Origin of the sequence: Methylobacterium adhaesivum (assembly GCF_022179065.1) — a bacterium.
Classification (GTDB): Bacteria; Pseudomonadota; Alphaproteobacteria; order Rhizobiales; family Beijerinckiaceae; genus Methylobacterium; species Methylobacterium adhaesivum.
Genome location: NZ_BPQD01000016.1, coordinates 1 through 52,590, shown reverse-complemented (window position 1 = coordinate 52,590; position 52,590 = coordinate 1). Strand labels below are relative to the sequence as shown.

The 52,590-nt window shown below is 66.2% G+C and carries 66 protein-coding genes and 2 tRNA genes (1 of these 68 only partly in view); 35 read left to right on the top strand and 33 right to left on the bottom strand.

Annotation, left to right across the window (positions count from 1 at the left end; genetic code table 11):
- The 16 genes from MFF01_RS13570 to MFF01_RS13495 form a co-directional block, all read left to right on the top strand.
- Positions 1 to 261, top strand: the final stretch of a protein-coding gene (locus MFF01_RS13570; RefSeq protein WP_238226170.1) for a hypothetical protein. It extends 384 nt beyond the left edge of the window; the window shows 261 of its 645 coding nt (coding positions 385-645); the start codon falls outside the window, past its left edge; it ends in the stop codon at positions 259 to 261.
- On the top strand, positions 258 to 563 hold the full coding sequence (locus MFF01_RS13565) for a hypothetical protein (protein WP_238226168.1): 306 nt from the start codon (positions 258 to 260) through the stop codon (positions 561 to 563). The genes MFF01_RS13570 and MFF01_RS13565 overlap by 4 nt, the downstream gene beginning before the upstream one ends.
- 144 nt (positions 564 to 707) lie before the next feature.
- Positions 708 to 1,250: a nucleoside triphosphate pyrophosphohydrolase family protein gene (locus tag MFF01_RS13560; RefSeq protein WP_238226166.1), complete on the top strand. Its 543-nt coding sequence runs from the start codon at positions 708 to 710 to the stop codon at positions 1,248 to 1,250.
- Positions 1,251 to 1,260: 10 nt separating this feature from the next.
- Positions 1,261 to 1,482 (top strand): radical SAM family protein, encoded by a 222-nt coding sequence (locus tag MFF01_RS13555; protein WP_238226164.1) that lies wholly within the window; start codon positions 1,261 to 1,263, stop codon positions 1,480 to 1,482.
- 38 nt (positions 1,483 to 1,520) lie between these two features.
- Positions 1,521 to 1,802 carry a hypothetical protein gene (locus MFF01_RS13550; RefSeq protein WP_238226162.1) on the top strand — a complete coding sequence of 94 codons (282 nt, stop codon included), beginning with the start codon at positions 1,521 to 1,523 and terminating at the stop codon, positions 1,800 to 1,802.
- Between the two features lie 31 nt (positions 1,803 to 1,833).
- A complete protein-coding gene (locus tag MFF01_RS13545) occupies positions 1,834 to 2,109 on the top strand; it encodes a DUF2312 domain-containing protein (RefSeq protein WP_238226160.1) in 276 nt (91 codons plus the stop codon).
- A gap of 37 nt (positions 2,110 to 2,146) precedes the next feature.
- Entirely contained in the window at positions 2,147 to 2,353 is a 207-nt protein-coding gene (locus tag MFF01_RS13540; protein ID WP_238226158.1) for a hypothetical protein, read from the top strand.
- Positions 2,350 to 2,715 carry an HNH endonuclease signature motif containing protein gene (locus tag MFF01_RS13535; RefSeq protein ID WP_238226156.1) on the top strand — a complete coding sequence of 122 codons (366 nt, stop codon included), beginning with the start codon at positions 2,350 to 2,352 and terminating at the stop codon, positions 2,713 to 2,715. Before MFF01_RS13540 ends, MFF01_RS13535 begins: the two co-directional genes overlap by 4 nt.
- A complete protein-coding gene (locus tag MFF01_RS13530) occupies positions 2,712 to 3,101 on the top strand; it encodes a hypothetical protein (protein ID WP_238226154.1) in 390 nt (129 codons plus the stop codon). The genes MFF01_RS13535 and MFF01_RS13530 overlap by 4 nt, the downstream gene beginning before the upstream one ends.
- A gap of 8 nt (positions 3,102 to 3,109) precedes the next feature.
- The gene (locus MFF01_RS13525; protein ID WP_238226152.1) at positions 3,110 to 3,616 is read left to right on the top strand and encodes a hypothetical protein; all 507 of its coding nucleotides are present in this window, start codon (positions 3,110 to 3,112) and stop codon (positions 3,614 to 3,616) included.
- Positions 3,617 to 3,678: 62 nt separating this feature from the next.
- Entirely contained in the window at positions 3,679 to 4,791 is a 1,113-nt protein-coding gene (locus MFF01_RS13520) for a hypothetical protein (RefSeq protein ID WP_238226151.1), read from the top strand.
- Positions 4,788 to 5,198, top strand: coding sequence for a lytic transglycosylase domain-containing protein (locus MFF01_RS13515; protein WP_238226149.1), 411 nt, complete (start codon positions 4,788 to 4,790; stop codon positions 5,196 to 5,198). Before MFF01_RS13520 ends, MFF01_RS13515 begins: the two co-directional genes overlap by 4 nt.
- Positions 5,195 to 5,743 carry a helix-turn-helix domain-containing protein gene (locus MFF01_RS13510; protein ID WP_238226147.1) on the top strand — a complete coding sequence of 183 codons (549 nt, stop codon included), beginning with the start codon at positions 5,195 to 5,197 and terminating at the stop codon, positions 5,741 to 5,743. Before MFF01_RS13515 ends, MFF01_RS13510 begins: the two co-directional genes overlap by 4 nt.
- A gap of 106 nt (positions 5,744 to 5,849) precedes the next feature.
- Entirely contained in the window at positions 5,850 to 6,137 is a 288-nt protein-coding gene (locus MFF01_RS13505) for a DUF2158 domain-containing protein (RefSeq protein WP_283207191.1), read from the top strand.
- An 81-nt stretch (positions 6,138 to 6,218) separates the two neighbouring features.
- Positions 6,219 to 7,037 (top strand): ParB/RepB/Spo0J family partition protein, encoded by an 819-nt coding sequence (locus tag MFF01_RS13500; RefSeq protein ID WP_238226144.1) that lies wholly within the window; start codon positions 6,219 to 6,221, stop codon positions 7,035 to 7,037.
- A 14-nt stretch (positions 7,038 to 7,051) separates the two neighbouring features.
- On the top strand, positions 7,052 to 7,213 hold the full coding sequence (locus tag MFF01_RS13495; protein ID WP_238226142.1) for a hypothetical protein: 162 nt from the start codon (positions 7,052 to 7,054) through the stop codon (positions 7,211 to 7,213).
- Positions 7,214 to 7,484: 271 nt separating this feature from the next.
- On the opposite strand, the gene MFF01_RS13490 is transcribed toward MFF01_RS13495, so the two are convergent.
- The 15 genes from MFF01_RS13490 to MFF01_RS13420 form a co-directional block, all read right to left on the bottom strand.
- On the bottom strand, positions 7,485 to 7,961 hold the full coding sequence (locus MFF01_RS13490; RefSeq protein WP_238226140.1) for a hypothetical protein: 477 nt from the start codon (positions 7,959 to 7,961) through the stop codon (positions 7,485 to 7,487).
- 104 nt (positions 7,962 to 8,065) lie between these two features.
- A complete protein-coding gene (locus MFF01_RS13485) occupies positions 8,066 to 8,710 on the bottom strand; it encodes a hypothetical protein (protein ID WP_238226138.1) in 645 nt (214 codons plus the stop codon).
- A complete protein-coding gene (locus tag MFF01_RS13480) occupies positions 8,710 to 9,072 on the bottom strand; it encodes a VRR-NUC domain-containing protein (protein WP_238226136.1) in 363 nt (120 codons plus the stop codon). Before MFF01_RS13480 ends, MFF01_RS13485 begins: the two co-directional genes overlap by 1 nt.
- A 75-nt stretch (positions 9,073 to 9,147) precedes the next feature.
- Positions 9,148 to 11,640: a bifunctional DNA primase/polymerase gene (locus MFF01_RS13475; protein ID WP_238226134.1), complete on the bottom strand. Its 2,493-nt coding sequence runs from the start codon at positions 11,638 to 11,640 to the stop codon at positions 9,148 to 9,150.
- Complete coding sequence (locus MFF01_RS13470) at positions 11,624 to 11,980, bottom strand: DUF6511 domain-containing protein (protein ID WP_238226133.1); 357 nt, start codon at positions 11,978 to 11,980, stop codon at positions 11,624 to 11,626. The genes MFF01_RS13475 and MFF01_RS13470 overlap by 17 nt, the downstream gene beginning before the upstream one ends.
- Positions 11,981 to 11,987: 7 nt before the next feature.
- Positions 11,988 to 12,224 (bottom strand): hypothetical protein, encoded by a 237-nt coding sequence (locus tag MFF01_RS13465; RefSeq protein WP_238226131.1) that lies wholly within the window; start codon positions 12,222 to 12,224, stop codon positions 11,988 to 11,990.
- Positions 12,221 to 13,852: a DEAD/DEAH box helicase gene (locus MFF01_RS13460; RefSeq protein ID WP_238226129.1), complete on the bottom strand. Its 1,632-nt coding sequence runs from the start codon at positions 13,850 to 13,852 to the stop codon at positions 12,221 to 12,223. Before MFF01_RS13460 ends, MFF01_RS13465 begins: the two co-directional genes overlap by 4 nt.
- The gene (locus MFF01_RS13455) at positions 13,852 to 14,175 is read right to left on the bottom strand and encodes a hypothetical protein (protein ID WP_238226127.1); all 324 of its coding nucleotides are present in this window, start codon (positions 14,173 to 14,175) and stop codon (positions 13,852 to 13,854) included. Before MFF01_RS13455 ends, MFF01_RS13460 begins: the two co-directional genes overlap by 1 nt.
- Before the next feature lies 1 nt (position 14,176).
- Positions 14,177 to 14,791 carry an MT-A70 family methyltransferase gene (locus MFF01_RS13450; RefSeq protein WP_238226126.1) on the bottom strand — a complete coding sequence of 205 codons (615 nt, stop codon included), beginning with the start codon at positions 14,789 to 14,791 and terminating at the stop codon, positions 14,177 to 14,179.
- On the bottom strand, positions 14,788 to 15,027 hold the full coding sequence (locus MFF01_RS13445; RefSeq protein WP_238226124.1) for a hypothetical protein: 240 nt from the start codon (positions 15,025 to 15,027) through the stop codon (positions 14,788 to 14,790). Before MFF01_RS13445 ends, MFF01_RS13450 begins: the two co-directional genes overlap by 4 nt.
- The gene (locus MFF01_RS13440) at positions 15,027 to 16,031 is read right to left on the bottom strand and encodes a PD-(D/E)XK nuclease family protein (RefSeq protein ID WP_238226123.1); all 1,005 of its coding nucleotides are present in this window, start codon (positions 16,029 to 16,031) and stop codon (positions 15,027 to 15,029) included. Before MFF01_RS13440 ends, MFF01_RS13445 begins: the two co-directional genes overlap by 1 nt.
- Before the next feature lie 101 nt (positions 16,032 to 16,132).
- A complete protein-coding gene (locus MFF01_RS13435) occupies positions 16,133 to 16,363 on the bottom strand; it encodes a hypothetical protein (RefSeq protein WP_238226121.1) in 231 nt (76 codons plus the stop codon).
- A gap of 69 nt (positions 16,364 to 16,432) precedes the next feature.
- Complete coding sequence (locus tag MFF01_RS13430) at positions 16,433 to 16,963, bottom strand: DUF669 domain-containing protein (protein ID WP_238226119.1); 531 nt, start codon at positions 16,961 to 16,963, stop codon at positions 16,433 to 16,435.
- Positions 16,964 to 17,015: 52 nt separating this feature from the next.
- On the bottom strand, positions 17,016 to 17,780 hold the full coding sequence (locus MFF01_RS13425; protein ID WP_238226117.1) for an ATP-binding protein: 765 nt from the start codon (positions 17,778 to 17,780) through the stop codon (positions 17,016 to 17,018).
- 11 nt (positions 17,781 to 17,791) lie between these two features.
- Positions 17,792 to 18,178, bottom strand: a complete 387-nt coding sequence (locus tag MFF01_RS13420) for a helix-turn-helix domain-containing protein (protein ID WP_238226115.1) — start codon at positions 18,176 to 18,178, stop codon at positions 17,792 to 17,794.
- Between the two features lie 266 nt (positions 18,179 to 18,444).
- On the opposite strand from MFF01_RS13420, the gene MFF01_RS13415 reads away from it, so the two are divergent.
- The 9 genes from MFF01_RS13415 to MFF01_RS13375 all read left to right on the top strand — a co-directional run bounded on the left by MFF01_RS13415 (position 18,445) and on the right by MFF01_RS13375 (position 23,754).
- Positions 18,445 to 19,140 carry a LexA family transcriptional regulator gene (locus MFF01_RS13415; protein ID WP_238226114.1) on the top strand — a complete coding sequence of 232 codons (696 nt, stop codon included), beginning with the start codon at positions 18,445 to 18,447 and terminating at the stop codon, positions 19,138 to 19,140.
- A gap of 100 nt (positions 19,141 to 19,240) precedes the next feature.
- A complete protein-coding gene (locus MFF01_RS13410; protein WP_238226112.1) occupies positions 19,241 to 19,825 on the top strand; it encodes an HD domain-containing protein in 585 nt (194 codons plus the stop codon).
- A gap of 28 nt (positions 19,826 to 19,853) precedes the next feature.
- Entirely contained in the window at positions 19,854 to 21,020 is a 1,167-nt protein-coding gene (locus MFF01_RS13405) for a DNA polymerase III subunit beta (protein ID WP_238226110.1), read from the top strand.
- On the top strand, positions 21,017 to 21,250 hold the full coding sequence (locus MFF01_RS13400; protein WP_238226108.1) for a hypothetical protein: 234 nt from the start codon (positions 21,017 to 21,019) through the stop codon (positions 21,248 to 21,250). Before MFF01_RS13405 ends, MFF01_RS13400 begins: the two co-directional genes overlap by 4 nt.
- Positions 21,247 to 21,759 carry a hypothetical protein gene (locus MFF01_RS13395; RefSeq protein WP_238226106.1) on the top strand — a complete coding sequence of 171 codons (513 nt, stop codon included), beginning with the start codon at positions 21,247 to 21,249 and terminating at the stop codon, positions 21,757 to 21,759. The genes MFF01_RS13400 and MFF01_RS13395 overlap by 4 nt, the downstream gene beginning before the upstream one ends.
- Positions 21,746 to 22,030, top strand: a complete 285-nt coding sequence (locus MFF01_RS13390; protein ID WP_238226105.1) for a hypothetical protein — start codon at positions 21,746 to 21,748, stop codon at positions 22,028 to 22,030. Before MFF01_RS13395 ends, MFF01_RS13390 begins: the two co-directional genes overlap by 14 nt.
- A complete protein-coding gene (locus MFF01_RS13385; RefSeq protein ID WP_238226104.1) occupies positions 22,017 to 23,099 on the top strand; it encodes a tyrosine-type recombinase/integrase in 1,083 nt (360 codons plus the stop codon). The genes MFF01_RS13390 and MFF01_RS13385 overlap by 14 nt, the downstream gene beginning before the upstream one ends.
- Positions 23,096 to 23,413 carry a hypothetical protein gene (locus MFF01_RS13380; RefSeq protein WP_238226102.1) on the top strand — a complete coding sequence of 106 codons (318 nt, stop codon included), beginning with the start codon at positions 23,096 to 23,098 and terminating at the stop codon, positions 23,411 to 23,413. Before MFF01_RS13385 ends, MFF01_RS13380 begins: the two co-directional genes overlap by 4 nt.
- The gene (locus MFF01_RS13375) at positions 23,410 to 23,754 is read left to right on the top strand and encodes a hypothetical protein (RefSeq protein ID WP_238226100.1); all 345 of its coding nucleotides are present in this window, start codon (positions 23,410 to 23,412) and stop codon (positions 23,752 to 23,754) included. The genes MFF01_RS13380 and MFF01_RS13375 overlap by 4 nt, the downstream gene beginning before the upstream one ends.
- A 494-nt stretch (positions 23,755 to 24,248) precedes the next feature.
- Here MFF01_RS13375 and MFF01_RS13370 read toward each other — a convergent pair.
- The 5 genes from MFF01_RS13370 to MFF01_RS13350 all read right to left on the bottom strand — a co-directional run bounded on the left by MFF01_RS13370 (position 24,249) and on the right by MFF01_RS13350 (position 30,901).
- Positions 24,249 to 24,325, bottom strand: a tRNA-Pro gene (locus tag MFF01_RS13370).
- A 192-nt stretch (positions 24,326 to 24,517) separates the two neighbouring features.
- Positions 24,518 to 27,727, bottom strand: a complete 3,210-nt coding sequence (locus MFF01_RS13365; RefSeq protein ID WP_238226098.1) for an efflux RND transporter permease subunit — start codon at positions 27,725 to 27,727, stop codon at positions 24,518 to 24,520.
- Between the two features lie 226 nt (positions 27,728 to 27,953).
- Positions 27,954 to 29,090: an efflux RND transporter periplasmic adaptor subunit gene (locus MFF01_RS13360; protein WP_238226096.1), complete on the bottom strand. Its 1,137-nt coding sequence runs from the start codon at positions 29,088 to 29,090 to the stop codon at positions 27,954 to 27,956.
- A 136-nt stretch (positions 29,091 to 29,226) separates the two neighbouring features.
- Entirely contained in the window at positions 29,227 to 29,550 is a 324-nt protein-coding gene (locus MFF01_RS13355; RefSeq protein WP_238226094.1) for a rhodanese-like domain-containing protein, read from the bottom strand.
- Positions 29,551 to 29,578: 28 nt separating this feature from the next.
- Complete coding sequence (locus tag MFF01_RS13350) at positions 29,579 to 30,901, bottom strand: glycosyltransferase family 4 protein (RefSeq protein ID WP_238226092.1); 1,323 nt, start codon at positions 30,899 to 30,901, stop codon at positions 29,579 to 29,581.
- 108 nt (positions 30,902 to 31,009) lie between these two features.
- Between MFF01_RS13350 and MFF01_RS13345 the strand changes: the two genes are divergently transcribed.
- Entirely contained in the window at positions 31,010 to 31,879 is an 870-nt protein-coding gene (locus MFF01_RS13345; RefSeq protein ID WP_238226090.1) for an MBL fold metallo-hydrolase, read from the top strand.
- 14 nt (positions 31,880 to 31,893) lie between these two features.
- Here the strand turns inward: MFF01_RS13345 and MFF01_RS13340 are convergent, their stop codons facing one another.
- Positions 31,894 to 32,598: a glutathione binding-like protein gene (locus MFF01_RS13340; protein WP_238226088.1), complete on the bottom strand. Its 705-nt coding sequence runs from the start codon at positions 32,596 to 32,598 to the stop codon at positions 31,894 to 31,896.
- 200 nt (positions 32,599 to 32,798) lie between these two features.
- On the opposite strand from MFF01_RS13340, the gene MFF01_RS13335 reads away from it, so the two are divergent.
- From MFF01_RS13335 to MFF01_RS13325, 3 genes are all read left to right on the top strand, one after another.
- Complete coding sequence (locus MFF01_RS13335) at positions 32,799 to 33,032, top strand: hypothetical protein (protein ID WP_238226086.1); 234 nt, start codon at positions 32,799 to 32,801, stop codon at positions 33,030 to 33,032.
- Between the two features lie 141 nt (positions 33,033 to 33,173).
- Positions 33,174 to 33,250: transfer RNA gene (locus tag MFF01_RS13330), tRNA-Pro, on the top strand.
- Between the two features lie 39 nt (positions 33,251 to 33,289).
- Entirely contained in the window at positions 33,290 to 33,601 is a 312-nt protein-coding gene (locus MFF01_RS13325; RefSeq protein ID WP_238226085.1) for an ETC complex I subunit, read from the top strand.
- Positions 33,602 to 33,830: 229 nt separating this feature from the next.
- On the opposite strand, the gene MFF01_RS13320 is transcribed toward MFF01_RS13325, so the two are convergent.
- From MFF01_RS13320 to MFF01_RS13310, 3 genes are all read right to left on the bottom strand, one after another.
- Positions 33,831 to 34,295, bottom strand: coding sequence for a nucleoside deaminase (locus MFF01_RS13320; RefSeq protein ID WP_238226083.1), 465 nt, complete (start codon positions 34,293 to 34,295; stop codon positions 33,831 to 33,833).
- Between the two features lie 22 nt (positions 34,296 to 34,317).
- Positions 34,318 to 35,385 (bottom strand): spore photoproduct lyase family protein, encoded by a 1,068-nt coding sequence (locus MFF01_RS13315; protein WP_238226081.1) that lies wholly within the window; start codon positions 35,383 to 35,385, stop codon positions 34,318 to 34,320.
- Between the two features lie 86 nt (positions 35,386 to 35,471).
- On the bottom strand, positions 35,472 to 36,194 hold the full coding sequence (locus MFF01_RS13310; RefSeq protein ID WP_373319757.1) for an SHOCT domain-containing protein: 723 nt from the start codon (positions 36,192 to 36,194) through the stop codon (positions 35,472 to 35,474).
- Between the two features lie 209 nt (positions 36,195 to 36,403).
- Between MFF01_RS13310 and glgX the strand changes: the two genes are divergently transcribed.
- Complete coding sequence (gene glgX / locus MFF01_RS13305) at positions 36,404 to 38,668, top strand: glycogen debranching protein GlgX (protein WP_238226079.1); 2,265 nt, start codon at positions 36,404 to 36,406, stop codon at positions 38,666 to 38,668.
- Between the two features lie 163 nt (positions 38,669 to 38,831).
- Positions 38,832 to 39,143: a plasmid stabilization protein gene (locus MFF01_RS13300; RefSeq protein ID WP_238226077.1), complete on the top strand. Its 312-nt coding sequence runs from the start codon at positions 38,832 to 38,834 to the stop codon at positions 39,141 to 39,143.
- A 33-nt stretch (positions 39,144 to 39,176) separates the two neighbouring features.
- On the opposite strand, the gene MFF01_RS13295 is transcribed toward MFF01_RS13300, so the two are convergent.
- Positions 39,177 to 40,388 carry an NADP-dependent isocitrate dehydrogenase gene (locus tag MFF01_RS13295; RefSeq protein WP_238226075.1) on the bottom strand — a complete coding sequence of 404 codons (1,212 nt, stop codon included), beginning with the start codon at positions 40,386 to 40,388 and terminating at the stop codon, positions 39,177 to 39,179.
- A 220-nt stretch (positions 40,389 to 40,608) separates the two neighbouring features.
- Here MFF01_RS13295 and MFF01_RS13290 point away from each other — a divergent pair, with 220 nt between their 5' ends.
- The 3 genes from MFF01_RS13290 (at position 40,609) to MFF01_RS13280 (ending at position 44,346) form a co-directional block, all read left to right on the top strand.
- On the top strand, positions 40,609 to 41,157 hold the full coding sequence (locus MFF01_RS13290) for a formaldehyde-activating enzyme (protein WP_238226073.1): 549 nt from the start codon (positions 40,609 to 40,611) through the stop codon (positions 41,155 to 41,157).
- 4 nt (positions 41,158 to 41,161) lie between these two features.
- Positions 41,162 to 41,911 (top strand): RNA methyltransferase, encoded by a 750-nt coding sequence (locus MFF01_RS13285; protein WP_238226071.1) that lies wholly within the window; start codon positions 41,162 to 41,164, stop codon positions 41,909 to 41,911.
- 113 nt (positions 41,912 to 42,024) lie between these two features.
- Positions 42,025 to 44,346, top strand: a complete 2,322-nt coding sequence (locus tag MFF01_RS13280) for a putative bifunctional diguanylate cyclase/phosphodiesterase (RefSeq protein ID WP_238226069.1) — start codon at positions 42,025 to 42,027, stop codon at positions 44,344 to 44,346.
- A 36-nt stretch (positions 44,347 to 44,382) separates the two neighbouring features.
- Here the strand turns inward: MFF01_RS13280 and MFF01_RS13275 are convergent, their stop codons facing one another.
- From MFF01_RS13275 to MFF01_RS13265, 3 genes are all read right to left on the bottom strand, one after another.
- A complete protein-coding gene (locus MFF01_RS13275) occupies positions 44,383 to 45,678 on the bottom strand; it encodes an O-acetylhomoserine aminocarboxypropyltransferase/cysteine synthase family protein (RefSeq protein ID WP_238226067.1) in 1,296 nt (431 codons plus the stop codon).
- Between the two features lie 20 nt (positions 45,679 to 45,698).
- A complete protein-coding gene (locus MFF01_RS13270; protein ID WP_238226065.1) occupies positions 45,699 to 46,085 on the bottom strand; it encodes a response regulator in 387 nt (128 codons plus the stop codon).
- A gap of 140 nt (positions 46,086 to 46,225) precedes the next feature.
- Positions 46,226 to 47,506: an O-acetylhomoserine aminocarboxypropyltransferase gene (locus MFF01_RS13265; protein WP_238226063.1), complete on the bottom strand. Its 1,281-nt coding sequence runs from the start codon at positions 47,504 to 47,506 to the stop codon at positions 46,226 to 46,228.
- A 211-nt stretch (positions 47,507 to 47,717) separates the two neighbouring features.
- On the opposite strand from MFF01_RS13265, the gene MFF01_RS13260 reads away from it, so the two are divergent.
- Complete coding sequence (locus tag MFF01_RS13260) at positions 47,718 to 48,065, top strand: DUF3140 domain-containing protein (RefSeq protein WP_238226061.1); 348 nt, start codon at positions 47,718 to 47,720, stop codon at positions 48,063 to 48,065.
- 82 nt (positions 48,066 to 48,147) lie between these two features.
- Here the strand turns inward: MFF01_RS13260 and MFF01_RS13255 are convergent, their stop codons facing one another.
- The 5 genes from MFF01_RS13255 to MFF01_RS13230 all read right to left on the bottom strand — a co-directional run.
- Positions 48,148 to 50,583, bottom strand: coding sequence for a PAS domain-containing protein (locus MFF01_RS13255; RefSeq protein WP_306421600.1), 2,436 nt, complete (start codon positions 50,581 to 50,583; stop codon positions 48,148 to 48,150).
- Complete coding sequence (locus MFF01_RS13245) at positions 50,580 to 51,221, bottom strand: chemotaxis protein CheX (protein WP_238226060.1); 642 nt, start codon at positions 51,219 to 51,221, stop codon at positions 50,580 to 50,582. The genes MFF01_RS13255 and MFF01_RS13245 overlap by 4 nt, the downstream gene beginning before the upstream one ends.
- Entirely contained in the window at positions 51,218 to 51,601 is a 384-nt protein-coding gene (locus tag MFF01_RS13240) for a response regulator (protein ID WP_238226058.1), read from the bottom strand. Before MFF01_RS13240 ends, MFF01_RS13245 begins: the two co-directional genes overlap by 4 nt.
- A 110-nt stretch (positions 51,602 to 51,711) precedes the next feature.
- Positions 51,712 to 51,960, bottom strand: coding sequence for a hypothetical protein (locus MFF01_RS13235; protein ID WP_238226056.1), 249 nt, complete (start codon positions 51,958 to 51,960; stop codon positions 51,712 to 51,714).
- The coding region (locus MFF01_RS13230) for a chemotaxis protein CheW (RefSeq protein ID WP_238226054.1) at positions 51,960 to 52,590 on the bottom strand (631 nt) is incomplete at its 5' end. The genes MFF01_RS13230 and MFF01_RS13235, both read right to left, overlap by 1 nt.

Sequence of the window (52,590 nt, the reverse complement as noted above, 5' to 3'; positions counted from 1 at the left end):
CTCGTCGCCGGTCGCGCCGGATGGGACTCGGCGAGCCTCCACCGCCTCGAAGAACTGAAGGTTCTCGTCGAGGACCGGAAGAAGGTGCTGACGGCCGAGCGGGCTCGCCTGATCGAGGCCGTGAACCGCGCCCTCGGGCCGATGACGAAAGACCTGAACGACGCCCTCGCCAGCGCGAAGGCCGAAGCCGAGCGCGTCGTGAATCGTCGCAACGCCCTGATGCGGGCCGCGATCGAGCCCCGCGGGAGCATGGCCGCATGACCGAGAACGACAACCTCTCGGGCGACGAGATCGCCTTGATCCGCGCGGCCCTCGGCCTCGATACGAAGACCACGGCGCACCGCAATCGCACCGCCTGGAACTCGGGACGGCCAACCTTCCCGGTCGCGATGCGCCTCGCAAGGCTCGGCCTGCTCGTCGAGGATCACGCCGCGAACTATGGCCGAATGGTCGTCTTCCGCGTGACCGAGGCCGGCATGAATGCCGTCGGTATCGTCCGCCCGAAGAAGGCCCTGCTCGCCCTCGTGCCGAGGGTGTGCGCCCCGCTCCCGCTCGCCGCCTAGTAAGGCGACAGCAACGCCCGTCTATGGGCGACTTAAATAACCTCCCCGTCTACGGCCTTTGATCTCATACCGGACAGGCCGAGGGGCGGCGCCCTTCAACAATACAGCGAAACAAAACCCGCCGTGAGCGGGATCGGGGAAGCTATGTCCGAAGTCTCGAAGCTCGAAGAGCAAAACGTCGTCCTGATCGACGCCCTTCAGGGGATCATGGAAATCTCGGCTGACGCCCTGAGCGTAGACGAGAACTCGGTTCACGCTACGGCCGCCGACGCCCTTGCCGACCTCGCTTCGGGCGACCTGAGCGCCGTGCGTGCCGCCGGCAACGTTCTGATGCGGCACGCCCACGACCGGAGTTCCGAGGCCGGATGGTGGATCGACCCCGAGACGGGGACCGACCTGAGCGAGTCTAGCGCCTTCCCGTACATCGTCGCCTCGAAGCTCATGCTGATCGTGAGCGAGATCGCCGAAGGCATGGAAGGCCACCGCAAGGGACTGATGGACGACAAGCTGCCCCATCGCCCGATGCTCGAAGTCGAACTCGCCGACGCCGTGCTTCGGATCGGTGATCTCGCCGGCAAGCTGAAGCTCGATCTCGGCGGCGCCATTGCCGAGAAGAGCGCCTTCAACGTGACCCTGGCGGATCATCAGCCCGGCGCCCGTCAGGCGCACGGCGGCAAGAAGTATTGAGGGCCGGGCCGTGAAGCTCTCGGACCTCCCCCGCGTCGGTGAACTGAAGAAGTCGCGAGACTATCTTCGCGACCTTCACATGAACGCCAGGGCAAAGCCGATCCTCGTCTTGAACGGCTTCGATCTTCGTCCCGATCTCGTCGCCGCCCTGAAGCCCGCCCTGATCGACGTGATCGGCGTGGCGATTGAGGCGATCGACCGCGACCTCGCCGGCCTCGGCGTCGAGGTCTGACCCCTTCCCCCCTCCACCACACGAAGAAAGCCCGCCCCATGTCGAAGAAGAACGCCGCCGCCATGAACGACGGCCTCTATTACATCAGCCGCCGCAATATCAGCCCGTCCCACGGGTCGAGCCTGAAGAAGCTGATGCGCGGCGCCCGCATCGCCGCCGGTCTGCGCCCGCTGAAGATGCCGCGCCGTCAGTTCCTCCCGGCCGCCTTCTACATCGACGCCAACCTCGGCCGCGTCCTCGTGCTGAAGGCGTTCGACCTCCACCCGACCAAGGGCTTCCGCTCGGTCCCCGACGCTCCGCTTCAGTTCCGCGCCGCCTGATCCGCCCTCGCACGAGCAGGAACCCGCACCCATGAGCGCCACGGACACCGCCCCGGCCCCCGTCGTCGATGCGAGCAGCGTCGCCGCCGATCAGTTGAAGGCTTTCATTGAACGGATCGAACGCCTTCACGAAGAGATCGCCGGGCTGAAGGCCGACATGAAAGACGTTTACGCCGAGGCCAAAGGCACCGGCTTCGACGTGAAGGCTCTTCGCAAGATCATCGCCCTGCGCCTGAAGGATCACGCCGAGCGCCAGGAAGAGGAAGCGATCCTTGAACTCTACATGCAAGCCCTCGGGATGGTCTGAGAGCACGAAAGCAACTTCGAACCGGGCCGACCCTCCAATGATCCTCGTCGTTCTATTCTGTTCCGCCCTGACCGGCGAGTGCCAGGAAGACCGCTTCCCCCTTCCGGGGGAAGTCACCCCGACCCAATGCTTCGCGAAGGCTGAAGCCGCCATCGCCAAGCGGGCCGAGCTTCACGAGGGCGAGACGGTCGCCCGGTTCGGGTGCGCCCGGTCCCGCCGCCTCAAAGCCGAGGCGCGCCCGTGAGCCGGCGAGACCGTATCCGCGAGAAGATCGCGGCCCGCACGGTCGAAGTCCCCGGCCTGCTCGATACGCCCTGTCACGTTTGGACGGGGCCGACCTCGGGCGAGACGGGTCGGGGCTCGGGGTATCCCCGAATGAGCCTCGACGGTGGAACGGTCGCCGTCCACATCACGGCATGGGTCAATGAAAACGGGCTCGTGCCGCCTCGTAAACAGATAGATCACAAGTGCCGAAACCGGCTTTGTGTTCGTGAGGATCATCTAGAGATGGTCACTCACAAAGAAAATCAGAAGCGCCGAGACAGTAGTCGCGCCGCTCTGATCTGCGAATACACTTCCCACGAAGAAACGAGGATTGCAGCATGAAACAGGGCCTCTTGATCGCTGCCGCGGTGATCGCCCTTCCGATCGCCGTCGCGGCGTATTCGACCTTCTCGTCGATCGTGTCGGCCCCGAGCCGGGTCATCAATAAGACCCTTCAGACCGAAAATATCGTTCAGTCTTACGAATGGTTCCACGACGTAAACGCGCAATTCAACGTGCGCGCTGCTCAGGTCGCCGGGCACAAGACGCTCGCCGATGCTGAGAAAGACGCTTCCGAGCGCGTGCGTCTTCGGATCGAACTCTCGTCGCTTCGCGCCTCGTGCCTCGATCTCGCGAACCGCTTCAACGCCAACTCGGCGAAGGTCAATAAGTCGATCTTCAAGCACGGCGACGTGCCCGAGACCCTGAACCCCGCCTCGTGCCAGTGAGCCCCGCCATGAAGCGCGCCCTGACCCTCGCCGTCCTCGCTCTCGCCCTGACCGCCTGCAACGTGCCGGCGTCGCCCGCCCCGACCGTGAAGAACGCTCAGGCGAAGAAGGCGGCCGAAGCCGCGAACTCGATCACGTTCGTCGAGAACGCCGAGATCGACAATATCAAGCGCCGGATCGAGCAGACCTCCCGCCCCGGCGCCATGGGCTTCGTGATCCTGCTCAACCAGTCCGGTCAGCCCGTCATGTATGAGGGCGTCAAGGGCAAGATCACTTCCGGCTCGAAGCGCCTGACCGACCCGACCTCGATCGTGCGGAAGGTTCAGCCCGGCAACGCCGCCGACACGTACCTCGCGACCCCGGCCCCGTCCGACGAGGGCACGTTCGGCTCGTCGGGCGAATATGTCTTCTACTGGAATCAGAACGACGAATATCGCCAGTGGAACGGATCGTATCTCTACAGCGACAAGCCGTTTCGTCTTCGCGTCGAGCCCCTGGTCGTCAACGTCAACTGACCGGCTTGCCCCGATAGTCTTCACCCGAGGCGGCTGAAGCCCCTCAAACCTTCGAGAAAATCATGAGCACGAATTGCACCGCGGGCCGCGCGCCCGTGAACGGCGGAGCCTTGCCCGGCCCGATCCTCGCCCGCCTCGTCGAAGAGCTTTTCGAGCGGGTCGACTTCAGTAAGGACTCGATCGACGGCCTTCGCGAGACGGTGCGCGATCAGCACGTCGCGCTCGACGCCTGCCGTCGCGAACGCAACAGCCTCGAAGCGACCCTGATCTCGGTCGCCCGACAGCGCGACGCCGCCATTCACGTCGCCGAGGTCAACGCCCGCTCGGGCGGCATGTACGCCGCCGAGGCCCAGCGGGGCGAGCGTCACCTTCGCATCGCCGAGGCGGCGATCGTTGACCTCTCGAAGGCGATCGGGCGGGCCTACCTTTGCGCGACCGGCCTCGGCTCGATCCACGACGTTTCGACCGTGCTCGGCCCCTACGTCCCCGAGGGCGTTGCGCTCGCCAGGGCGACCGACAGCGAGACCCTGAAGGACGCCCTCGCCGCGGTCGTGCTGATCGCTCAGGACGCCCCGCACGGGATCGCCGACGGTCACTTCGAGCGGATCATCACGGTCGCCGAGAAGCATCTTCCCCGCGACGATGCCGACGAGGCGCCCGCCCCCTCGTCGCTCCCGCCGGGCTTCGTCGAGATCGACCCGGCCTCGCTCCCGCCCGAGGTCCGCGAGGCCGTGATCGCCAGGGCCGGCCCCGACGCCCGGTTCTATGAGGTCGACGCGAGCGAGGTCCCCGGCGACGTGTTTCGGGCGATCTATGGGATCGGCCGCCAGCCCGAGCCCGAGATCGACCCGACCCCCGAGGTCGAGCCCGAGCCCTTCTTCACGGAAGAAGAGAACTTCATCCTCGAAGCGGCCGAGCAGCAAGGGTTTCACTGCGTCGACCATGCCGGGCTCTATACCGCCTCGGCGGCGACGGTCATCCGCATGGTGCGTGCCGCTCGCGAGCAGGGCCGCCGGGACGTGACGGCGGGCGTTCAGGCTCTCACGCGCGCCCGTAACACCCTGAGCCAAGCGCGGGGCGAGAGCCCGACTGACGTGCTGAGTCCGGCCCGTGACCGCGCGATCGGCCTGACGATCGAGGCGATCGACGCCGCGGTCGAAGGGCTGATGAAGTGAAGCGCCTGGCGCTCATGGCGTTCGCCGTGGCGGCTTTTGCCGCCCCGGCCCTCGCCGACGGGAGCGAGGGCGTTCACGCCCTCGTCGATCACTACGCCGCCAAGCACGGCGTTCCCGGCCGCATCGCTCACGGCGTCGTCAGGGTCGAGTCGGGATACCGCTGCAACGCCCGCAACCGGAGCGGCGCCGCGGGGCTCGGTCAGCTTATGCCCCGCACCGCTCGCGCCCTCGGGGTCCGCAATCCCCTCGACTGCCGTCAGAACCTCGACGGGGCGATGCGCTACCTTCGCGAGGCCCTGAGCCGGGGCGGCGCCGGGTGCGCGGGGATCAGCCTTTACAACCGCGGGACCTACGCCCGCCCGGTTTGCACGGCCTACGGCCGCAAGGTTCTCGGGGGGCATTCATGACCGGATTTCACACCTTCGAGATCATCCGCCCGATCATGAGCAACGGCCGCCCGCCGATGCCGATCGTTCCGATCGAGCGCGTGCGCCCCTCGCCCCCGCCCCGGATCGAAAAGCGCGGGCTCGGCCCGGCGATCCCGCTCCCGCCCGAGCCGGCCTTCGTCGAGCCCCCCGCCCCGGCGCCCCTGAACCTCGCCCCGGTTCTCGCGACCGGCCTCCCGTCCAACGGCGCGAACGCCCCGATCGCGCCCGTGATCCGCGCCGTCTGTCATGGGACGGGGATGCACGTTGCAGCCATGAAGAGCGAGCGCCGCACGGCGCCGATCGTGAAGTCCCGGCAAATCGCCTTCTACGTCAGCCGCCGCTTCACCGGCCGCTCGCTCCCGCAAATCGGCAAGGCGTTCGGCGACCGGGATCACACGACCGTCTTGCACGGCTGCAAGCGCGTCGAGGCCGTCGTGAGGAAGTACGGGCGCCCGGCCGAGGATACCGTCGAGGCGTGGATCGCCCACCTTTGGAAGCTCGAATGGCCGAAGGGGACGGCATGACCCGCCCGAGCGTCGAGGCATGGGCCGAGTCGATCAACGCCGCTTGCGCGATGTTTGCCGAGGCCGGCGTCGAGACCATCCCCCTCCCACCCCTGGACTGAGCCCCATGCGCCGCCCCCCTTTCGCCGTCGGCGATCTCGTCGAACTGAAGTCGGGCTCGCCCGATATGACCGTGACCGCCGTCACGGATGAATCCGTGTGCGTCGCATGGTGCGGGACCGACGACACCGGGACGCTTCATCAGACCGAGCTTCCGATTGGCGCCCTTCAGAAGTGCGAGCCCGTCACCCCGGAAAGCACGGGCCGCCCTCGCACGCCTCCGGTAAGCGGCGGCTTCGGCGGTCGCGGTACGAACCGGCTCGGCTTCGACCTCGATGACGATATTCCCTTTTAATCCATCCGTCATATCCGTTGACAGGGCCGACTTAATCACCCATGTCAACGGAAGAGCGAACGGACGCCGAGGGACAGAGCCATGACCGAGACGAAGAAGCTTCACGGGATCAAAGAACTCGCCGTCGGTCGTTCCGACACCTTCCGACTCTCGCTTGACGACCTCCACGTCAGAGCGGGATGGAACGCCCGCGAGTATGACTTCGACCCGGCCGACGAAGACGACCTCGCCCTCGCGCGCTCAATCGCCGAGAACGGCGTGCGCGAGACGATGACGGCCATCTTCGAGGACGGGAAGGTCTACGTCACGAACGGGCACCGCCGCCGCGGGGCCGCGCTATACGCCCGCGACGTGCTCGGTGCCGAGATCAAGAGCGTCCCGGTTCAGACCGAGGCCCGCTATTCGAGCGAGGCCGATCACGTCCTGAGCCAAATCGTCAGGAACGCGGGCAAGCCGCTCTCGCCCTTCGAGAAGGGGAAGGTCTTCAAGCGCCTGATCGACCTCGGGTGGAGCGAGGACGAGATCGGGACGAAGACCGGCATGACGAAGAACCGGGTCGTTCAGCTTCTCACGGTTCAGGCGGCGCCCGAGGGCGTGAAGGCTCTCGTGCGTGACGGCTCGGTTTCGACCGACCTCGCGCTGAAGGCGGTCAGGGCCGCGGACGGCAACGGCGAGGCCGCGGTCGCAAACCTGACCGAGGCCGTCGAGACGGCGAAGGCGGCCGGCAAGACGAAGGCGACCGCGAAGCATCTCGACGGCGGCCCCTCGAAGATGACGCTGAAGAAGGCCGTGAAAGAAGCTTTCGGCGTCGCCGACGTGAGCGAGCGCGACGAGGAGTCGGTGACGATCAGCATCCCGCGGGCCTACTATGACCGCCTTCGCGAAGCGGCGGGGCTCTAACCGCGGCTTGGGTCTTGATCCTCTATATCTCGGCGTATGGCAGCGACGGCGGCAACGCCCTCGCGACGGCGCAGTTCGCGACCCTCGATCTATGCGAGGCGGCGGCGCGCGAGGCGGCCGGGTTTCCGACTCGCTATACGAACCGGGTCCATCATCGGTGCGTCCGCGCCAATTAGAGAGGCGCCAGGGCCGACGAGCGCCTAACCCCCACGATCACACGCAAAGGGCGCTCACGGGCGCCCTGAACGTTTCTGAAGGCCCAATGAGAAGCGTCGGCCGAGTTCCCCCGGCCGACGCATTCAAATCAGTTCACGTTCAGTTTGTTGCGATTAAGGTGGATCGCGTTCCAATTTTCAAACTGTTTAACGGTCTGAAAAAGAACCATGGCGCACAAGCCAAGGTCGGAAGGCGAGAGCATAAGGCACTCGCCTTCCAGTGCCGCGCCCGCTAGTTGCTCGGCCAGAGCAAGGGCGTGTTCGAAACCGTGAATGTCTTCGAAGTCTTGGTTCTGCATTTGAAGCCTACATGATGAGACAGATTGACGACAGGTATTCGACCCGCCGAAATCGTCGCAATCACAAGGTTTCCGCAGAACAACTTCAGGAAACGGTCGATCGTCGTCTTCCATGAAGACATGCGGTCTTCAGTGGAGCCGCGACGATTCAAGAGCCGGCCCGCGTAGCGAACTTCCATCGCATCACGTCGAGACTCGTGCAAACGCTGCTCATTGAGTGAGGAATCTCGAATTTGCTTGACGCGCTGAATAGCACGCTCACGCAAAATTTCTCCGCGCTGAATCCAAGCCTTCCAGCCGAAGAAGTCGCATTGATAATTGTTGACGAAATATTCCCACGAACCATAGGTAAGCGAATGCCAAATGGTCGCGAACGGCCCTCGCTCGTATTCTGCAAAGCTGACCGTCATCACAACGTCTCGGCCCCCGGTTCGGATCGACACATGGAACCGGGCGAATGAAACGTCAAGCCCCCCGCCGACGGAGGTCCGTCGCTTTGACGACGGATGCGATCCTAGAGCTTCCCTAGCGCCCGCTCGAAGTGACCGCTGAACCGGGCCGAGACGACGCCCTTGACCGCCCCGAACATATCCCACTCTTGTTTGATATCGACCGCCTCGCCGCGAAGGATTCCGAGAACCTGGAGGGGAGTCCGCTTCTTCGACTTGCGGCGCACGATCAGGACTTGATTGCCGCTCTTCGAGAGAATGTTGAACGTCTTCCGCTTCTGACCGCCGACGCGCTTCAACTTCCGGCTGACGGCCGTGTGCGTCGGGTACTCGCCGATCCCGCCGTAAGGCATAATCATCAGGCCGCCCGACGACAGCCGACCGCGGGAGTCCCGGCTCTTGCTGATCGTCAACGCCCGCTCGGGGGGCTTCGGCTTCCCGGCGCCGATAACGTGGCGCTCCATGTATTTATCGACCGACCCGACGCGCGCGGACATCGACCCGGCTGACGCCGACTTGAGCCTGACGCCCTTCGGCACCCACCCGTTGCGAAGGTGGAAGACGCCAGGGACCTGACCCTTCAGCGCCAGTTGCGAGTCCTGCGCCGTGAAGGTCAGGGCCTTCGCGGCGGCCGTCTTCGCCTTGCCCTTGACCACAGCGAGCCGGGCGAGGTCTTTCGCGTCGAGGCGGACTTGAAGCTGAACGCTCATCAGGCGGCCGGGAGTCGGGCGCGAACCTCGGCCTCGACGAGATCGGCGAGAGCTTCGGGCGTATCAGCCCGCGGGTTCATGACCTCGAAGCCGAGGGCTTCAAGCCGGGCGTGCCGATCCTTCTGTTCCTTCGAGCGCGAGCCCTTCTTCGCCTTCAACTCGATCGAGAGCAGGCGACCGCCGACGATGTATACCCGAACGTCAGTTTCTCCCGCCATCAGGCCGGTCGCCTTCGCCGTCTGGCGCTCGGCCTGCGATCTCTTCGCGGCGGCCATGTCACCGGCACAAGTAAGAGGGCACCCTTCGGCTTCCATCTTGTGAAGCCGGGCCACAACCTCGGCCTGAAAGCGCCACTCGGGCACGCGATTGACGACACGGGTTTTCATGCATCCGGCATACCGGCACCCTCGATCGGGTGCCGGCTCGATTGGGTCGCTTCAGCCGAGACGGAGCATCGCCTGTTCCTGACCGAGATAGACGTACCGAGCAGCGAGCGGGCCGCCCCTCGGGTTTTGCGTCATCTGAATCTTCACGTCCCCCGACTCGTCGAGCATCTTCATAATGTCTTCGAAGACGCGGGGCGCGAACTTCCCATTGATCCGCTTCGTCAGGGCCGTGCGGCTCAGGCCGACCGAGCCGGCGTCGGCGACGAAACGCTTCACTTCCTGATATTGCCGCTGGAAGTCGGAGTCCGCGAGGCGGGTCCGCATCTCGTCCATCGCGGACTCGGCCGAGATGCGCGCGACCTCGAAGCCCCAATCGAGCATTTCGGGGGTCAGGAACGGGGCATCGGGGTCAACGCCGACGGCGAGGATACAGGCGAGCTTCTGAGCGTTCTCGGCGATACGGCCATAGATCGACGAGAACTCGGGCGGGCCGAGGTCGCTTTCGTCCTCGATCTCGGCGATGCGGGTGAAGATCATCTTCTTCGTCGCTGGGGCGAAGCCGATCGCCAGGGTGGCGACTTCCGTCGAGCCGTCGTTCGTCATGCCCGACAGGTTGCCGCCGCGCTGCTCCATGATCTTGTGAAACGTGTCGATGATCGAGCGCGGAATGTCCTCGATCTCGCGCTTCGGCTCAGAAGTCCGCGGGCGCGGGCCGTCAACGGTCATGATGATATTGCGGCCGAGGAAGCCGTCGGTCACGAGCTTCGATCCGACGCTCGCCCAAAAGTCTTCCGGCGTCGAGGTCGCATAGATGCAAAGGTTCGGCGCGTACTGAACCTGACCCTTCTCGCCGGCATAATCGGCGCCACGGAACACGCCCGCCGAAGACCCGTAGTATTCGAGCATGAAGTCGCGGATCATCATGACGTGAGGCCCTGACCGACGGTCAGAGATGTCGCGCATCATTCCCGCATATTCGTCGAGCATGTAGAGGGTCGCGGGCTGTTGCTCCATTTGCTTGCGGAGCGCCGAGCCCGACATGATCTTCGAGCCGCCGACGTGTTTCCCCATACCGTGGCGCTCGAAGAGGTAGTTCAGGCACTTGCGGGCGTGATCCTTGCCGTAGGTCGAGCCCGCGAGATTGATGATATAAACGTTCGTGCGAAGGTTCGTCGGCGTCTTGTAGTGCCGGCCCGACATCGTGCCGATCGCCGCGAGGGCGGCGCCGAGCGCCAGGACGCGCGAGGGCTTCGGCGCGCTTTCCGTGATCCAATCGACCATTTGACCGACGAGGCCGGGCGCGTGCGAAAGCTCTTCGAGCCGACGGTAGCGTTCGAGCTTCCGATCGACCGTCGCGCTCGGGATCGCGGCCTCGGGCTCATAGGGAAGGCCCGCCAGTGCCGCGGCGATGTTGCCGAGCGGGACGGCCGGGGTCGGACGTGGGGGCGAGACGGCCTCGGGCGCGGGCTCAGAAGCCGCCAGAACGGCCGCGGGCACGACGGGCGCGGGAAGTGCCGCGGCGGCGGCTCGGGCTGCCTTGGCGCGCTCGCTAGGCGACGAGGGGCCGGCAACGATGTCGATGATCCCGCCGAAGTCATAGCCGATCCACTCGCCGAGCCACTTCGCGGCCGTGTCGAGGTCGTCGCCGAGGTCGCACGCCGCCATCACGACGTTGAGGGGTGTGTAGGTCTTATCCCCGTCGCCGAAGTCTTTGATCCCCCGCGGGTCGAAGCTCAGGTTAAGCGCCCGCTTCTGAGGCGAGTTGCCCTTGCTGGACGGGCGCCAGTGCGGGACCGCGCGCCAGCCGCCGCCCGACTGACGGATCGAGCGATAGAGGTTAAGCTTCGGAACCCATGCGTCGAGGTTCGCCAGGGCGTCTTCGTTCAGGCGGCGGAAGAAGTCGGTCGATTGCGAGACGGATTCCTTGATCTCGCCGCCGAACTCGAAGGTTGCCTCGGGGGCGTACCCGAGCGGCTTCAGGGCCTCGGCGATCAGGTCGGCCACGTTGTCGGGGACCTCGGGAAGCTCGGCGAGCGGCGTGTCGAGCAAGGTGCGCTCGGTCATCCACACGTAGGGGCGGCCCGTCCGCGGATGGATCGAGGGCGGGAGCACAGATTGCTTGCCGTCCGATAGGAGATCGACGGCGCCCACCTTGTCGATCTTGAAGGCGCGCGACCTGATCTTCGCCGTATTGCCGCGGAACGCCAGGGTCAGGCCCTTGGCGCCCTTCTTCGCGACGAAGGTCGGCGGAAGGGCGGCCATGACGTGGCCGACAGCTTCTTCAAGGTCGATATCGACGAGCACGAGACCGTTGCCGCACGCGACGCCAACGCCCGCGTTCGGCCATGCTGTCCACGTCTTAACCTGGAATGCGGGAGGCAGGACTCCGCAGAACTTCGACCAACCACGCATCATGCGCCACTCGCCGCCGATGAAGGCGCCGGGGGCCTTGTCGCCGGGCGCGATCGGCAGGGCGGAATAACCGCGTGCGATCAGCGCCGGGCCGGCTTCGGCGAAGGGGGAGAGATCAGAAGGGTGCGGCATGTGACAACAACCGGGAGCGCATGTTTTCGCCGAAGGCGTTCAGGACGATCTTGAGGAAGTGAATCCACTCTTCCTCGGTCAGGTCGGCAAGGTTGAACTTGTCGATCGACTCCAAGTAGGCGCCGGCCTCTTGACCGGCCTCATGAAGCGAGAAGGCTTCATACTGTGAAAGGTGCTTCCGCGGCATGTGAAAGACCGTCTTTCCGAGTGTGAGGCAGTCGGGTTCGTCGCAAAGCCAAGCAACGGGTTTGCCTTGTCTTGGGGCGTAACCGAAGCCGACCGCCGCGCGCCGGCAAACGGCGCAGCACACGGGCTCGACATCGAACTTGTGGATCAGCATGGCGGCCTTAATTCGCGCGATCGAGGCGGCGCTTCAGGTCGCGCACGGTATTGAGGGCCGAGCGGTAGTCGCCGGGGGTGCCGCCGAAGGCGAACCGGAAGGGCTCGGGCGCCTTCACGAAGACGAAGGGGTGCTTCCCGCCGAAGCCGACCTCGAAGTCGAGGCCGCGTTCGGTCAGGAACGCGCTCACGGCGATGAAGGTATCGTTTCGGCGCAGGCGGGAAAGGAACGTCGGCTTGCTCACGCCGCGACCCCCATCTCGCGCGCGGCGAGCTTGCGACCGCAGACCTCCCAATACCGGCCCGAGGCGCGGATTCGGACCTCGGCCGTCTCGCGAAGCTCGCCGACCCGATCGAGGGTCGCGTCGATCGTCGGCGGGGTCGGCTCGGCGCCGCCGTGATCGCGCCAGAACTTCGCGAACCGATCACGGGCGAACCCGTCATGCTCGGGGCAAATCCATTCCTTGTGAACGACGAGGCCGCAAAGGTACTCGACGCGCACGCTCGGCTTCCCACCCGGCTTGTCGTGCCGGAAGAACGTGCGTTCCGTGACCTCGACGAACTGCGCCGTTGACTTCGAGATGATCGGGACCGCGGCGGCCGTCGCGGTTAGCTTTTCATCGACGTTCCGTTCGAACTCGTGGCCGCAATCGGGGCACTCGCGAAGACCGGCCAAGATCAGCGAGTGGCACGACGGGCATTCCTTCACGGGCGCGTCGCCCTCGCCCTTGCCGGGCTTCTTCACCTCGACGGCATCGACCGGGCCGTGACGGCGCACGTTGCCGGCGAAGTCGAGCACGAGGCAATCGGCCTTCCCGTTGCGGATCGAGGACTCGATGTCGGGGCCAATGCAACGGGTGCCGCGGCCGACCATTTGGACATAGAGCGAGGTTGAAAGGGTCGGCCGTAGCATCGCGAGAAGGTCGATCCTCGGGTCGTTAAAGCCCGTCGTCAGAACGTTGGCGTTCGTCAGAGCTTTGAACTTTCCGGCCTTGAAGTCGCGGATGATCCGGTCGCGCTCGCCCGACGTGAGATCGCCGTGAACCGTCTCGCATGTGAAGCCGCGGCTTCTGATCTCTGCCGCAACGTCGTGTGCGTGCTGAACGCCCGAGCAGAAGCAAAGCCAAGAGCGCCGGTCGTGGCCGTAGCTCACGATTTCATCGACGGCCGCCTTCGTCTTCTCAAGATCATCGACGACAAGCTGAAGTTGCTTCGCGTTGAACTCGCCGCCTGAGCGCGAGACGCCCTTGACGCTGATCGTGCTCGCGGTCGCCTTCGAGATCAGAGGCACGAGATAGCCCATCTCGATCAGGTCGCGGATCGTGATCTCATAGGCGACCGAGTCGAAGAGCTTGTCGTCGCCCTCGTCGAGGCGGCCGGAGTCGAGCCGATACGGCGTCGCCGTCAGGCCGAGGATCAGCATGTTCGGATTGATCGCCTTCAGGGCAGCGATGAACTTGCCGTACATCGTCTTCGCGTCGGGCGGGATCAGGTGAGCTTCATCGACCATCAGCAAATCGACGTGACCGATCTTCGCCGTCTTATTATAGACCGTCTGAATACCGGCGAAGAGGATCTGAGATGACGCCTCGCGACGGCGTAGCGAGGCCGAGAAGATGCCGGCGGGCGCCCAGGGCCACATGCCGATCAGTTCCTTGTAATTCTGCTCGATCAGTTCCTTGACGTGCGTGATCTGGACGATGCGCGTCGTCGGCTCGATGTCGATGAACTGGCGCATCAGCGTCGCCAGGATCAGCGACTTGCCGCCGCCGGTTGGGATCACGAGCAGCGGGTTCGACTCGGGGTTCGCGGCCCAATAGGCGAAGAGGGACGTGCAAGCCGCTTCTTGATAGGGGCGAAGCGTGAGGGCCATTAATTGAGCCTCCCGTTCCAGCCGCGGAGATGCGGGCGGCCGAGGTCGATCGCGTCCCGCATCGCCGTCGAGTAGGCGAGGAAGGAGTCGCCGGGGATCAGGTCTTCGTCGGCGCCGCGGCCGTGAGCCTCGGGGTCGAAGGGGACCTTCGCGACGAGACCGAGATCGAGCAGCAAGGCCCGAAGCGTCATGCCGTCGATCTCACCGACCGAGACGACATAGGTCGCCAGGGCGGCGATCTCGGCGGCGACCGTCACGGTCGCGCCGAGTGCCGGCGGCGGGGGCGCCAGGGCGCCGGGAGGGCTCTCGGAAAGCGTCAGCATGTCAGGCGGCCTCGAATAAGGGGGCGTTGACGGGGGCGGCGGCGCGCGCCGGGTATCCGGGGAGATCGACGAGGCTCGGGGTCCCGCCGAGCTTGCCGACCTGATTTCCCCACTGACTCCAGCCGGGGCGCGCGTAGCGGGCGAAAAGCTCGACGTAGGGGCCGGCGACGAGGCGTTCGACGCGGCTGTAAATCCCGTGCGGCTTCTCGGAATGCTTGCCGCGGGGCGCCGAAATCCAACGCTGAACGTCGGCGTTCACGCGCTTCGGCTTCCCGCGGGTCATGAGAAGGCATTGCTCGGGGTTGGCGCGGGTCCAATAACCCATGCCGACATGCTGACGATGACCGCGGCCGGTCTTAGTCCAATAGAACCCGACCGTCTTCGGCGTGAACCCCCACGCGCGCCCGACCTTGAAAGCTTCTTCGAGAAGAGGGTCGATCGCCCAAAGTAGAAGAACCGCATCGTCGGCCGCGATGCTTGCGACCGGGAGCGCCTTGATCTCGTCGAGCGTCATGCAATCGTAATGCTGCTCGGGCGAACGGCCTTTGCCCTTCGACGAGCGCGTGACGAACTGCCAAGCCGGGTCGGCCATGATGACGGGGAAGCCGGCGCTCACGACATCGCCTCGAAGGCGTCGGGCGTGCGATCCTCGACGACCTTCACGGCGCGCACGTACTCGCACCGGACGGGGCGAGCCTCGCGGGCGGGCTGATACGCCAGGGCGTGGCAGGCGGCGCAGTAGGGCTTCACGGCGACCGAGACTGGGTTGCCGCACACGAGCAGGCTCAGGCGCTCCCCGGCGACCGGGAAGCGGCATTGATCGAGGCGGGCGTCGAGGAACGGGACCGACATCAGGCGGCCACGTCTTCGAGCACGACAGCCTCGTCGGCGACCCGCGGCTTGCCCGAGCCATCGACCCACGTCGAGCCGTCCTTCAGCTTGTACGTGACCGTCTCGGCGTCTTCGTCGGCGTCGAGCAGTTCGCCGGGCACGAGCGCCGGCAGATAGAGATGTGCGCCGCACCCCTCGCGCTGCTCGTCGGGGGTCAGCGGCTTGACCCACCGGGCGCACGAGATCGTCGCGTTTTCCAGCCGCTCGGCGGTTGCATGAAGACAGGTGCGGCAGTTGACGCGCGGGAAGGCGCCCTCGTGGCAAATGCCCTTGAAGCGACAGAAGCCGCACTTGAAGGCGGTCTTTGCCTTCGGGTTCGTGTGGAGCTTCGCCGGGGGCTCGTGCATCGCGACGATCCGCTCGGCGTTTGCGAGCATACGGATCGCGGCGTCGTGATCCGTCTCGACTCGCTCGCAATAAATCTCGCCCGTGTTCTTATTGCGCAGCATATAAAGACCGCGCTCGAAACCGAGAAGATGAAGGTAGGTGTTAAGCTGAACCCAATGCGAGAAGTATCCTTCGCGAACGGACTGAGCCTTCGCGACGGCCTTATAATACTTGTCGCCCGCCGACTTGCACTCGACGACGTGCCAGGTCTTCGGGGCCTCGGGGAGGCCGAGAACCTTGCCGTCGATCTTGCCGCGGACGAAGCCGAAGACGGCCGAGACGCGGACTTGCTTGCCCGTGAAGGGATCGACGGCCTCGACCTCGCAACCGATCATGCGGAGCGAGTTCAAAAGGCGCTCTTCCTCGATCTCGCCGGTCTCGAAGGTGATCGCCTTCAGGCCGGTGATGACCTCTTGCGGGGCCGCCCAGCGGAGCGCGTACCAGACGGCGCGGTCGCACTCGTTTCCGAGGTCTGAGATCGAGATGCCGAGCCCTTCCCAGGACCGGGCGCGCGTCGCCGCATAGGCGGCATAGATCGCATCGACCGTGTGAGATTGAGGGGGCGGGATCAGTGCCATCGCGGCAAGCCTCGGGCGTTCGCGCCGACGTAGGCGCGTGAGGGGGAGTCAGGTTTCAAAGGGGGTGCCGGGTTTGACCTCCCGCCCGGCGAAGGCGTCGCTTAGGCGGCGAGCGGGGCGCCGATGATCGCGGCGATCCGCTCGGCGGCGGCGTCGGCCTGAGCGATACTCGCCTCGGAGTCGCCGACTTCGACCGTGCGCGCCTCGATCTCGCGCTTCAGGGTCTCGACCTTCTCACGCTTGCGCGTCGAGAAGGTGCGAAGGCGCTCGACCGTCTTGCCGAAGGTCCCGAGAATTTCGGCAAGCTCGGGCTCGCCCTTGAAGATGTTCATGTGATCGGCTTTCGAAGGGGGGTGCGGGGGCAGGGGAGGCCGGGGCTCATGACCCCGGCCGAGGAAAGGTCAGGCCGGCTTCTTCCAGGGCAGGCCGGGGCGGGCGCCAGCGGCGGGGGCGCCGGGGCGGTTCGCGTTCTGAGCGGCCGGGGGCGTCGGGGCCGGCTTGTCCACCGGGGGAGCCGTGTCTTCCTCGAAGTGATACTTCTTCACGATGTTGCGGCTCCGGTCGTCGCCGTTGCTCGCCTTGTAGTTTTCGACGCCGAGGTTCGCCCAAAACGGTTGATAGAGAAGCTGATCGGTATTCGTGACCTGACGCACGCCCGTCGCGCGGCACAGGGCCGAAAGCTGCTCTTGGCCGATCTTCTGAGCGACCGGGTTGTCGTGACGGATATTCAGCCGCTCGAAGACGGTGCGGCCGGTGAACTCGGCGGGGCTGATGACCTCGGCCTTGTAGCTGAGCACGGTGCCCTTGCCCGACTTCGCCGGGGCGACATCGGCCTCGACGATCTGAACCTCGTAGTCGCCGACGGGCATCGGCTCGAAGCCCGAAGACGGGGCAACTTCGTCGGCGTTGAAGTCCATCCCAAGATCGGCCATGGTCTCAATTCTCGCTTTACGGTTGAAGGAAAGGTGAAGAGGGGAGGCCCGCTTACGCGGCGGGTCGGAAGAACTTGTCGAGAGCCTTGAAGCCGTCGCCGCGCTTGTAAGGAAGCTCGGAAGGCATGTTGTAACGGTTCTTCGCGATGAAGCCGGGACGCTCTTCGACGTAGATCACGCGGGTTCCGCCGCCCTCGCCGTGGGTCACGGTCTTATTGAACCCGGCTTCGACCTTCTTCAGGCTGACCCGATAGTTCAGGAAGGCGATCAGGTCCGTCGAAGCCTCGATCAGGTCGGCGGCGCGAGCGTGGAGATTGATCCGGTAGCGCGAATAAGGATCGGTCGTCGGGGAGTCGAACCGCTTGATCTCGGTGTGACCGAGCAGGATCACAGTCATCCCGCGATCCTTCCGAAGGGCGCCGACGCCTTCGAGGACTTCCTTCCAAATGTTCTCGGCCTCGACGTAGCCCTTGCCGAAGCCGGGGTCCTCGATCGAGGCCCAGCCCTTGCGCTTGCACGCCTCGGCCCAAATCGAGGACTCGAGTTCCGAGAGCGAGTCGATCACGAGGGTCTGAAACTCGTGCTCTTCCGTGTAGAGCGCCGAGATCGCCGACATGACCTCTTCGAACGTCTTGACGCCCGACCAACCGTCGAGATCGACGCCCGTCGGGGCTTGCTCGCCGTCGAACTGAATCCACACGGCGCCAGGGAACTCGGCGGCGAGGGAGGTCTTTCCGACGCCCGGAACGCCGTAGAAGAGGGCGATCGGCGAGGACGTGTTTTTGAGCTTCTTCAGGTTGGAAAGGGACAGGGCCACTCGTGAATCCTCTAGTGCTGCGTCTCGCCCGACCCGATCTTCAGGGCTTTCCGCCAAGCGTCCCGGTCGGTCAGCGCGTAGCCGGCGCCGAGGATCGTGCGGATTTCCACAGAGAAGGGGCGGGTTTTCTTGCGGATGCGATGAACGAAAACGTCCATCAGCTTCGGAGCGGGACGATCGTCGATGTCACCGTAAAGAACGGCCATCATTGACGGCTTTGACACGACCTCGGACTTCAAGAGCATCCTGAAGAGCTTGTCTTCGAAGGCAGTAAGCCCCCAATCGCGCGGCGCAGTTACAGCGGGCTCCACGAGAGAAGCGCGAAGCTCTTCATTCTCGGTGCGGAGACGGGCGATAATCGCCCCGGCCTCTTCGCTATTAAAGGTTGCCGCGTGCATCTGTTTACCGCGCAGGACATTTTCGTATGACGAAAGGGCGTTCGACCTTGACCGATGCACACGCCCGACTTAATCGGTTGTTTGGGCCGCCGATCGGTCAGCGCCGTTGACAGCTTGTAACCGCCGCACCCAAGGGAAGTCAACGGATATGACGGATAAAACGGATATTCCCCGGACGGTTCCATGGATAGGGCGACGGAACCCGTTGACAAGTTTCGGATTTAACGGATCGTATAGGGTGACGAAGCGAAAAAGGGGATCGCAGAATGTTGGCGAGCGCGCTTGCGCCAGAGGTAGACGCAATGTCGTCGCTTGATCTGACGCGCGAAAGAATAAGAGAACGCCTCACGAAGACGGGGCTTTCGGCAAACGACGCAAGTAGAAAGGCCGGTCTCGGACTGTCCTACGTAAACGATCTTTTGACCGGAAAGTCTAAGCGTCCCGTTCCCCATCGGCTTGCGCAATTGGCCGAAGTTCTCGACTGCGATGTCGGATATTTACTCGGAACTCTCGATAAAGCTCGGCCGCATTTGAAGCTAGTTCAGAGCGAGCCCGAGGCGACATCATCCTCGACGGCCGACTTCGCGATCCCGATATACAATGCCGGATTCCCTGACGCTGACGGATTCTTCAAGATCGACGAGAACTCGAAGGTCGAGACTGTCTTCACCGCCTCGCGAATGCTTGGCCCCGGCGTCACGTATGGCATTGTCGTCCCCGACGACAGCTATGCGCCGCGGTACTATGCCGGCGAGCAGATATTCGCGCATCCGAATCGCTCGGTTTCCCGCGGCGGCTTTGCGGTTGTACGCATGAAGGATGGTCGCGCCACGATCTGCCGTGTCGTGTCGCTCGGCGAGACGACGGTGATCTCGCGCCTTGCGGACGGTCAAACCCGTGAAATCCCGCGTGCTGAGATTGAAGGTGTGCATCGCGTCGTCGGAAGCGTCGAGAACTTCTGACAAAGTGATCGGATCGAGGGACGCCCCGATCCGTCATATCCGTTGACCCGACGGATATAAGGGTTTACGGTCCGTTGCATTCCAATTGGGAGCGACGGACGTGCAAGCCACACTCACTCAATTCGAAACCTACGGCGGCGCCCTCGTCGATCTGATCGAACCCCGCGTCGAGGACATCAGCTTCGACGATATCGCGATCTCGCTCTCGCGCATCGCGCGCTTCAACGGCCATAGCCGGGCGCCGTACACGGTCGCGCAACACTCGTGCATCGTCGCGAACTTCCTGCCCGAAGAGCATCGCGTTCACGGCCTTCTTCACGACGCTCCCGAGTACGCGACCGGCGACCTCACGAGCCCACTGAAGCTCGCCCTGTCCCTGATTTGCCCCGAGTTCCGCGCCGCCTTCAAGCGGATCGAGGGCGCCTTCCGCGTCGCCATCTATCAGGCGGCCGGCATCGCGCTCCCGACCCCCGAGGTCGAGGCTATGGTGCGCCGGGCTGACCTGATCGCGCTCGCGACCGAGCAGCGCGAAATCATGCTTTCGCCGAACGCCTGGAACCTCCCGCTCCCCGCGTCGCCTCGCCGGATCATCCCGGTCGATCAGAAGGCCGCGTTCCTGATGTACGCCGACGCCCTCGCCGACTGCGGAATCCTGCTCGGCGCTCCCCGCGCTCGCGCCGCCTGAACCCTCACGACCGAGCACGAGCCCGACAATGAAGCTCACGATCTCCCGCAAGGCCCTCGCGGACCTCATGGCGAAGGGCGGCTCGGCCGCCGCTAAGAACTCCCCGGTCCCGATCATCGGGCACGCGCGCCTCGTCGCGAAGGCCGGCGTGCTTCGCGTATCGACGACCGACTTCGAGATGCAAGCCGAGGCTTTTGCCGAGGCCGCCGTCGAGGCCGAGGGCGCCGCGACCGTGAGCGCCGAGAAGCTGACCCAAATCGTCGGACGCCTCCCGCCCGACGCTTCGATCTCGCTCTCGCTCGAAGGCGCCGACGTTGTTCTGAAGGCGTCGCCGGGCCGAACCCGCCTGAAGCTCGCGACCCTTCCGCTCGATCTTTGGCCGGCGCTCGACTTCAAGGCCGACGGCGCCGCCGTCTTCGACCTGACCGGCGGCGAACTGACCCGGCTCTTCGCCCGCACGTATGAGTCTGCGAAGGTGAATAACACCGCGACGACGATCGCGTGCGTCTTCCTTCATGCGCGCGACTGGCGCGGGACCCCGAGCCTCGCCGCCGTGGGGACGAACGGCCACATTTGCATCGTGACGGCCGTTGCCCTTCCCGAGGGCGCCGAGGCCATGCCCGTGCGCGGCGGGCAAGCCGGGGTTCTTCTGAGCTTCGAGACCGTCGCCGCCGCCCTGCGCCTCTTCAAGGGCGCCGAGAAGGTCCGCATCCGTGTGACCGATCGCGTGATCGCGCTCGAAGACGGGCACGCCCGTTTGATCTCGAAGCTGATCGACGCGACCTATCCCGATTATCAGCGGATCATCCCGGCCCCCTCGCCGACGCGCGCCATCATGAACCGGGCTCGCGGGCTTTCGGTCGTGACGCTGCTCGAATCCTTCTCGACGAAGGATCAGGGGCACAAGCTGGAATGCGGTGCCGGAACCGACGGCTTGATCGTGGCGGCTTCCGAGGCCGGCGGCGAGGGCTTCGATCAGGTCGATGCGACGATCGAGGGCGAGATCACGCCCTTCGGCGTGTCGTCGCTCTATCTGAAGCTGATGTTGAACGCCTACGGCGTCGAGCGTGTCGCCTTGTCGTTCGGCGAGCGCGGCGCGGCGATCCTCGTGTCGGCTGACGACGAGCCCGACACCCTCGGTGTGCTGATGCCGATGCGCGTCGCTGGCGACCTCGTGCGGAGGCTTTCCGCATGAGCGTCCGCAAGGCGTGGTTCATGTGGCGCCAGGGCTCCCGCGAGCCGCGCCGGTCCGTTGTCTTCGACAGCCTCCCCGGCCCTGACGGTCGGGCCTACGGCGGGCGAATACTCGCCACTCATGAGCTTCCACCGATCACAGTCGAGGCGATCGAGTCGGGTTCCGCGAACCTTTCTGACCTCGCCGCCATCTATCCGCCGCCGATCGACGCTAAAGGGGCCGAGTCGTGAGCCGCCGCCATCCTGAGCCGAAGAAGCTTCGCCCTTCCACGATCACGATCCCCGATCGCGTCGGCCCGCACGTCAAGCTCGTCTTCGCCGAGATGCGCCGGCTCGGTCAGACTTACGATAACGTCGAGGCCGGCTCGGGGGTGAACCGCCCGACGATCAAGGCGTGGCGCCATAAGAACCGCCCGAACCTCGACTCGATCGAAGCCGTGCTCGGCTTCCTCGGCTGGGACTTCGTGCCGGTCCCGCGCTCGAAGGTTCTTCCGGCCGAGGTCGAGAACGAACTTCGGGACGTGGCCGCCCGCCTCGATCTCACGATGCCGCAAACGATTCAGGCCCTCGTCGAGGTCGTCACCGGCATTCACGGACGCTTCGGTTCCGGCCCGCACGCGGCCGAGAGCGCCAGGACGCCCGAGAGGTCCGTCGAGCCCGCGCCGCGCCGTCGTGCCCGGCCCGTCATCCATCCCGATCAGGCGACGTTCTTCGAGGCCGCAAGCCATGCCGTCCACTGAAGCCGTTCTTCCGTTCCCGCCCCGTATCCTCGCGAAGGCCGTCGCCGCTCAGTATTGTGGCCTGACCGAGAAGGGTTTCGACGAATGGGTGAAGACCGGAAAGCTTCCGCGAGCGATGAAAGGGACTCGTCGATGGGATAAGGTCGCCCTCGACATCGCCCTCGATAGACTTTCCGGCGTCGCTGATATTAAGTCTGGACAGGAAGTGAAGGCGAGCGGCCTCGCTTCGTGGGTTGAAAAGCGTAAGGCGGCAAAAAATGAAAGGCGTTAAGCCGATCCGAAAGAAACGGCCGGACGGGTCTGTTTCGATCCTCTATTATCATCGGGCGACGATGCTTCGCCTCCCCGATGATCCCGACTCGCTCGCCTTTAAGATCGCATTCGATAGCGCGACGCGCCAGTTCGAAGAGGCACGGTCGGACGTAAAGACACTTTCATGGCTGATCCGAGCTTATCAAGCGTCGGACGACTGGCGCGGCCTGAGCGACAAGACGAAGGAAAACGAACTCTTCAATCTCAGGGCGGTCGAGGCCGAGTTCGGAACGCTCCCGCTGAAGGACATCGAAGAGCGCGGCGCCCGTGCGGTCTTCCTCGAATGGCGCGACGAACTCGCCGAGCGACATCCGCGGGCGGCCGACGCGAAGCTCGCTCGGCTCGCGAAGGTTCTTTCGTTCGGGCTCGATCGCGAGCACGTCTCGGTCAATCCGCTCGCGACCTTCCGGCGCGTGTATGACGGCGACCGTTCCGACAAGCTTTGGCTCCCCGAGCACGTCGAGGCGTTCAACGCGAAGGCGCACGAGCATCTTCGGGTCGTGCTGACGCTCGCCCTCCACACCGGGCAACGTCAAGGCGACCTTCTGGCCTTGCGCTGGACGGCGTATGACGGCGAGGCGATATCGCTGAAGCAATCGAAGACCGGCGCCGAGGTCTATATCCCATGCACGGCCGCCCTGCGCGAAACCCTCGACGGCCTTCGCAAAGCATCTTCCGAGCTTCCCGAGGGCGCGCCAGGGCGCGACTTCGTGCTCGTGAACTCGGTCGGCAAGCCGTGGGTTCGCACGGCCTTCTCGACGGCGTGGGACCGCGCCTTCGACCTCGCCTTCCCGCGGCTGAAGCCCGGCGAGAAGGGGACGGCGCCGCCCGATCTCCACTTTCACGACCTTCGCGGGACGGCCGTGACGATGCTCGCCGAAGCCGGTTGCACGGTACCCGAGATCGCGTCGATTACAGGTCACACCCTGAGCAGCGTCACGAAGATACTTGAGAGATACTTGAGCAGAACAAAGATGCTCGCGCGTTCTGCTATTGAGAAGCTTGAAAAGAGGATGAAAGTCGCATGAGGCCGACAGACAAAGCCGCTCAGGCCGGTCGTGATATCCTCGCGGCCTTCCGTGACCGCGCCGCGATCGAGACGGCGAACGCCGACCTTTGCGCCTTCATTCTCGCCGCGGCCGAACTCGCCGCGACCGAGCCGGTCGCCGCCGAGATGATCGGCGCGATCATGGAGCCCGACGAAACCGAAGCCGAGTGGGAGGCCCGGCGCGACCGGGTGCGGATCGTGATCCGCAACACGGTCCCGCCTGAGCAGTCTCGGCCGCCGCGCCCAGACGAGATTTGGGAGAACGCCGACCCCGATGCGGGGCTGAAGCGATGACCGGCATCGTGATCGAGGGCGAAGACCTTCAGGTCGATCCGCGGCTCGTCGATGGCGCGCGGATGCGCCTGAAGCCGGGCTTCTACGTGCGCGACCGCGGCGAGCTTCTGAGCGTGCGTGACCCGATCTATCCCGAGCGCGTGCGAGCCGCGCTCGGCCTCGGCGAGGCCACTCGGAACCTGATCGCCGTGCATCTCGACGGCGAGCCCGTCGTGCTCGAATCGGCCGTGAATGAGATCGAGTGCTTCCCCCTCGGGTACTGGCGCGCCGCCGTCCATCTCTTCGCGAGCGACCGACGGCCCGAGGCCGTGACGCTTTGGCTTCCCGCCACCCAACGCTGACCGCGCCGTCAAAACGGCCTCGCGCCGCTCTCGATCGGGCGAGGGATCGCCGCCACGGCGCGCGACCGTAGGGCTTTCAGCCGGCGCCGGTCGCCGACTCGCCATTTCAGGTGCCCGAGCAGGCGAAGCGCCTGAGCCGCGAGCAGGGCGTCGGTCGGCCCGAGGCTGATCCCATCCCCGGCCGCGCCCTCTTCCAGGGCTTCGGCAAGCTCGACTTCATACGATACAAACCGCGACAATCTGACCGCCCCCGCATTCGACGCACTTAATAGAACAGAACGAGAACACGAACGCCATAGGAAAAGTTTCACGCTCCACAACCGGAGCGCCGGATTATGCAACGGATACAATCAGGCTCGATCATAAAGGGCAGGGACCCCCGGCTTGCTTCGGAGGGCGTTTCTCGGGGGCGGAAACGGGTCGGAAACGCGGAAACGGGGCCTTTCGGCCCCGTTTCGCTTCGTCAACGATTTCAGTGGGTTAGACTGAAGAATTGGTCGGAGTAGCAGGACTTGAACCTGCGACCCCCTGTCCCCCAGACAGGTGCGCTACCGGGCTGCGCTATACTCCGTCAGGTCCGTACCGAAGTCCGTCGGTCCCGCTCTTCGTCCCCGAACTTCGCATCCCTGGGGGAGGTGCGATCGACCGGGAGAGCGGTACGACACCCCTTGGCGGGGTGGAGGCGTCTTAGCTTTCCGCCTTGCGGGACGCAACCCCTAAGGTGGCTCCGAACACCGGCTCTTGGTGTCCGGAGCATGAATCCTCAAGCGTGCGACGGGGTGGCGTGGGGATCGTGCTTGTCGGGCGTGGTGTCGTGGGGGTTCTTGCCCCGCTTCTTCGCGAGCCAGATCAGCCCGTTGCGGATCACCACGTAGAAGACCGGGGTGAGGAACAGGCCGAACAGGGTCGCGCCGATCATCCCGAAGCACACGGCGGTGCCGAGCGCCTGGCGCATCTCGGCGCCCGGACCCGTGGCGATCACCAGGGGTACGGTGCCGAGGATGAAGGCGAAGGCCGTCATCAGGATCGGGCGCAGGCGCAGGCGGCAGGCCTCGACGGCGGCGGCCACCGGTCCCTTGCGTTCCGTCTCCTCGAGCTGGTGGGCGAACTCGACGATGAGGATGGCGTTCTTGGCAGCCAGTCCCACGAGAACGATGAGTCCGATCTGGGTCAGGATGTTGTTGTCCTGCCCCCGGAACTGCACCGCCGCGAGGGCCGCGAGTACGCCGGTGGGGACCACGAGGATGATGGCCAGTGGCAGGGCCCAGGATTCGTACTGGGCGGCGAGCACGAGGAACACGAGGAGCACGCCGAGAGCGAACACGTACACGGCGGTGTTGCCCGTGGCCTTCTGCTGGAAGGCGATCTCCGTCCAGTCGTAGGAATACCCTTCCGGGAGGGACTGGGCGATCTTCTCCATGGCGTCGAGGGCCTGTCCGGTGGAGATGCCGGGCTTGGCATCGCCCTGGATCGGCACCGAGTAAAACAGGTTGAAGCGCTGGACGATCTGCGGACCGCTGATCTCGCGGATCGAGGCGAGGGTCCCCATGGGCACCAGAGCGCCCGTGGATGAGCGCACCTTCAACTGCTCGATGTCTCGCTTCTCGAGGCGGAACGGCGCGTCGGCCTGCATCCGGACCTGATAGATGCGGCCGAAGGCGTTGAAGTCGTTGACGTAGGCGCCGCCGAGGTTGGATTGCAGCGTGGCGAACACGCTGGGCAGCGGCACGTTCAGCATCCGTGCCATGGTCCGGTCGATGTCGATGAACAATTGCGGCGTGTCGTTGCCGAAGGTGGTGAAGACGCGCTGCACTTCCTTGCTCTGGTTGGCTTGGCCCAGCACCTCGTTGGCGGCCGCGAGCAGGGGGGCGATGGCCGAGCTCTGGCGGCTCTCGATCTGCATCTTGAAGCCGCCGCCGTTGCCGAGACCGCGCACCGGGGGCGGCGGGATGAACAGGACGCGGGCCTCCTGAATCCCGGCGGTCGCCTTGAACACGTCGCCCGTGATGGCGGCGGCGGTGCGTCCCGTCGCGGCCCGTTCCTTCGCCCCCTTGAGGGTGAGGAACATCACCGCGCCGTTAGTGGTGTTGGTGAAGGTAGCGCCGTCGAAGCCCGAGATGATGACGGCGTTGGCCACACCGTCGACCTTGCGGGCCAGCTCGGCGGCGTGCCGCACAACCTTCGTGGTCCGCTCCAGGGCGGAGCCGGCGGGCAATTGGACGACGCCGATGAGATAGCCCTGGTCCTGCTGCGGGATGAAGCCTGTCGGCACGGTGCTGACGAGGTGCAGGGTGCCGGCGAGGACGCAGCCGTAGACGATGAGCATGCCGATGAGGCCGATCACACGCCCGGTGAGGAATTGAATGACGCGGGCGTAGCCGTTGGACAGGGCGTCGAAGCCGCGGTTGAACAGGTGGGCGCACCAGGCGATGAAGCGCGCAACGAAGAAACGCGGCTTCTTCTTCTCGTGGTGGGGCTTGAGGAGCAGCTTGCAGAGGGCTGGCGACAGGGTCAGCGAATTGAACATCGAGATGATGGTCGACGCCGCGATGGTCAAGGCGAACTGCTTGTAGAACTGCCCCGAGATGCCTGGGATGAAGGCGGTGGGGATGAACACCGCCGACAGCACGAGGGCGATGGCCACCACCGCGCCGCCGACCTCGTCCATGGTCTTGTGCGCGGCGTCGCCGGGCGAAAGCCCTTCGGCCATGTTGCGCTCGACGTTCTCCACCACCACGATGGCATCGTCGACCACGATGCCGATGGCCAGCACGAGGCCGAACAGGGTGAGGTTGTTCACCGAGAAGCCGAAGGCCGCCATGGCGGCGAAGGTGCCGATGAGCGAGACGGGAATCGCGATCACCGGGATCAGGGCCGTGCGCCAGCTCTGGAGGAACACCAGCACCACGATGACCACGAGGACGACGGCCTCGAACAGGGTCTTATAGACCTCGTGGACCGATTCCTCGATGAACTCCGTCGGGTTGTAGGCGATCTTGTACTCGACGCCCGGCGGGAAGTTCTTGGCGATGGTGTCCATGGTCTGGCGCACCTGGGACGCCGCCTCGAGGGCGTTGGTACCGGGCCGCTGGAACACGCCGACGCCCACCGCCGGGGTCGAATTGAGGAAGGACTGCGTGGTGTAGTCCTTCTGGCCCATCTCCGTGCGGGCGATGTCCTTGATCCGCACGAGGCGCCCGTCGGCCGCCTTGACGATGACCTCCGTGAACTCCTCGGGCGTCTGGAACCGGCCCTGCGACTGCACCACGAGCTGGAAGGCGTTCGAGGCCGGGGCCGGCGGCGCGCCGAGTGCTCCGGACGCGACCTGTACGTTCTGCTCCTGAAGGGCGGTCAGGACGTCCGTGGTGGAGAGGCCGTAGGCGGCGAGCTTGTTGGGATCGAGCCAGATGCGCAGGGCGTACTCGCTGCCGCCGAACACCGTGATGTCGCCGACACCGTCGAGGCGCAGCAGCTCATCGCGGATACGCAGGTAGATATAGTTCGACAGGTAGTTCTGGTCGTAGGTGTTGTCCGGCGACAGCACGTGCACGACGAGCATGAGGTCGGGCGAGGCCTTGCGGACGGTGACGCCGAGGTTGCGCACGTCGGGCGGCAGGCGCGGCTGGGCGACCGAGAGACGGTTCTGCACCAGAACGTTCGCGATATCGAGGTTGGTGCCGACCTTGAACGTGACGGTGAGCTGCATGTTGCCGTCGTTGGTCGACAACGACGTCATGTAGAGCATGTTGTCGACGCCGTTCACCTCCTGCTCGATGGGCGTCGCGATGGTGGCCGCCACGGTCTCGGCATTGGCGCCCGGATAGGAGGCGCGCACGACCACGGTGGGCGGCACGATCTCAGGGTACTGCGAGACGGGCAGGGATTCGTACGACACGTAGCCGAGAATCAGGAAGATGATCGACGTCACGGACGCGAAGATCGGCCGATCGACGAAGAAGTGGGCAAAACGCATCGGATGAACCTTTCGCCGCTCCGGGATCGTGCGACCCGGACGGGACCGTCTCTTCGTCGGCGGTCGTGCCCCCGGATCGCCGGTGATCCGAGGGCACGTTCAATATCGTTGACGACCGGCGATCCGCCGGGCGCCGTCTCGGGTCCGCCCCGAGCTTGGCGCACCATGAACGCTTGGGGTCGGGGTCGCTCGACCGGGCGGGGCCGGTGCGCGGTCCCGACTCCCGTCAGGTCTTGCTCGGCGGCAGCGTCGTCGATTCGGCTGCGACCTTCGCGCCCGGGCGGACGCGGGACAGGCCGTTGACCACGACGTTCTCATCGCCCTTCAACCCATCGCGGATCACGCGGTAGCCGTCGACCTTCGGTCCGAGCTTGACCTCGCGCGAGGCCACCGCACCGTCATCGGCCACGATGTAGACGACGCGCTTGTCCTGATTGGCCGCGATGGCATCGTCCGGCAGGAGGACGCCCTGGTAGGGCTTCGTCGCCGGCAGGGAGACGATGCCGAACAGGCCGGGCTTGATGAAGCCGTCCGGGTTCTCGACGGTGGCGCGCAGGAGGACCGTTCCGGTGGCGTTGTCGACGCGGTTGTCCACGAAGTCGAGGACGCCCTTACGGGTCGGCTTCTCGTCGCCCGTGAGGGCGATCTGGATCGGGACGCCCTTGCCGCGCTGGGTCTGGCCCATGCCGATGCCGAGGGTGGCCTGGTACTTCAGGAACGAGCGTTCATCGACGGTGAAGCCGAAGTAAATTGGGTCGAGCGACACGATGGTGGTCAGCTGGGTCTGGTCGGTGATGACGATATTGCCTTCGGTGACGAGACGCCGGCTGATACGGCCGGAGATCGGCGCCTTCACCTCGGTGAAGTCGTAGTTGAGCTGAGCCTGGCGCAGCTGCGCGTCAGCGCTGTCGACGTCGGCCTGGGCGGTCTGTGACGCCTGGCGGCGCTGGTCCGTCACCTGTTCGGAGATGTTGCCCGACTTGCTCAGTGTCTGGGCGCGGTCGAGGTCGGTCTGCGAGAAGTTCAGCCGGGCCTTGGCCGAGACCAGGGCGGCCTGCGCCTGATCGAGGGCGGCCTTGTAGGGACGCCGGTCGATGACGAAGAGCAGGTCGCCCTTCTTCACCGTGGCACCGTCCTGGAAGTTCACCTTCTCGAGGTAGCCCGTGACGCGGGCTCGCACGTCGACGATCTCCACGGGGTCGAACCGCCCTGTGTAGGTGTCGGTCTCGACGATCTCGCGCACCACGGGCTTGGCCGTCGTCACCTTCGGGGGTGGCCCGCCCGGCGCCTGCGCGAGGGCCGGCAGTCCCGCCAGTGCGAGGCCGAGAGCCGGAAGAAAACGGAAGAGCAGGCGCCTGCGCATATCGATAATCCCTATGCCTTGCGAGCTAAACGTCCGTCCTCAGCCGTGTCGTGCGCTGACGCACATGCTCTGCTCGATGAAGATGAACGCATCGAGACTTGGCATCACGGAGGTGAGGAAACCGGGCGTCGCGCTCCTAGCGCGCGATCGTTTCGCCGGCGGCGTACCAATCCTTGAAGCCGCCGACATAGTGCGCGTCGATGCCGAGCCCAGCCCGTTGCGCAGCGGCCAGGGCATGGACGGACCGCACCCCGGCGGCACAGGAGAAGACCGGCCGTCGTCCACCCTCGGACACGAGGGCGGCGATGGCTTCGGGATCGAAGGTCGACAGGGGGTGGGTCACCGAACCGGGGATATGTCCACTGGCGTATTCGTGCGGCTCCCGCACGTCGATGAGCAGGATTGTCCCCGCGGCGAGCCCCGCCTTGACCGTGTCCCGGTCCAGATCGACCACGTTCATTGAACCGTCCTCATATGTCCGTTCCTGTCTAGGCGCGTAGCGGGAGGGCCGCAACGCGGTCGGCCAGCAGGGCATCGACGATCGCGAAATGCGCCGTCCAGTCCGGGGGGGCGTAGCCGTCGAGGCTGTGGCGGAGATCGGCTCCCAGGGAGGAATTTGCGGCGCTCAGGGCCTCGACGGATTCGCGCCAGCCCGAACCGTCGAGGGGATCGAGCAGGTGGGCGAAGCCCCCGCCGATCTCGCGGTGGACGGCGATGTCGGACGCGACGACGGGGAGGCCGCAGGCGGCGGCTTCCACCACGGGCAGCCCGTAGCCTTCCGCGAAGGAGGGCATCAGCAGGGCGGTGGCACCCTGGAGCAGGCGCGCGAGGCCGTGGCTCGACAGGCCGCCGACCTCGATCACGTGGGCCCGCACGGCCGGGCAGCGCTCCAGCATATCGACGATGTTTTCCGCCTCCCAGCCGCGCCGCCCGACGAGGACGAGGCGCGGCGTCGCCGGCCCATGGCTTTGGGCGAGGTCGCGCCAGAGGTTGAGCAGGCCGAGATGGTTCTTGCGCGGCTCGATGGTGCCGCAGGTCACAAAGGTCGGGCGGTCCGGCACCAGGCTCGGTGCGCCGGACCCACGTTGGAACACGGGCTCGACGCCGAGCCAGGCCACCGTCGTGGGCTTCGCCGGCAGGCCGCGCGCGCCAAGATACCCCGAGAAGTGGGCTGCCACGTCCGCCGAGTTCACGACGACGTGGTCCGCATGGGCCGCGATGGTGCCCATGCGGACGGCGTGCCGCTCGGCCTCGCCCGGCCGGCCGTATTCGGGATAGGCGATGGGAATGAGGTCGTGGACGAAGAACACCGGACGGATGTCGCGCCGGCCGTAGAGCCAGTCGAAGCGCTCCGGCCGGTCGAGGCGCAGGTGTGACGTGTGGAGGTAGACCGTCCCGCGCGGCAGGCGGTCGGAGCTTCTGGCGCGCAGAACCGTCGCGGCGGTACGCAGTTGCAGGCGGCGGCGCGCGGCGGCGGCCTGACGTCGCGACGCCGGGGCGGAGGCATCCCGCCCGGGGATGTCCCGCACCGGCGACCCGAGGCTGGCGGCGAGGTGGCGATAGACCGGATCGTCTTCCGCCGCGCGATCCTCGATCCAGCCCGCCGCCACCGCCTCGACGATGGCGCGAGCTTCATCCCGTTCGAGCACCTTCGGGCCGAGGGCCGTCGAGACGACGCCGAAGCGCGCGCCGGTCTGCCCCAGGACATGGCGGGCATAGGCGAGGTCGACCCGGTCGATCCCGCTCGGGCTGGCGTGGCGCAGCCGCGTGATGAGACGGGTGAGATCGAAGGCGATCGAGGGGACGGGCATGATTCTCCGGCTGCGTTCGGGCGCGCCACCGTATCGAACCGGTCGCGATCCCGCCTATATGCTTGGCGCGATCCCGCAACGCCATCCGGCCCAACCCGAGCAACGTCCGTGTCACCCGGTTATCTGCCTTTCGCGGGCGCTCTCGCCCTGCCTGCCTATACGTGCGACAATTGTGGCTTCTGGCAACGCCATTTCACGGCGCCGCCGTCGTGCCCCATGTGCCTCGACGCGCGGCACGTGGTGCCGCAGGACGGCTGGCAGTTCTGGACGGAGGCCGAGGCCCAGGCGCGCTTCCCCTGTCACTGGGAAGAGCTGGAGCCCGGCGTGTGGCGGTTCTGGAACGACCCCGTCTCCGGCATCGGCCCGAGCGCCTATCTGATCCAGACGCCGGCCGGAAACATGGGCTTCGAGGCCTGCCCGGTCTTCAGCGAAGCGGCACTCCGGCACATCGCGGCACTCGGCGGCATGCAGATGCTGTCGTCCTCGCACCCCCATGCCTACGGCGCCCTGGTGCAGCTGCAGGACCGGTTCGACCCGGAGCTCTGCCTGCCGGCGGCCGATTTCGTCTGGAGCGCGGCGTTGCAGGTCTCGTGGCCCTACGACGATTTTCTCGAGCCCCTGCCCGGGTTGGAGCTTCACCGCACCGCCGGCCATTTCGACGGTCACGCCGTGCTGTTCGACCGCTCGCGGAAAATCCTGTTCTGCGGCGACGCCCTGAAATTCGAGCTCGATCCGAACGATTTCCGGCGCGCGGTGACGATCTCGGCCCACAAGGCGTTCGTGCGCGGGGTGCCGCTGACGACGAACGAGTTGCGGCGCTACCGCGACGTGTTCGCCGCCCTCGACTTCACCCAGACCTGGACGCCGTTCGAGCCGGCCGCGAATTGTGGTCGACGCGAGGTGCTGGCCCTCATCGACGGCATGCTGGCGAACCGCCCGCATGCCGCCCCGGTGCCGCTGGATTCCCTGAGGCGCTGACTGCGTCGCGCTCTTCAGGCCCGTCCCTTCGCGGTCTGGCCGAACATCACCTTCTTGGCGTCCTCGCTCATGGTCTTGCCGTGATCGGGATTGACCTCCGGCGCGCGGGCATAGGCGGCCTTCGTCGCCGGACGTTCGGCGATGGCCGTGAACCACCGCTTCAGGTGGGGGAAGTCCTCGAGGGTCTGACCCTGCTTCTCGTAGGGCACGATCCAGGGATAGGCCGCCATGTCGGCGATGGAATAGTCCGGGCCCGCCACGAAGGCCCGGTCCGCGAGGCGCCGGTCGAGGACGCCGTAGAGCCGGTTGGTCTCGTTCACGTAGCGGTCGATGGCGTAGGGGATCTTCTCGGGCGCGTATTGCGAGAAGTGGTGGTTCTGGCCGAGCATCGGCCCGAGGCCGCCCATCTGCCAGAACAGCCATTGCAGGATCTCGGCGCGGCCGCGCAGGTCAGGGGCGATGAAGCGGCCGGTCTTCTCCGCGAGGTAGAGCAGGATCGCGCCGGATTCGAAAAGGGAGACCGGTTCGCCGCCGCCCTCCGGCGCGTGATCGACGATGGCCGGCATGCGATTGTTGGGGGCGATGGCCAGGAAGTCGGGCTTGAACTGGTCGCCCGTGCCGATGTTCACCGGCTTGATCGTGTAGGGCAGTCCGGTCTCTTCGAGGAACAGCGTCACCTTGTGGCCGTTCGGCGTGGGCCAGTAATAGAGGTCGATCATCGGGCAGTTCCTCGGCTTTGATGCGCCGTCCGGTGCGTACGGTCCTGGCGGCGTCGCAGGCCGAGGTGGGACCGGCGCGGGCCGGGTTCAAGCGGGCTCATGCGGTTGCGACGAGGGATCGATCGAATGCAATGTATTCGCGCGCCCTTCGCTTAAGAGTCGGCATGCTCTGCTGTCCATAACCGATAAGGAGATGGACTATGATCAGTGCGGTGTCGATCAGCAGTGGCGGGATGGCCCTGGCCGCGCAGCAATTCGCCGAAACCGCCAAGGACGTCGTCGTTTACGGCACGAGCCTGCCTTCGCCGACGCAGGTCAGCCTGTCGAGCATGGCGCTGGAACTCATCGCCAACAAGAACGACGTGTCCTTGAATGCCGCCGTGCTGCGCTCGTCCCTCGACACGGAAAAGCGCGTCCTCGACATTCTCGTCTGAGTCTCGCTTACAGAACGCCGGCTGTGCTCGGAGCAAGACCCGAACGCGACGCGACCGGGCGTTTCGCGAGGCCCTGTGAGCGCTTCCGTCCTTGCCCGAATCCTCCAAAGCTCCTATGAGCCGAGGGCGTCGAGAACGCGTCGGGGTGTAGCGCAGTCTGGTAGCGCATCTGGTTTGGGACCAGAGGGTCGTAGGTTCGAATCCTATCGCCCCGACCATTTCTCGCGCACAGATCCGTGACCGTTGGGAATCGTCCGATGTCGAGCGTCCGCATCTATCAGCCCGCCAAGGACGCGTCGCAGTCGGGAATCGCCCGCACCAAGGTCTGGGTCCTCGAGTTCGATCAGAGCACCCCGCGCGAGATCGACCCGCTCATGGGTTGGACCGGGTCCTCGGACACGCTGCAGCAGGTGCGCCTGGAGTTCGAGACCCGCGACGAGGCCATCGCGTACGCGGCCCGCGCTGGCCTGTCATTCCGGGTCGAGGAGCCGCAAAAGCCGGTTCCGCGCAAGGGCCTGTCCTACTCGGACAATTTCAAGTTCAACCGTACGGCGCCCTGGACCCATTAGGGCGTCCTTCCGAAGGTGGCCTCCGGCTTTCGGACAGAACGATGCTTTGTCGGCTCGCTCGGGCGTCAGAGTTGGACCAGGATGGTCACCGCCCCGAAGATTAGCACCGACGCGACGGCCACGGCGAGCAGGATTAGGGCGGCGCGCGATTCGCGCAGGTCGTTCTCGGTCATCGGTCGTTCTCGATTATGACCTGAGGCTAGCGTCGGATCGCGGCCGAGCCAATCGCCTATTTCCCGTCCGACTCGCGGGCACGCCACGCCTCGTAGGGATGCGCTTCCGCCGCGACCGGGCGATGCGACACCCGCATCGGCTGCTCGTCCAGGGGTCGGCAGAGTTCGGCATAGATGCCGGCACTGAGCAGCCCGTAGGTCTCGGCCTCCTCGGCGCTGTAGGCGAAGTAAGCCTCGCGGATGCCGGAGAGCCGCATGGCGGCGTGGCACATGGGGCAGGGGCGCCCGCTCGCATAGACGACGCATCCGTCGAGCTTGGCCGATCCGAGAAGACGGCTCGCCTCGCGGATCGCCACCATCTCGGCGTGATCCGTGGCGTCGTGCGTCTCCGCCGTGCGGTTGACCGCCCGCGCGAGCACCTCGCCGTCGCGGACGATCACGGCACCGTATGGCCGCCCGCCGGAGAGGACGTTGGCGTGCGCGAGGGCGACGGCATCGCGCAGATGGGCGTCGTGGGTCATGGGACTGCCTCCGAGAAAAACGTTAGAACGCGTAGCGGACCGTGCAGTAGGGCATCCGCTCGGCGAGGAGCGCGGTGAAGCGGGCGAGCCAGCGGCCCTTCCAGCCCGTGCGGTAACGTAGGTTGGCGCCACCCCCCTGCGAGACCTTCGCCTCCTGAATGTCGGGGCGCCAGAGCAGGGCCTCGGCTTTCGGATGCCAGCCGAGGTTGACCGCGTGCAGGTCGGCATTGTGGGTGAGCATGATGACCTCGGCCTTGACCTGAGCCCGCGCCGCCGCGCCGATGCCGTCATCGATGGCCGTGAACAGCTCGGCCCAGTCCGCCTCCCAGCCCTCGTACAGGATGACCGGCGAGAAGTTCAGGTGGACCTCGTAGCCGGCGGCCACGAAGTCGTCGATGGCCGCGATCCGCTCGGCGATCGGGCTCGTGCGCACGTCGACGATCCGGGCGATTCGCTCGGGCATGAGGGAGAACCGGATCCGGGTCTTCTCCTGCGGATCGTAGGCGAGGAGGTCGCGGTTCACCGCCTTGGTGGCGAAGGACGCCTTGGCGTTGGGAAGGGTTCGGAACAGGCCCACGAGATCCCGCACGGTGTCGGAGATCGCGGCATCGACGGAGAGATCGCCGTTCTCGCCGAGGTCGTAGACCCAGAGGGTCGGATCGACGCTGTCCGGCTCTTGGAGGGGACCCTGTTTCTCCGCGTGCCGGCGGATGGCGGCGCAGACGGCCTCGACGTTGACGAACAGCGAGATCGGGTTGGCGAAGCCCTTGCGGCGCGGCACGTAGCAATACGCGCAGGCCATGGCGCAGCCGTTGGAGGTGGAGGGCGCGATGAAGTGGGCGCTGCGCCCGTTGGGCCGCATCGCGAGCCCCTTCTTCACGCCGAGCACCAGGGTCGAACGCTTGATCCGCACCCAATCCTCCACCGAGCCGGCATTCCCGTGCAGTTCGGGGATGGCCCAGTGCGAAGGCACTTCGATCCGATGCGCGTCGGGAAAGCGCTCGAGAATCGCGCGGCCCCGGGGAAATCCGGCCACCGCCGGCTCGTGGTAGATCGTCCGGATGTCGATAAGGTCGCGCGAAAGTCCCATGTCGACGACATGGGACTCCGGCGGACGGCGGCGAGGGACGGCGGGTCCGACGCCTGTGGACACGTCAGCGCACGCCGCCCCGGACGTCAGAGTCGCGCCAGAAGTTCGGCCTTCTTCGCGGAGAATTCCGCCTCCGTCAGGACGCCCTTGCGCTGAAGCTCCGCGAGGCGCTCCAGGGTCGCGAGGATCGCGTCGGCGGGGGAGGGCGGATGTGGCGGGCTCACCCCCGGGACGGCGGTGGGCGCGGGCGACTCAGGCGACGCGGGCGCGAACCGATACGCCGCGTCTTCCTCGACGCGGCGCAGGGATTCGAGGTCGACGCCGCCGCCCGGACCGGAAAAGTGCAGGCTGCCCGATCCCCCCTGCTGCTGAGAGACCCCGGTGATATGGTGCCCGTCGGTCGCGTAGAGGGCGACGCGTCCGTCCGTCTCGACGGCGAGGCGCTGGCGGTCCGGGAAATAGGCGTAGCGGATGCCGTTCTGGGCGCCCGAGGCTCCGGGCCGTCCGAGATCCTCCGGCCACCAGGCGCCGGGCTTGTCTCCGGACTCCACGAAGCCGCCCGGCGGCAAGGTCCGGACGAGGTCGGAGCAGAGGGCGGCGACACGGGCCTTGAGGCCTGTGTCGAACATCGCGCCGATCATCGTCATACCCCCCGACGACCATTGGCCGAAGCCGCCGAGTTCGGGGTGGTCGAACTGCGCCATGGTGCCGTGGCCCGCTTCCAGGGCGCGCACGAGATGGCGCACGGCGTCGAGGCTCACCCCGTGCCGGTCGGCGATGATCTGAAGTCCGTTCGGGTGATCGGGCATCGGCGGCACCTGTGTCAGGGTGGAGCGGCCCCCCGAACGGCGGGGCCAATCCCCCGGGAGCATGTCGCCCCGCTGCGTGCTTCGCAACGCAAAAAGTTTTCCGCGGAGCGGACCTTCGGGGGAAGCGTGAGCGTTCCCGTCTCGATTTTGACGTTCCGAGTGCCCCGTGAGAGCGCCGCACGGGGTCGGGCGTCCTCCCTGGAGCAGTTATGGCCGACGATCATTCACGCGCAGGCAAGGCGTCCGCGACCCGTTCACGCATCAAGGAAGGCTCGCCCTATCCCCTGGGCGCCAACTGGGACGGGCTTGGCGTCAATTTCGCCCTGTTCTCCGCCCACGCCACCAAGGTCGAACTCTGCCTCTTCGACGATGCGGGCGAGACCGAGATCGAGCGCATCGAGCTGCCCGAGTACACGGACGAGATCTGGCACGGTTACCTGCCGGATGCGCGGCCCGGCACCATCTACGGCTACCGGGTGCACGGCCCCTACGAGCCGAAGGCCGGTCACCGCTTCAACCCGAACAAGCTGCTCATCGACCCCTATGCCAAGGGTCTCGTCGGCTCCATCACCTGGAACCCGGCCCTGTTCGGCTACAAGATGGAAACGGGCGACGACCTGACCTTCGACGACCGCGATTCGGCGCCCTTCACCCGCCGCAGCCGGGTGATCGACTCGGCCTTCACCTGGGGCCGCGACCGCAAGCCCCACGTGCCGTGGGAGAAGACGATCTTCTACGAGACCCACGTGAAGGGGTTCACCAAGCTGCACCCGGCCGTGCCGGAGAAGCTGCGCGGCACCTATGCGGGCCTCGGGACGCCGGCCGTCCTCGACTACATCAAGAGCCTCGGCGTTACCTCCGTCGAACTCCTGCCGGTCCATGCCTTCGTGCAGGACGATTACCTCCAGGAAAAGGACCTGGTGAATTACTGGGGCTACAACACGATCTCGTTCTTCACCCCCGCGCGGCGCTACGCGGCGGTGCCGGACTTCGCCTTCTCCGAGTTCAAGGAGATGGTGGCGCGCATGCACGGCGCCGGCCTCGAGGTGATCCTCGATGTGGTCTACAACCACACGGCCGAGGGCAACGAGAAGGGTCCGACGCTCTCGTACAAGGGCGTCGACAACGCCTCGTATTACCGTCTGATGCCGAAGGAGCCGCGCTACTACATCAACGACACGGGCACGGGTAACACCTTCAACCTGTCTCACCCGCGTGTCCTGCAACTCGTCACCGACTCCCTGCGCTACTGGGCCACCGAGATGCGCGTCGACGGGTTCCGGTTCGACCTCGCGACGATCCTCGGGCGCGAGCCGCACGGCTTCGACGAGGGCGGCGGCTTCCTCGATACCTGCCGGCAGGACCCGGTACTGAACTCCGTCAAGCTCATCGCCGAGCCGTGGGATTGCGGTCCTGGCGGTTATCAGGTCGGCGGATTCCCGCCGGGCTGGGCCGAGTGGAACGACCGCTACCGTGACGACGTGCGCGGGTTCTGGCGCGGCGACGAGGGGCTGCTTCCCTCGCTCGCCTCACGCCTCACGGGGTCGGCCGACAAGTTCAACAAGCGCGGGCGCAAGCCCTGGGCTTCGGTGAACTTCCTCACGGCCCATGACGGCTTCACGCTGAACGATACCGTATCGTACAATGACAAGCACAACATGGCCAACGGTGAGAACAACCGCGACGGCCATTCGCACAACCTGTCGTGCAATTACGGTGTCGAGGGGCCGACGGAGGATCCCGAGATCCGCGCCGTGCGCCTGCGCCAGATGCGCAACATGCTGGCGACCCTGTTCCTGTCGCGCGGCACGCCGATGCTGCTCGCGGGCGACGAGTTCGCCCGGACCCAGAACGGCAACAACAATGCCTATTGCCAGGACAACGAGATCTCCTGGCTCGACTGGGGCGCCATCGGCCCCGAGGAGCGCGACCTCACCGAGTTCACGCAACGCCTCATGATCCTGCGCGAGTCCCTGCCGATCCTGACGCGCGGTCGCTTCCTCACCGGTGAATTCGACGAGGAACTGGGCGTTCGCGACGTGACGTGGCTGACTCCGAGCGGCACCGAGATGACCCCGGAGAACTGGGCCCAGGGCGATGCCCGGTCCCTCGCCGTGGTCCTCGACGGCCGGGCGCAGGTTTCGGGCATCCAGCGTCGCGGCGGCGATGCCACCCTGCTGCTGCTCTACAACGCCTACCACGACCTCGTGTCGTTCACCCTGCCGGCCACGGTCGGCGCTTCCGCCTGGACGCGCTTGCTCGACACCAACCTGCCAGACAGCCAGGACGTCGTCAGCGTGCCGGTCGGCGAGCGCTACGACGTGACCGGCCGCTCGATGCTGATGTTCGTGCTGAAGCCGGAGGAGGTCGAGGGCGCCGATGTCACCGAGATGGAGCGCTCCTACCAGCACGTGATGCAGGCGTTCGAGCGTGCCAACATCGACAGCGTCCGCTTCGGCACCCGCAAGGAGTAGGACCCGGGTCGGGGCGGCGGCGAAGGCCGCCGTCCCGACCCGTCGAACGCCGTCCTTTCCCGAACCGGCGCCGGGGGAAAGGCGTTCAGCCTTCGACACGGGCCGCATCGCCACTCGACGCGATCGCCTACGTGCCGGAGCGATGCCAGCAGGGAGGCCGACGATGCCGCAGGGTGACAAGTCGCGCTACACCGACAAGCAAGTGCGCAAGGCCGAACATATCGCCGAATCCTACGAGGCGCGTGGGGTGCCCGAGAAGCAGGCCGAAGCGCGGGCCTGGGCTACCGTCAACAAGGACGATGGCGGGGGCAAGAAGCCCGGTGGATCGGGGAGGGGCAAATCCACCGGCCATCCGGCGGCCCACAAGGGTGGAGAGGCCGGCGGCAGGGCGGCCGCCGCCCGTACGCCGGAGCAGCGCTCGGCCTCGGCGAAGAAGGCGGCCGAGACCCGCAAGCGCAACGCCGCGAAGGCGTGAGGCGCGGCTCGATCCAAGCCGCGCCCATTCGGTTCAGGCCATGGCGGCCTTCAGGTGCTGATCGACCTTGTCGAGGAAGCCCGTGGTCGAGAGCCAGCGCTGATCGGGTCCGACCAGGAGGGCGAGGTCCTTCGTCATGAAGCCGGCCTCGACGGTATCGACGCAGACCGTCTCCAGGGTCGTGGCGAACTTGGCGAGATCCGCGTTGCCGTCGAGCTTGGCCCGGTGGGCGAGACCACGTGACCACGCGAAGATCGACGCGATGGAGTTCGTGGACGTCTCCTTGCCCTTCTGGTGCTCGCGGTAGTGGCGCGTCACGGTGCCGTGGGCGGCCTCGGCCTCGACGGTCTGGCCGTCCGGGGTGAGGAGCACGGAGGTCATCAGGCCGAGCGAGCCGAAGCCCTGCGCCACGGTGTCGGACTGCACGTCGCCGTCGTAGTTCTTGCACGCCCAGACGTAGCCGCCCGACCACTTGAGGGCCGAGGCCACCATGTCGTCGATGAGGCGGTGCTCGTACGTGATGCCGGCGGCATCGAACTTGGCCTTGAACTCGTTCTGGAAGACTTCCTCGAACAGATCCTTGAACCGGCCGTCATAAGCCTTGAGGATCGTGTTCTTGGTCGAGAGGTAGACGGGGTACTTGCGGTTCAGGCCGTAGTTCATCGAGGCGCGGGCGAAATCGCGGATCGAGTCGTCGAGGTTGTACATCGCCTGGGCGACGCCGGGGCTCGGAAACTTGAAAACCTCCTTCTCAATGACGGTGCCGTCCTCGCCCTCGAACTTGATGGTCAGGCGGCCCTTGCCCGGAACCTTGAAGTCCGTGGCCTTGTACTGGTCGCCGTAGGCGTGGCGGCCGACGACGATGGGCTGAGTCCAACCCGGCACGAGGCGCGGCACGTTCCGGCAGATGATCGGCTCACGGAAGATCACGCCGCCGAGGATGTTGCGGATCGTGCCGTTGGGCGACTTCCACATCTCCTTAAGATTGAACTCCTTCACCCGCTGCTCGTCGGGGGTAATGGTAGCGCACTTCACGCCCACGCCGTGGCGCTTGATCGCCTCAGCTGCCTCCACGGTGACCTGATCGTTGGTGGCATCGCGATGCTCGACGCCGAGATCATAGTATTCGAGGTCGAGGTCGAGATAGGGGTGGATGAGCTTGGTCTTGATCTCGCTCCAGATGATCCGGGTCATCTCGTCGCCGTCGAGTTCGACGACGGGCTTGGCTACCTTGATCTTATCCATCGCGTGTCAGGCCTTCCGCAAGAATCCAGGGGCCCCATGCAAATGCCGTGCGGCCGCGGGCAGGGTCATAGCGCGGGCGTCACAGTGGCGGAAGACGCAGGCCCCCTCCGCTGCCGTGACAGGAGACGAGATCTGTCAGAGGCGCCATGGGGCTGGACATTCGCGGCGTGAGGGGGGATTTCCGCCCGCACCCTCCCTCGAGACGGAATGGAACCACTTCATGAGCGAACGCATCATCCTGCGGGCCGGCGAAGCCCTGGTCGCGGGCGGGCCGCCCAACACCGCCTCCGAGCCCGAGGTGATCATCGGCGAACTCGACGGTCCCGTCGGCACCGCCCTCGCCACCCTCACGGGCGATCAGGTGGTTGGCCACAGCCGCGTCTTCGCCCTCCTGAACACCGACATCATGGTCCGGCCGGTGACGCTCTGCGTGTCCAAGGTGAGCGTGACGGAATCGAAATACACCTCGATCCTCATGGGCACCGTGCAGTTCGCCATCGCCAATGGCGTCCTCGATGCCGTGCGGGCCGGCTACATCCCGAAGGAGAAGGCCAACGACCTCGGCATCATCTGCTCGGTTTGGCTCAGCCCCGGGGTGATCGAGGCCGAGACCGTCGATCACAAGGCCCTGTTCGAGATCCAGCGCAAGGGCATGACCGAGGCGATCCGCAAGGCGATGACGAACGAGCCGTCCATCGACTGGCTCCTGGAGAACCAGGACAAGATCATACACAAGTATTATCAGATGGGCCTCGACGGAAAGATCTAGTCCGATGTCGCCCGCGCCCGTCGTCATCCTCGTCGAGCCGCAACTGGCCGAGAACATCGGCATGGTCGCCCGTGCCATGGCCAATTTCGGGCTGTCGGAGCTTCGGCTCGTCGCTCCGAAGAACGGCTGGCCCAAGAAGGGCGTGCGCGAGGCGGCATCCGGAGCGACCCATGTCCTCGACGGCGCGATCGTCTTTGCGACCGTCGCGGAGGCCATCGCCGATCTCTACTACGTCCTGGCCACGACGGCGCGTGAGCGTGGACAGATGAAGCGCGTCATGGGGCCGGACGACGCCATGCGCGACGTCGCCGTCCGCGCGGGGCAACGGATCGGGATCCTGTTCGGCCGCGAGCGCGCAGGCCTGAGCAACGACGAGGTGTCCCTCGCCGACGCCATCGTGACCTTTCCGGTCTCGGAAGACTTTCCCTCCCTCAACCTCGCGCAGGGGGTGCTCCTCGTCGGCTACGAGTGGCGTCGAGCGGCGGGGCTGGCGCAACTGCCGTTCTCCGGCGAGATGCTGTCGCCACCCGCGACCCGCGAGGCCATGGCCTCCCTCGTCGGAACCCTCGAGGAGAGCCTGACCGCGGCCGGCTTCTATCCGCCGGAGAAGCGCGAGATCATCGCCCGCAACATGCGCGACATGCTGCACCGCATGGCGATGACGGAGCAGGACGTCCGCACCTTGCGCGGCGCACTAAGGTCCCTGCACGGCCGGCGTCAGCGTTCCCAGGGCGGGCAGGGCACGAACGCGTGATGCGTTGTCGCGCAGGCTGCCCGCTTCGCCAGAGGTAAGCGACGACCGCCCAGGCCCATGGGCTTACGGGTCTTAAGCTCTGCGCCAGATTTCTGTGCGAAGGGTGCAAGACGATGCCGAGCGATGACCTGCGCCTGATTGGCGGCGAATTCGCCGCCCCTGAGAAGGAAGCCCTCTTTCAAGCGGAGCGGCTGCCGGAAACGATTCGGCATGTCCGGCTGATCCTGATTTTCTCCGTGATCATGAACAGCCTGTTCCTGTTCAGCGATGCGCGCTTCTACGGCGGACCCCATTTCCTTCCAGCCATCAGTGCCCGGCTCCTGGTCGTCGGGGCCTCGTGCGCGGCCGTCTGGGCCGTGCGGACCACGGGGAGCTTTCCCGCGCTTCAGCGGGTGATGGTGGTGTGGCAGGCCATCAGCGCCGTCGGGGTGGCGTATCTGTGCTCGACCCGCTCGGACATCGCCCTGTTCGTACTCCTGATGCTTCCGGCGCTCTACATGCTCGCCGTGCCGACGAGCTTCCGCTGGACGGTGCTCTCCTGTGTGTTCTGCACGGGCGTGCTGCTTTGCGGCTATCTGCTGCCGAGTCCGGTTCCGGACACCGCGCTCGGGATCGTCATGGCGACGGTCATGTCGAACGCCCCAATCCTCCTCTTCGTCATGCGCTGGAACCGCCTGCGGCGCCTTGAATGGACAGCGGTCCGCGCAGCGGGGCGCGCCAACGGCGAACTCGCCGAGAGCCGCCGGTTGTACGAGACCATGTTCCGCGCCGTGCCGGTGCCGATCGTGGTGTCCCGACAGGCGGACGGGCAGTTCGTCAGCATCAACGATGCCGGAATGGACTTCTTCGGGATTCCGGACGGGGCCAGCATCGCCCAATACACCACACGCGACATCGTCCCGCTGGACCAGCGGCGGCGCCTTCAGGGTATTCTCGAAGCACACGGATCGGCCCGGGACCAGGAAATCGTCATCACCATCCGTGGGGGCGTCCGGCGCGACATCCTGCTGTCGATCGAGGCGGTCCAGGCCGATGGGGTACCCTGCGTCGTCTCCAGTCTCGTCGATATCACCAGCCGCAAGGCGATGGAGGAGCGCATCCGGGTCGCGGCCAACCACGACGTGCTGACGGGGCTCGCCAATCGCGCCCTGTTCCAGACGAGCCTGGACGGCGCTCTTGCGCAGGCGCGGGAGGAGGGCAGCACGGTCGGGTTGATCCTGATCGACCTCGATGCCTTCAAGGAGGTCAACGACACCCTCGGACACGACGCTGGCGATACGCTTCTGAAGGCGGTGGGGCATCGCCTGACGGAGGTGACGGAACCCGACGACCTCGTGGCACGCCTCGGTGGCGACGAATTCGTCGTCATCGCCCGCAGCGGATCGCTGCAGCACCCCGAGGGTCGCGACCTCACCGCTTTGAGTGAGAGAATTCTGTCCGCCCTGCGTCCGCCCATCGACATACGCGGGCGCATCGTCGCTCCCCGCGCCAGCCTCGGCATCGCCGTTTACCCCGCGCACGCCGACAATGCGCCCGACCTCTTCACCAATGCGGATCTTGCGCTCTACGCGGCCAAGGGCGCCGGACGGAATCGGGCGACCACGTTCGAGCCGGGTCTCCGTGCCGTCATCGAGGACCGCGTCACCATTACGCGCGAGATGCGGTCGACCCTCGACGCGGGCGGGTTGATCCCATTCTACCAGCCGAAGATTCTACTGGCGACGGGGCGGATCATCGGTTTCGAAGCCCTCGCGCGCTGGCAGCATCCGACGCGCGGCCTTCTGACCCCCACCGACTTCGCTACCGTGTTCGACGATCCCGATATCGGCATCGCCGTCGGACAAAACCTGCGGCGCCAGATCTTCGCCGATGTGGCCGATTGGATCGGGAGCGGCCACGATCCCGGGCGGGTGTTCTTCAACCTGTCCTCGGCGCAATTTGCCCAGGGTGACCTCGCCGACGTTTTGCTGGCCGAGATCGCGGCCGTCGGCCTCTCCTGCGACAGGTTCGGGATCGAGGTGACGGAGACCGTGCTCCTGGCCGGCAACGGCAATCGCGTCGGCCCCATCCTCGAGACCCTACACACGGCAGGCCTCCGGATCGCCCTCGATGATTTCGGAACAGGTTACGCGTCCCTCACCCATCTGAAGCAGTTTCCCGTGGACGAGATCAAGATCGACCGCAGCTTCGTGCGGGATCTGGAGCGGGACCCCGACGACGCGGCCATCGTCGCCGCCGTCCTGCAACTCGGGCGCAGCCTCGCCCTCGACGTCACCGCCGAGGGCATCGAAAACAACGCGCAGGCTCATTTCCTCCTGGCGAAGGGCTGCAGCTACGCCCAGGGCTATCTCTACGGCCGGCCGATGCCGGGAGACCAAGTCCCCGGGATACTCACCGACTCGAACGAACGGGCGCGAAGCGTCGTCTTCGGGTAAGTCCCCGTTCCCGCAAGCCTGTCGCCCGACGCGCCGTCAGTCGACCTGCGCGAGGGCCTGGGCGATGTCGGCGATGAGATCCTCGGCGTTCTCCAACCCGATAGACAGGCGCACGGTCTCCGGGCCCACTAGGGCGGCGGCCTTTTCGTGCGGGAGCAGCTGGCGGTGCGTCGTCGTCGCCGGGTGGATCGCCAGGGACTTGATCTCGCCGATGTTGACGAGGTGAGAGACGAGCTTGAGGCCCATGATGAAGCGGATCGCCGCCGGTTCGCCGCCCTTGAGCGCGAAGGTGAAGATCGAGCCCGGGCCGTCCGGTACGTATTTCGCAGCCATGGCTTCACCGGCTTGGCCGGGCAGGGCGGGATAGCTCACCCAGGCCACGGCCGGGTGGTCCTTCAGGAAGCCGGCCACCGCCTTCGCGTTGGCGCAGTGGCGCGCCATGCGCAACGGCAGGGTTTCGACCCCCGTGAGCGTGAGGAAGGCGTTCATGGGCGAGAGGCCCGGACCGAGTTCGCGCAGGCCGAACAGGCGACAGGCCACGGCGAAGCTGAAATCCGGGAAGCGCTCGGTGATGACGAGCCCGTCGTAATCCTCCCACGGCTCGGCGATGAGATTGTAGCGGTCGCCCGCCGCTTTCCAGTCGAACCGGCCGGCGTCGCAGATCACGCCGCCGATGGTCTGGCCGGAGCCGCCGAGGAACTTCGAGGTCGAGTGCATGACGATGTCGGCGCCGTGCTCGATCGGACGGATCAGCGCCGGGGAGGCGAGGGTGTTGTCGACGACGAGGGGCAGCTTGTGACGGCGCGCCACCTCGGCGATGCCGGCGATATCCATGACGGTGGCACAGGGATTGACGATGGACTCGCAGACGATGGCCTTCGTCTCCGGCGTGATGGCCGCCTCGAAATCCGCCGGGTCGAGGCCCTTGGCGAATTGCGCCTTCATGTCGTAGCGGCCGTCGAGACGGTTCATGAGGCCGAGCGAGCCGCCGAACAGGCGCGGCGAGACGACGTAGGCGTCACCGCTCTTCATCAGTGTCATGAGGATGAGGAGGAGTGCCGATTGTCCGGACGAGACCGCGACGGCTGAGGCGGCCCCTTCGAGGGCGGCCACGCGGCGCTCGAGGGCGGCCACCGTCGGGTTCGAGCCGCGCGAATACGAGAAGCCCGTGCGGCGCATGGCGAAGATGTCGGCCGCCTGCTCCGTCGATTCGAACACGAAGCCGTTCGTGAAATAGATCGGCTGCACCCGCGCGCCCGTGGCGGGGTCCGGGGCGGCGCCGGCATGGATGGCGGCGGTGGCGAAGCGCTGGGGTCTGGTCTCGGTGGCCATGGGGCCTTCTCGGCTGGGGGTCAGGCGGCGCGGTGCACGAAGGCGCGCAGGGTCCGCACGAGGGTCGAGGGTTCGTAGGGCTTGGGAATGAAACGCGCCCCGTCCGGCATGTCGTTCGGGCCGGGGGTGCCCATGCCCGACACGACGAGGACGGGAATGTCGGGCCAACGATGGGCCACGAGGCGGGCCAGGGCGAAGCCGTCCATGGAGCCGCGCGGCATGTCGACATCGGTCATGAGCACGCCGACGTCGTCCCGGTTCTCCAGCACCGTGAGGGCCTTGTCGGCGTGGGGCGCCTCCAGCACCGTGAAGCCCGCATCCGCCAGGGTGTCGGCCGCCTCCATCAGCAGGAGGCCGTCATCCTCCACGAGGAGCACGACCGGGAGATCTGGGGAAGTCTGCGTCATCTGGGACGAACGATCTCACGCAACGGGACAGGTGGGGCCTATTCCCCACCGTCGGTACGGTCAACAACGGGTCCCGGACCGTGATCGTTTCACCGGTGCGGGGATGCCGCACCGGGACGGGGCGCTCCGGCCCGTCGCATTCAGGCCGACAGGGCCGCGTCGAGGTCCTCGATGAGGTCGGCCGGGTCCTCGAGGCCGATGGAGAGGCGCACCACCTCGGGGCCGGCGCCCGCCGTGATCTTCTGCGGGTCGGTGAGCTGACGATGGGTGGTGGAGGCCGGGTGGATCACCAGGGAGCGGGTGTCACCGATGTTCGCCAGATGCGAGAAGAGCTGAAGGTTCGACACGAGGGTCACGCCGGCGTCGTATCCGCCCTTGAGCCCGATGGTGAACACCGCACCGGCCCCGTTGGGGGAGTAGCGCCGCGCCAGGGCGTGATAGCGGTCGCTCTCCAGGCCGGGATAGCTCACCCATGCGACGGCGGGATGGCCGGCGAGATGGGTGGCGACGGCGAGGGCATTGTCGCAGTGGCGCTGCATCCTGAGCGGTAGGGTCTCGATGCCGTTGAGGATGAGGAAGGCGTTGAACGGGGCGAGCGCCGGCCCGAGGTCGCGCAGGCCGAGCACCCGGATGGCGATGGCGAAGGCGAAGTTCCCGAAATTCTCGGCGAGCACCATGCCGGCATATTCCGGCCTGGGCTTCGACATCGCCGGGTATCGCTCGTCGCCGGCCCAGTTGAACGTCCCGCCATCGACCACGAGGCCGCCGATGGAATTGCCGTGGCCGCCCAGAAACTTCGTCGCCGAGTGTACCACGATGTCGGCGCCGTGCTCGAACGGGCGGATGAGGTACGGCGTCGCCATCGTGTTGTCGACGACGAGCGGAATGTTGTGCCGCTTGGCGATGGCCGAGAGGGCCGCGATATCGGTGATCACGCCGCCCGGATTGGCGATGGATTCACAGAAGATCGCGCGGGTGCGCGGGGTGATGGCGCGTTCAAATGAGGCCGGATCATCGGTATCGGCCCAGACCACGTTCCAGCCGAAGTTCTTGTAGGCGTGGTTGAACTGGTTGATCGACCCGCCGTAGAGCTTGTTCGCCGCGACGAACTCGTCGCCCGGCTGCATCAGGGCGTTCATGGTGAGGAACTCGGCGGCATGCCCGGAGGCGACGGCTACCGCCGCCGTCCCGCCTTCGAGGGCGGCGATGCGCTCCTCCAGCACGGCGTTGGTCGGGTTGGTGATGCGAGAATAGATATTGCCGAAAGCCTGGAGCCCGAACAGCGAAGCGGCGTGATCGACGTCGTCGAACACGAACGAGGCGGTCTGGTAGATCGGCGTCGCCCGCGCGCCCGTCGCCGCATCGGGGGCGGCGCCCGCATGGATCGCCAGGGTGTTGAAGCCGGGCAGGCGGTCGGTCATGGAATCCTCCTCGGATCGGGGGCCGCAGCCCGATCCATGTAACCCCGCTGGCGAGGTCGACGGAAGGGAGGAGCCCAGCAGTTCCGCTTAAACGAACAGGCGTTCTTTATGGAGAACGACTTGCCGGAGTCAAGGCGCCCGGCCGGCACGGAACCGCACGGCACGCCCCTGATTGACCGTGGACCGAGTGTGATGAGCGAGGATTGGTGCAGTGGCCGAGCACGACGACGAGACGACGTGGAAGGAGTTCAAGGACGCCGTCAACATGACCGCTTCCAACTTGGAGAAGTTTCTCGACACCGACGAGAGCAAAGCTGTCGGCCAGAAATCCGGCGGCAAGGGCGAGTCGACGGGCCACGCCTCGGGCCGCCGCATCGTCGATCTCCTCCATACCAAGAAGGCCGACCTGACGGAGGACGACTACGCCCACATGCGCAAGGTGGTCTCGTACGTGAAGCGCCACCTCAAGCAGGGCGGCCCGGATGACACGGACGCGGTGAAGGATTCCCCCTGGCGCTACTCGCTCATGAATTGGGGCCACGATCCGCTGAAGGGGTGAGACGCCTTTCGGTCGATGGCGTACGGAGTGGCCCCATCCGGATCGTTGGTCTGTCGCAGCAACCTGGCCGGGGCAGAGGCACTCAGGCTTCGATGATCGAACGGATCTTGCTGGCCAATCCCTCCACCGGGAACGGTTTGGTGATCATCTGCATGCCCGGTTCGAGATGGCCGGCTCCAAAGGCGGCATTCTCCGCGTAACCGGTCATGAACAGAACCTTCAGCCCCGGGCGACCGACGCGGGCCTGATCGGCGAGCTGGCGACCGTTCAGGCCGGGCAGGCCGACATCCGTGACGAGGAGGTCGATCCGCGCATCCGATTGCAGGATGCGCAGGCCGGCAAGGCCGTCGGGGGCCTCCCGGGTGGCGTAGCCGAGTTCGCCCAGCACCTCGACCACCAGGGTGCGGACGGTGTCGTCGTCCTCGACCACGAGGACGGTCTCGCCGTGCTCGGCCCGGGGAGGCTGGCCGCCGGCCTCGCGCGGCTCCTCGAGCTCGCCCCAGAAGCGGGGCAGGTAGAGCTTCACCGAGGTGCCCTTGTGGGTCTCGGAATAGATCTTCACGTTGCCTTCGGATTGCTTGGCGAAGCCGTAGATCATGCTCAGTCCGAGTCCGGTCCCCTGACCGATGGGCTTCGTCGTGAAGAACGGATCGAACGCCTTCGCGATGACGTCTGGCGGCATGCCGGTGCCGGTATCAGTGACGCAGATGCAGACGTACTGACCCGCGCGCACGCCGATCTCGCGCGCGACGTAGGCGTCGTCGAGGTAGCTGTTGGCCGTCTCTATGGTGAGCCGACCGCCGTCCGGCATCGCGTCGCGCGCATTGATCGCAAGATTCAGGACGGCGTTTTCCAGCTGGTTCGGATCGCACAGGGTGAGCCAGAGACCACCCGCGACGACGACCTCGAGGCGCACGCGTTCGCCCAGCGTGCGGCGGAGCAGGTCGTCCATGGATCCCACCAGCCGGTTCACGTCGACGGCCTTCGCCTCCAGAGGCTGGCGCCGCGAGAACGCCAGCAGGCGGTGGGTGAGCGCCGCCGCCCGCTGCGCCGAGGCCATCGCCAGGCCGGAATAGCGCGTGAGGTTCTCGATCCGGCCCTCGTTGATCCGGGTCTGCATCAGGTCGAGGGAGCCGACGATGCCGGTGAGCAGGTTGTTGAAATCGTGCGCGATGCCGCCGGTCAGTTGCCCGACCGCTTCCATCTTCTGCGACTGGCGCAATTGCTCCTCGGCCTGCTCCCGATCGGCGATGGCTTCGCGGACCCGTGCCTCCAGGGTGTCGTTCAGCTCACGCAGGGCGACTTCGGACGCCTTGGTGGCAGTGATGTCGTAGATCACGCCGACATGCCGCAATTCGGCCGAGGTATCCTCGCGCACGGCCTCGCCGCGCCGGGCGAGCCAGCGCATCTCGCCGGTCTCGGCCAACCGGACGCGCATCTCCGCATAGGGAAGTTCGCCGGCCTCGCGCACGCTCGGATCGAGGAGGGTGCCGCCTTCCGCCACGAGGGCGTTGACGGAGCTGACCGCCAGGGTCTCGGCCGGCACGACTCCGAGCAGGTTGCAGAATTGCGGCGAGACCGCGACGGTGGCGAAGCCCGGAACGAACTCGAACGTTCCGATCCGGCCGGCGGTCTGGGCGATGCGCAGGCGTTCGGCGATGCGCCTCTGCTCGGTGATCTCGACCAGGGCGCCCGTGAAGCGGACGGGATTGCCATCCGCGTCGTAGGCGCAGCGCCCCCGCGCATGGACCCACCGGATCGCGCCGTCGGGCGCCTGCAGGCGGTATTCCCGGTCGAAGACTTCGGCGCCGTTCAGGATGCCGCTGACGGCCAGGCGCACCCTGGGACGGTCCTGGTGATGGATGCGATTGAAGAAGGCGCCCGTCGGGACGCCGCCGCCGCTTAGATCCTGCTCGATGCCGTTGAGCAGGGCGAAACGGTCGTCGACGTGGAGGCGCCGGCCGAGGATGTCCCAATCCCAGGTGCCCGCGACGCCCGCGGCCGCGAGGGTGATCTTGAGCTGCCTCTGCGCATCGGCCAGACGCCGCTCGATGCCGGCCACCCGGTCCTCGGTGAACTCACTTCGGCGCAAGGCTGTGACGTCGATCTGCGAGGCGAAGAAGTTCACGAGGTCGCCGGCCTCGTCGAAGAGCGGACTCAGGTAGAGCTCGTTCCAGAACGAGCCGCCGTCCTTCCGGTAGTTCAGGATCTCGACCTTCACGTCCCGTCGCTCGGCGATGGCGTCTCGAACGAGAGCCACGCTGGTCGGGTCCGTATCGGGCCCCTGGAGGAAGCGGCAGTTCCGCCCGACGACCTCGTCGGCGTCGTAGCCCGTCAGCGTGAGGAAGGCACGGTTGGCGAGGACGATGGGATTGCCGGGGAGGCGTGGATCGGTGACCACCATCGGCTGGCGCGTGCGCTCCAGAGCGATGACGAAAGGCCCCGCGCGACGGCGCATCTCGGTGATCGCGATGGAGAGGGCGGCCGGCCGATCGCCATCGGGTGCGGCGTCGATCACGACTCTGTCTCGCCGAGGGCCCGCTCGACGAAGCCGTCGATGAGCGCCGTCAGGCTTTCGAGGGACGGCAGGTCCATCAGCATGGCGATGTAGCCGCGGATGTCGCGCTCGCGAACGGCGAAGTTGATGTAGAGGAACAGGACCAGAGAGTCGGTTGCCTCGTCGCCGAGGGGCTGGAAGATCCTCGGTCCGTCGCCCCTCATGACCTCGGGCAGGGACATGCTGAGCGTCCGCTGAAGAAGGTTCGCCATCGTGGCGAGGCAGCCGTTCAGGATGACGTTGCCCGTCTCGGTCAGCGCCTCGTCCTCGAGTTCGGCGACTTCCTCCGCCGTCAGTTCTTCCCCAGCCACGGCGCGAACGAGTTCGCGCCCGTTCTCCTGGGGGAAGATCAGTAGGGCGCGGCCGGCGAAGGCGCCCTGGAAATCCTGCTGGACGACGACGAGTTCGGACGCCTCGCGCTCGCCGATCATGCGCGCGGCCTGGGCGCGGGACACGATCTCGACGGCCGGCACCGATAGCAGCACCTGCACGCCGATCATCTTGCGCAGGCTCGCGGCGGCCTTGCTGACGCCGATGTTCACGAGTTCGGTGAAGGCGTCGCGCTGGAGTTCCGTGAGGTCTACGGTGCCCGTCGTCACGAGGCCGCCCTGCGCAGCCTGAGCGCGGCGCCGGACAGGAACCCGGCCAGGGCCTCGTCGGTCAGCGGCTTTGCCAGGAACGTGGCGTCGACGCTGCGGGCGCGGGCGATGATCTCGTCCTGGATGTTGGCCGAGACGACGGCGATCGGCATGCCGGGCTTCGCGGCGCGCAAATCCGCCGCCAGTTCCAGGCCGTCCTTGCCCGGCATGTTAAAATCGAGGAGCGCCACATCGATCTGACGCTCGTCCAGCACGGTCATCGCCGCCTCGGCGTTGGCCGCTTCGGCCACGTCCCAGTCCGGCTTGAGCTTGCGCAGGAGCTTGGCGGCGACGAGACGCGCCAACTTGCTGTCGTCGACGATGAGGGCTGTGGTCGTCATGGATGGTGATGCTGGTTCGGTTGTGCGCGGCGCGCCCGGATGATCGGCGACGACAGCCTTTATGCGTTGCCGCCGCCCCGGGGCATAGCCGTAAGTCTCACCCGTGCCGATTATCCTGGGGCGCGTGTCAACCATCGGGTGACGAATGGGTCCGCGCAGACCCCCACGACGCCCGGCTGCAGGCTCAGGAGGATCTGGTACACCGCGGTATGCAGGCGCGTGCAGGCGCTCCAGTCCACGGAGGCCTGTGGATCGTCGAGGAGCAGCGCCAGGAGCGTCTCCGCATCCTCGACGGGGCAGATTCCTTCCAGGCGAATCTTCGCCCCGGAGGCCCCATCGGTTCGGCGAATCACCGCCATTACAGTCCCTCCCGTGCCCGGTCCTGCGCCAGGATGGACGCGGGATCGAGGACGAGCAGCACGCGGCCGTCCCCGAGCGATGTCGTGCCCGCCACCCCGGGGATGGACCCGACGAGGCCCGTCGGCGGCCGGACAACGGCCTCGATGCGATCCTCGATGCGGTCGATCTCCAGGGCGATGCTATTCGAACCGGTGCGGACGGCCATGAGCAGCGCCTCCGGGCCTGCTTCGGAAAGCCCCCCGTGGCCCAGAAGATCGGCCAGCCGCAGCACCGGAACGGTCCGGCCACGCAGGACCGTGGCGTTTCCCCCGACGACGGCCTGGATGGCGGTTCGGGACCTGCGGACGACCGCGTCGATGAGCTCCATCGCGATGCCGTAGGATTCCCCGCCCGCTGCGACCACCATGAGGCGAGCGAGCGCGATGGTCTGGGGGAGGTGCAGGCGGACCGTGGTGCCGAGACCGACCCGACTTTCGAGGGAGACGCGGCCCCCCATACGGTCGGCGGCCGCCCGCACGGCGTCCATGCCGACGCCCCGGCCCGACAGGGCGCCGACGCTCTCGGCCGTCGAGAAACCGGGCGCGAAGATGAGGTCGGTGACGGCGTCTTCGTCCATGGCCTCGACGGCC

Bases quoted from the DNA above. Each gene is read 5' to 3' on its own strand.
- MFF01_RS13550 (WP_238226162.1), top strand. From the start codon at position 1,521: ATGTCGAAGAAGAACGCCGCCGCCATGAACGACGGCCTCTATTACATC.
- MFF01_RS13460 (WP_238226129.1), bottom strand. From the start codon at position 13,852: ATGGCCCTCACGCTTCGCCCCTATCAAGAAGCGGCTTGCACGTCCCTC.
- MFF01_RS13390 (WP_238226105.1), top strand. From the start codon at position 21,746: ATGCCGTCCACTGAAGCCGTTCTTCCGTTCCCGCCCCGTATCCTCGCG.
- MFF01_RS13520 (WP_238226151.1), top strand. From the start codon at position 3,679: ATGAGCACGAATTGCACCGCGGGCCGCGCGCCCGTGAACGGCGGAGCC.
- MFF01_RS13560 (WP_238226166.1), top strand. From the start codon at position 708: ATGTCCGAAGTCTCGAAGCTCGAAGAGCAAAACGTCGTCCTGATCGAC.
- MFF01_RS13270 (WP_238226065.1), bottom strand. From the start codon at position 46,085: ATGACGCAGACTTCCCCAGATCTCCCGGTCGTGCTCCTCGTGGAGGAT.
- MFF01_RS13375 (WP_238226100.1), top strand. From the start codon at position 23,410: ATGACCGGCATCGTGATCGAGGGCGAAGACCTTCAGGTCGATCCGCGG.
- MFF01_RS13325 (WP_238226085.1), top strand. From the start codon at position 33,290: ATGTCGAGCGTCCGCATCTATCAGCCCGCCAAGGACGCGTCGCAGTCG.
- MFF01_RS13340 (WP_238226088.1), bottom strand. From the start codon at position 32,598: ATGATCGACCTCTATTACTGGCCCACGCCGAACGGCCACAAGGTGACG.
- MFF01_RS13545 (WP_238226160.1), top strand. From the start codon at position 1,834: ATGAGCGCCACGGACACCGCCCCGGCCCCCGTCGTCGATGCGAGCAGC.
- MFF01_RS13300 (WP_238226077.1), top strand. From the start codon at position 38,832: ATGCCGCAGGGTGACAAGTCGCGCTACACCGACAAGCAAGTGCGCAAG.
- MFF01_RS13420 (WP_238226115.1), bottom strand. From the start codon at position 18,178: ATGCACGCGGCAACCTTTAATAGCGAAGAGGCCGGGGCGATTATCGCC.
- MFF01_RS13470 (WP_238226133.1), bottom strand. From the start codon at position 11,980: ATGCTGATCCACAAGTTCGATGTCGAGCCCGTGTGCTGCGCCGTTTGC.
- MFF01_RS13400 (WP_238226108.1), top strand. From the start codon at position 21,017: ATGAGCGTCCGCAAGGCGTGGTTCATGTGGCGCCAGGGCTCCCGCGAG.
- MFF01_RS13320 (WP_238226083.1), bottom strand. From the start codon at position 34,295: ATGACCCACGACGCCCATCTGCGCGATGCCGTCGCCCTCGCGCACGCC.
- MFF01_RS13275 (WP_238226067.1), bottom strand. From the start codon at position 45,678: ATGGCCACCGAGACCAGACCCCAGCGCTTCGCCACCGCCGCCATCCAT.
- MFF01_RS13455 (WP_238226127.1), bottom strand. From the start codon at position 14,175: ATGCTGACGCTTTCCGAGAGCCCTCCCGGCGCCCTGGCGCCCCCGCCG.
- MFF01_RS13380 (WP_238226102.1), top strand. From the start codon at position 23,096: ATGAGGCCGACAGACAAAGCCGCTCAGGCCGGTCGTGATATCCTCGCG.
- MFF01_RS13525 (WP_238226152.1), top strand. From the start codon at position 3,110: ATGAAGCGCGCCCTGACCCTCGCCGTCCTCGCTCTCGCCCTGACCGCC.
- MFF01_RS13445 (WP_238226124.1), bottom strand. From the start codon at position 15,027: ATGTCGGTCCCGTTCCTCGACGCCCGCCTCGATCAATGCCGCTTCCCG.
- MFF01_RS13485 (WP_238226138.1), bottom strand. From the start codon at position 8,710: ATGAGCGTTCAGCTTCAAGTCCGCCTCGACGCGAAAGACCTCGCCCGG.
- glgX (WP_238226079.1), top strand. From the start codon at position 36,404: ATGGCCGACGATCATTCACGCGCAGGCAAGGCGTCCGCGACCCGTTCA.
- MFF01_RS13240 (WP_238226058.1), bottom strand. From the start codon at position 51,601: ATGACGACCACAGCCCTCATCGTCGACGACAGCAAGTTGGCGCGTCTC.
- MFF01_RS13365 (WP_238226098.1), bottom strand. From the start codon at position 27,727: ATGCGTTTTGCCCACTTCTTCGTCGATCGGCCGATCTTCGCGTCCGTG.
- MFF01_RS13510 (WP_238226147.1), top strand. From the start codon at position 5,195: ATGACCGGATTTCACACCTTCGAGATCATCCGCCCGATCATGAGCAAC.
- MFF01_RS13440 (WP_238226123.1), bottom strand. From the start codon at position 16,031: ATGGCACTGATCCCGCCCCCTCAATCTCACACGGTCGATGCGATCTAT.
- MFF01_RS13355 (WP_238226094.1), bottom strand. From the start codon at position 29,550: ATGAACGTGGTCGATCTGGACCGGGACACGGTCAAGGCGGGGCTCGCC.
- MFF01_RS13280 (WP_238226069.1), top strand. From the start codon at position 42,025: ATGCCGAGCGATGACCTGCGCCTGATTGGCGGCGAATTCGCCGCCCCT.
- MFF01_RS13295 (WP_238226075.1), bottom strand. From the start codon at position 40,388: ATGGATAAGATCAAGGTAGCCAAGCCCGTCGTCGAACTCGACGGCGAC.
- MFF01_RS13315 (WP_238226081.1), bottom strand. From the start codon at position 35,385: ATGGGACTTTCGCGCGACCTTATCGACATCCGGACGATCTACCACGAG.
- MFF01_RS13415 (WP_238226114.1), top strand. From the start codon at position 18,445: ATGTTGGCGAGCGCGCTTGCGCCAGAGGTAGACGCAATGTCGTCGCTT.
- MFF01_RS13565 (WP_238226168.1), top strand. From the start codon at position 258: ATGACCGAGAACGACAACCTCTCGGGCGACGAGATCGCCTTGATCCGC.
- MFF01_RS13475 (WP_238226134.1), bottom strand. From the start codon at position 11,640: ATGCCGCACCCTTCTGATCTCTCCCCCTTCGCCGAAGCCGGCCCGGCG.
- MFF01_RS13235 (WP_238226056.1), bottom strand. From the start codon at position 51,960: ATGGCGGTGATTCGCCGAACCGATGGGGCCTCCGGGGCGAAGATTCGC.
- MFF01_RS13350 (WP_238226092.1), bottom strand. From the start codon at position 30,901: ATGCCCGTCCCCTCGATCGCCTTCGATCTCACCCGTCTCATCACGCGG.
- MFF01_RS13490 (WP_238226140.1), bottom strand. From the start codon at position 7,961: ATGACGGTCAGCTTTGCAGAATACGAGCGAGGGCCGTTCGCGACCATT.
- MFF01_RS13405 (WP_238226110.1), top strand. From the start codon at position 19,854: ATGAAGCTCACGATCTCCCGCAAGGCCCTCGCGGACCTCATGGCGAAG.
- MFF01_RS13265 (WP_238226063.1), bottom strand. From the start codon at position 47,506: ATGACCGACCGCCTGCCCGGCTTCAACACCCTGGCGATCCATGCGGGC.
- MFF01_RS13505 (WP_283207191.1), top strand. From the start codon at position 5,850: ATGCGCCGCCCCCCTTTCGCCGTCGGCGATCTCGTCGAACTGAAGTCG.
- MFF01_RS13500 (WP_238226144.1), top strand. From the start codon at position 6,219: ATGACCGAGACGAAGAAGCTTCACGGGATCAAAGAACTCGCCGTCGGT.
- MFF01_RS13290 (WP_238226073.1), top strand. From the start codon at position 40,609: ATGAGCGAACGCATCATCCTGCGGGCCGGCGAAGCCCTGGTCGCGGGC.
- MFF01_RS13285 (WP_238226071.1), top strand. From the start codon at position 41,162: ATGTCGCCCGCGCCCGTCGTCATCCTCGTCGAGCCGCAACTGGCCGAG.
- MFF01_RS13335 (WP_238226086.1), top strand. From the start codon at position 32,799: ATGATCAGTGCGGTGTCGATCAGCAGTGGCGGGATGGCCCTGGCCGCG.
- MFF01_RS13430 (WP_238226119.1), bottom strand. From the start codon at position 16,963: ATGGCCGATCTTGGGATGGACTTCAACGCCGACGAAGTTGCCCCGTCT.
- MFF01_RS13540 (WP_238226158.1), top strand. From the start codon at position 2,147: ATGATCCTCGTCGTTCTATTCTGTTCCGCCCTGACCGGCGAGTGCCAG.
- MFF01_RS13310 (WP_373319757.1), bottom strand. From the start codon at position 36,194: ATGCCCGATCACCCGAACGGACTTCAGATCATCGCCGACCGGCACGGG.
- MFF01_RS13385 (WP_238226104.1), top strand. From the start codon at position 22,017: ATGAAAGGCGTTAAGCCGATCCGAAAGAAACGGCCGGACGGGTCTGTT.
- MFF01_RS13530 (WP_238226154.1), top strand. From the start codon at position 2,712: ATGAAACAGGGCCTCTTGATCGCTGCCGCGGTGATCGCCCTTCCGATC.
- MFF01_RS13360 (WP_238226096.1), bottom strand. From the start codon at position 29,090: ATGCGCAGGCGCCTGCTCTTCCGTTTTCTTCCGGCTCTCGGCCTCGCA.
- MFF01_RS13435 (WP_238226121.1), bottom strand. From the start codon at position 16,363: ATGAACATCTTCAAGGGCGAGCCCGAGCTTGCCGAAATTCTCGGGACC.